This is a genomic window from Streptomyces aurantiogriseus, from assembly GCF_014649375.1.
GTDB lineage: Bacteria > Actinomycetota > Actinomycetes > Streptomycetales > Streptomycetaceae > Streptomyces > Streptomyces aurantiogriseus.
Genome location: NZ_BMSX01000024.1, coordinates 112298 through 160555, shown reverse-complemented (window position 1 = coordinate 160555; position 48258 = coordinate 112298). Strand labels below are relative to the sequence as shown.

Annotated in this window: 33 protein-coding genes and 1 pseudogene (1 of these 34 running past the window's edge); 18 read left to right on the top strand and 16 right to left on the bottom strand. The window is 70.7% G+C overall.

Features of this window, described 5'->3' with window-relative positions; genetic code table 11:
- The 4 genes and pseudogenes from IE263_RS38455 to IE263_RS50375 form a co-directional block, all read left to right on the top strand.
- A partial coding sequence (locus IE263_RS38455) for an alpha-glucosidase C-terminal domain-containing protein (protein ID WP_189942723.1) occupies positions 1-263 on the top strand: 263 nt, incomplete at its 5' end.
- 92 nt (positions 264-355) lie between these two features.
- On the top strand, positions 356-1726 hold the full coding sequence (locus IE263_RS38450; protein WP_189942722.1) for a maltokinase N-terminal cap-like domain-containing protein: 1371 nt from the start codon (positions 356-358) through the stop codon (positions 1724-1726).
- Positions 1727-1739: 13 nt separating this feature from the next.
- The gene (glgB, locus tag IE263_RS38445) at positions 1740-4508 is read left to right on the top strand and encodes a 1,4-alpha-glucan branching enzyme (RefSeq protein WP_189942721.1); all 2769 of its coding nucleotides are present in this window, start codon (positions 1740-1742) and stop codon (positions 4506-4508) included.
- 22 nt (positions 4509-4530) lie between these two features.
- Positions 4531-4644: pseudogene (locus IE263_RS50375) on the top strand (IS630 family transposase); the annotation flags it as partial.
- Position 4645: 1 nt separating this feature from the next.
- Here the strand turns inward: IE263_RS50375 and IE263_RS38440 are convergent.
- A complete protein-coding gene (locus IE263_RS38440; RefSeq protein ID WP_189942720.1) occupies positions 4646-5056 on the bottom strand; it encodes a VOC family protein in 411 nt (136 codons plus the stop codon).
- Between the two features lie 80 nt (positions 5057-5136).
- Here IE263_RS38440 and IE263_RS38435 point away from each other — a divergent pair, with 80 nt between their 5' ends.
- Together IE263_RS38435 and IE263_RS38430 are read left to right on the top strand one after the other, a co-directional pair.
- Complete coding sequence (locus IE263_RS38435; protein ID WP_189942719.1) at positions 5137-5736, top strand: TetR/AcrR family transcriptional regulator; 600 nt, start codon at positions 5137-5139, stop codon at positions 5734-5736.
- A 119-nt stretch (positions 5737-5855) separates the two neighbouring features.
- Positions 5856-7616 carry an NlpC/P60 family protein gene (locus IE263_RS38430; protein ID WP_189942718.1) on the top strand — a complete coding sequence of 587 codons (1761 nt, stop codon included), beginning with the start codon at positions 5856-5858 and terminating at the stop codon, positions 7614-7616.
- A gap of 236 nt (positions 7617-7852) precedes the next feature.
- On the opposite strand, the gene IE263_RS38425 is transcribed toward IE263_RS38430, so the two are convergent.
- The 5 genes from IE263_RS38425 to IE263_RS38405 form a co-directional block, all read right to left on the bottom strand.
- Positions 7853-9271, bottom strand: coding sequence for a cytochrome P450 family protein (locus tag IE263_RS38425; RefSeq protein WP_189942717.1), 1419 nt, complete (start codon positions 9269-9271; stop codon positions 7853-7855).
- 75 nt (positions 9272-9346) lie between these two features.
- A complete protein-coding gene (locus tag IE263_RS38420; RefSeq protein ID WP_189942716.1) occupies positions 9347-11578 on the bottom strand; it encodes a HelD family protein in 2232 nt (743 codons plus the stop codon).
- A gap of 190 nt (positions 11579-11768) precedes the next feature.
- Positions 11769-12101 carry a thioredoxin family protein gene (locus IE263_RS38415; protein ID WP_308430796.1) on the bottom strand — a complete coding sequence of 111 codons (333 nt, stop codon included), beginning with the start codon at positions 12099-12101 and terminating at the stop codon, positions 11769-11771.
- A complete protein-coding gene (locus tag IE263_RS38410) occupies positions 12098-12526 on the bottom strand; it encodes a MerR family transcriptional regulator (protein WP_189942714.1) in 429 nt (142 codons plus the stop codon). The genes IE263_RS38415 and IE263_RS38410 overlap by 4 nt, the downstream gene beginning before the upstream one ends.
- A gap of 29 nt (positions 12527-12555) precedes the next feature.
- Entirely contained in the window at positions 12556-13065 is a 510-nt protein-coding gene (locus IE263_RS38405) for an Lrp/AsnC family transcriptional regulator (RefSeq protein ID WP_229911394.1), read from the bottom strand.
- A gap of 45 nt (positions 13066-13110) precedes the next feature.
- Here IE263_RS38405 and IE263_RS38400 point away from each other — a divergent pair, with 45 nt between their 5' ends.
- Positions 13111-14097, top strand: a complete 987-nt coding sequence (locus tag IE263_RS38400; protein WP_229911393.1) for an NAD-dependent epimerase/dehydratase family protein — start codon at positions 13111-13113, stop codon at positions 14095-14097.
- 1 nt (position 14098) lies between these two features.
- On the top strand, positions 14099-15004 hold the full coding sequence (locus IE263_RS38395; RefSeq protein WP_189942713.1) for an aldo/keto reductase: 906 nt from the start codon (positions 14099-14101) through the stop codon (positions 15002-15004).
- Here IE263_RS38395 and IE263_RS38390 read toward each other — a convergent pair.
- The 3 genes from IE263_RS38390 to IE263_RS38380 all read right to left on the bottom strand — a co-directional run bounded on the left by IE263_RS38390 (position 14979) and on the right by IE263_RS38380 (position 25790).
- Positions 14979-15470 (bottom strand): hypothetical protein, encoded by a 492-nt coding sequence (locus IE263_RS38390; RefSeq protein WP_189942712.1) that lies wholly within the window; start codon positions 15468-15470, stop codon positions 14979-14981. The two genes, IE263_RS38395 and IE263_RS38390, sit on opposite strands and share 26 nt — an antisense overlap.
- Complete coding sequence (locus IE263_RS38385) at positions 15467-21916, bottom strand: RHS repeat-associated core domain-containing protein (RefSeq protein WP_229911392.1); 6450 nt, start codon at positions 21914-21916, stop codon at positions 15467-15469. Before IE263_RS38385 ends, IE263_RS38390 begins: the two co-directional genes overlap by 4 nt.
- Before the next feature lie 124 nt (positions 21917-22040).
- The gene (locus IE263_RS38380) at positions 22041-25790 is read right to left on the bottom strand and encodes a LamG-like jellyroll fold domain-containing protein (RefSeq protein WP_229911391.1); all 3750 of its coding nucleotides are present in this window, start codon (positions 25788-25790) and stop codon (positions 22041-22043) included.
- 469 nt (positions 25791-26259) lie between these two features.
- Between IE263_RS38380 and IE263_RS38375 the strand changes: the two genes are divergently transcribed.
- On the top strand, positions 26260-26889 hold the full coding sequence (locus IE263_RS38375; protein ID WP_189942711.1) for a TetR/AcrR family transcriptional regulator: 630 nt from the start codon (positions 26260-26262) through the stop codon (positions 26887-26889).
- 90 nt (positions 26890-26979) lie between these two features.
- The gene (locus IE263_RS38370) at positions 26980-27348 is read left to right on the top strand and encodes a DUF805 domain-containing protein (RefSeq protein WP_189942710.1); all 369 of its coding nucleotides are present in this window, start codon (positions 26980-26982) and stop codon (positions 27346-27348) included.
- A gap of 165 nt (positions 27349-27513) precedes the next feature.
- On the opposite strand, the gene IE263_RS38365 is transcribed toward IE263_RS38370, so the two are convergent.
- The gene (locus IE263_RS38365; RefSeq protein WP_189942731.1) at positions 27514-28947 is read right to left on the bottom strand and encodes a cation:dicarboxylate symporter family transporter; all 1434 of its coding nucleotides are present in this window, start codon (positions 28945-28947) and stop codon (positions 27514-27516) included.
- A gap of 123 nt (positions 28948-29070) precedes the next feature.
- Here IE263_RS38365 and IE263_RS38360 point away from each other — a divergent pair, with 123 nt between their 5' ends.
- The gene (locus tag IE263_RS38360) at positions 29071-30720 is read left to right on the top strand and encodes a sensor histidine kinase (RefSeq protein WP_189942709.1); all 1650 of its coding nucleotides are present in this window, start codon (positions 29071-29073) and stop codon (positions 30718-30720) included.
- Positions 30721-30752: 32 nt separating this feature from the next.
- Complete coding sequence (locus tag IE263_RS38355; RefSeq protein ID WP_189942730.1) at positions 30753-31442, top strand: response regulator; 690 nt, start codon at positions 30753-30755, stop codon at positions 31440-31442.
- A gap of 46 nt (positions 31443-31488) precedes the next feature.
- On the opposite strand, the gene IE263_RS38350 is transcribed toward IE263_RS38355, so the two are convergent.
- Positions 31489-32049 carry a hypothetical protein gene (locus IE263_RS38350; protein WP_189942708.1) on the bottom strand — a complete coding sequence of 187 codons (561 nt, stop codon included), beginning with the start codon at positions 32047-32049 and terminating at the stop codon, positions 31489-31491.
- 45 nt (positions 32050-32094) lie between these two features.
- Here IE263_RS38350 and IE263_RS38345 point away from each other — a divergent pair, with 45 nt between their 5' ends.
- Together IE263_RS38345 and IE263_RS38340 are read left to right on the top strand one after the other, a co-directional pair.
- Complete coding sequence (locus IE263_RS38345) at positions 32095-32943, top strand: 5'-methylthioadenosine/S-adenosylhomocysteine nucleosidase (protein WP_189942707.1); 849 nt, start codon at positions 32095-32097, stop codon at positions 32941-32943.
- 164 nt (positions 32944-33107) lie between these two features.
- Positions 33108-37055, top strand: a complete 3948-nt coding sequence (locus IE263_RS38340) for an nSTAND1 domain-containing NTPase (RefSeq protein WP_189942706.1) — start codon at positions 33108-33110, stop codon at positions 37053-37055.
- Positions 37056-37143: 88 nt separating this feature from the next.
- Here the strand turns inward: IE263_RS38340 and IE263_RS38335 are convergent, their stop codons facing one another.
- On the bottom strand, positions 37144-38169 hold the full coding sequence (locus tag IE263_RS38335) for an ATP-dependent 6-phosphofructokinase (protein ID WP_189942705.1): 1026 nt from the start codon (positions 38167-38169) through the stop codon (positions 37144-37146).
- Between the two features lie 275 nt (positions 38170-38444).
- Between IE263_RS38335 and pta the strand changes: the two genes are divergently transcribed.
- The 3 genes from pta (at position 38445) to pyk (ending at position 43308) form a co-directional block, all read left to right on the top strand.
- Positions 38445-40547 (top strand): phosphate acetyltransferase, encoded by a 2103-nt coding sequence (pta, locus tag IE263_RS38330; protein WP_189942704.1) that lies wholly within the window; start codon positions 38445-38447, stop codon positions 40545-40547.
- Complete coding sequence (locus IE263_RS38325; protein WP_189942703.1) at positions 40544-41788, top strand: acetate kinase; 1245 nt, start codon at positions 40544-40546, stop codon at positions 41786-41788. The genes pta and IE263_RS38325 overlap by 4 nt, the downstream gene beginning before the upstream one ends.
- Before the next feature lie 89 nt (positions 41789-41877).
- Positions 41878-43308: a pyruvate kinase gene (pyk, locus tag IE263_RS38320; protein ID WP_189942702.1), complete on the top strand. Its 1431-nt coding sequence runs from the start codon at positions 41878-41880 to the stop codon at positions 43306-43308.
- A 112-nt stretch (positions 43309-43420) separates the two neighbouring features.
- On the opposite strand, the gene IE263_RS38315 is transcribed toward pyk, so the two are convergent.
- The 4 genes from IE263_RS38315 to IE263_RS38300 all read right to left on the bottom strand — a co-directional run bounded on the left by IE263_RS38315 (position 43421) and on the right by IE263_RS38300 (position 47822).
- Entirely contained in the window at positions 43421-44839 is a 1419-nt protein-coding gene (locus IE263_RS38315) for a hypothetical protein (protein WP_189942701.1), read from the bottom strand.
- Positions 44829-45440: a DUF6114 domain-containing protein gene (locus IE263_RS38310; RefSeq protein ID WP_189942700.1), complete on the bottom strand. Its 612-nt coding sequence runs from the start codon at positions 45438-45440 to the stop codon at positions 44829-44831. Before IE263_RS38310 ends, IE263_RS38315 begins: the two co-directional genes overlap by 11 nt.
- A gap of 119 nt (positions 45441-45559) precedes the next feature.
- Positions 45560-46201 carry a DUF6230 family protein gene (locus tag IE263_RS38305; protein WP_189942699.1) on the bottom strand — a complete coding sequence of 214 codons (642 nt, stop codon included), beginning with the start codon at positions 46199-46201 and terminating at the stop codon, positions 45560-45562.
- A gap of 646 nt (positions 46202-46847) precedes the next feature.
- A complete protein-coding gene (locus tag IE263_RS38300) occupies positions 46848-47822 on the bottom strand; it encodes a tetratricopeptide repeat protein (RefSeq protein WP_189942698.1) in 975 nt (324 codons plus the stop codon).
- Positions 47823-48049: 227 nt separating this feature from the next.
- Here IE263_RS38300 and IE263_RS38295 point away from each other — a divergent pair, with 227 nt between their 5' ends.
- A protein-coding gene (locus tag IE263_RS38295; RefSeq protein ID WP_189942697.1) for a TetR/AcrR family transcriptional regulator crosses the window boundary here: on the top strand, positions 48050-48258 show its 5' portion. 433 nt of this gene lie beyond the right edge of the window; 209 of the gene's 642 nt are visible here — the first part of the coding sequence; it begins with the start codon at positions 48050-48052; its stop codon lies beyond the right edge, outside the window.

The window sequence follows — 48258 nt, the reverse complement described above, 5'->3', positions numbered from 1 at the left end:
TCGGCTCCTACACCGAGCTGTCCTCGTCCAACCCGGCCGTGCTCGCCTTCCTGCGCGAGTACGAGGACGACCTCGTCCTGTGCGTGCACAACTTCTCGCGCTTCGCCCAGCCCACCGAGCTGGACCTGCGCCGGTTCGAGGGCCGCTACCCGGTGGAGTTGTTCGGCGGGGTCCGCTTCCCGGCGATCGGCGAGCTGCCGTACCTGCTCACCCTCGCAGGGCACGGCTTCTACTGGTTCCGGCTCCGCAGCGACGCCGTCTAGAACCCTGTGGCGGGGCGGTTTCCCCTGCCCCGCCCGGGGCACGCATCAGTAACACCCCGACCCCGCCCCCCTGGGGAAAGGAACGTGACGCCATGGCGGAAACGGTCACCCTTTCCGGCAAGACGAGCGCCGGCCTCCTCGCGTCACTGACGCCCCTGCTGCGGGAGTGGCTGCCACGGCAGCGCTGGTTCGCCGGCAAGGGGAGTCCGGTCACCGGGTTCTCGCTGGTGGCGGCCACCGAACTGCTCCCGGCCGAATCCCGGCTCGGTCTGTACCACCTGCTGGTGCGCGCCCACCAGGGAGCGGTGCCCGGCGACTGCTACCAGCTCCTGCTCGGCGTACGCGAGGCGCTGCCGCCCCGGCTGGCGCCCGCGCTGATCGGCCACGTACCGGACGGGCCGCTCGCCGGGCGGACGGTGTACGACGCCCTGTACGACACCCGGCCCACCGAGGTGCTGCTGGAGGCGCTGCGCACCCGGGCCCGGATCGGCGTCCTGCGCTGCGAGCGGGACCCTGCGCAGGAGATACGCACCGGCCTCATACCGCGTCGCCTGACGTCCGAGCAGTCGAACTCGTCGGTCGTCTACGGCGATACGTTCATCCTGAAGCTGTTGCGCCGGGTCGTCCCCGGCACCAATCCCGACCTGGAGCTGCCGCTGGCGCTGGCCCGTGAGGGCTGCCCCCGGGTGCCGGCGCCGACGGCGTGGATGCACGCCGAGCTCGACGGGGAGTCGTACGTCCTGGGCGTGCTCCAGCCGTATGTGCAGGGGGCGACGGACGGCTGGGAGCTGGCGCTGCGGGAGCTGGCCAAGGGGGAGGACTTCGGCGCCGAGGCGCGGGCGCTGGGGCGCGCCACCGCCGAGGTGCACACGGCGCTCGCCGGCGCCCTGCCCACGGCGACCCTGGGACACGCCCAGCTGGGGCCGCTGGTCGACGGCATGATCGAGCGGCTCGACGCGGCCGCGCAGGCGGTGCCCGCGCTGCACCCGTACGCGCCCGCCCTGCGCACCGCCTTCACGGCGCTGGCCGGCCTCGCGGCCGAGGGCCACACCTGGACCGCCCAGCGCGTCCACGGCGACCTGCACCTCGGACAGTGTCTGCGCGCGCCCTCCGGGGAGTGGGCGCTGATCGACTTCGAGGGCGAGCCGGCCCGGCCGCTCGCCGAGCGCAGGATGCCGCAGCCGACGGTGCGGGACGTGGCGGGCATGCTGCGCTCCTTCGACTACGCGGCCCACTCGGCCGACCCGCCGGCACCCGGCTGGGCCGCGGCCTGCCGCGCGGCGTACTGCTCCGGGTACGCCGAGGTGGCCGGCGCCGACCCACGCACCGACCCCGTACTGCTGCGCGCCTACGAGACCGACAAGGCCGTCTACGAGGTCGTCTACGAGGCCCGGCACCGCCCCGACTGGCTCCCCGTCCCGCTCTCCGCGATACGCAGGCTCGCCGCATCCGACCAGCTCTGAGGAGGCTTCGCCCGTGACTCCCAGTCCCCCGTCCGACGGTTCGACCCCGAAGAAGAAGGTTGCCGCCGCGAAAGCGGTGGCGAAGAAGGCGGTGGCGAAGAAGAGCGTGGCCAAGAAGGCGGCGAGCAAGACGACAGCGGCGGCCAAGAAGGTCGCTGCCGAGAAGGTCACCGCCGAGAAGGTCACGGCCAAGAAGGCACCTGCCGAACAGGTCGCTGCCGACAAGGCCGTTGCCAAGAAGGCACCCGCCAAGAAGGCACCCGCCAAGGAGACCGCTGCCAAGCAGGTCGCTGCCAAGAAGACCGCTGCCAAGCAGGTTGCTGCCGAGAAGGTCGCCGCGAAGAAGGCGCTCGCCAAGAAGGCGCCCACGGAGAAGACGGCGGCGGCGAAGAAGACGGCAGCAGAGAAGACAGTGGCGCAGAAGACGGCGGCGGTGGCGAAGAAGACCGTGGCCAAGAAAACGGCCGCCAAGAAGACCGTGGCCAAGAAGGCGCCCGCGAAGAAAGCTCCGGCGAGGAAGCTCACCGCCGCACCCGCCGTCGAGCCCACCGCCGCGCCCGCGATCGAGCCGGTCGTCGAGCCTTCGGCTGTCGCCCTCTCCCCCGCCCTGGACGCCGCCGACCGGGAACGCCTGCTGCACGGCACCCACCACGACCCGCACGCCGTCCTCGGCGCGCACCCGGCGCCCGGCGGGATCGTCTTCCGGGCCTTCCGTCCCTACGCCCTGTCCGTGACGGTCGTCTCCAGTGACCTGCACGCCGAGCTCCACGACGACGGCGACGGCTTCTTCTCCGGCCTGCTGCCTCTCCAGGAGGTCCCGGCCTATCGCCTCCTCGTGGCGTACGAGGGCGCGGTGCAGGAGACCGAGGACGCGTACCGCTTCCTGCCCACGCTGGGCGAGCTGGACCTGCATCTGATCGGCGAGGGCCGGCACGAGCAGCTGTGGACGGTGCTCGGCGCGCACCCGATGACCCACGAGGGCGTGACCGGCACCCGCTTCTCCGTGTGGGCGCCGAACGCGCGTGGGGTGCGGCTGGCCGGCACCTTCAACTTCTGGGACGGCACCGGGTTCCCCCTGCGCTCGCTGGGCTCCTCCGGGGTCTGGGAGCTGTTCGTGCCGGGCATCGGCGAGGGCGAGCTGTACAAGTTCGAGATCACCCGCCCCGACGGCTCGCGCACCCTGCGCGCCGACCCGCTGGCCCGCCGTACGGAGGCCCCGCCGGCCACCTCGTCGATCGTGCACGCCTCGCACTACGAGTGGGGCGACGAGGAGTGGCTGGCCCGCCGGGCCGACCGGCCGGTCCACGAGGCCCCGTTCTCCGTGTACGAGGTCCACCTTCCGTCCTGGCGACCGGGACTGACGTACCGCCAACTCGCCGAGCAGCTCCCGGCGTACGTCAAGGACCTGGGCTTCACGCATGTCGAGCTGATGCCGATCGCCGAGCATCCCTTCGGCGGCTCCTGGGGCTACCAGGTGACCGGCTTCTACGCGCCGACGGCCCGGCTCGGCACACCGGACGACTTCAAGTACCTGGTGGACGCCCTGCACCGGGCCGGGATCGGTGTGTTGATGGACTGGGTGCCGGCGCACTTCCCGCGCGACGACTGGGCGCTGGCGGAGTTCGACGGGCGCCCGCTGTACGAGCACGAGGACCCGCTCCGGGCCGCCCACCCCGACTGGGGAACCCTCGAGTTCGACTTCGGGCGGCGCGAGGTGCGCAACTTCCTGGTGGCCAACGCGGTGTACTGGTGCGAGGAGTTCCACATCGACGGGCTGCGGGTGGACGCCGTCGCCTCGATGCTCTACCTCGACTACTCGCGCGAGCCGGGCCAGTGGACGCCGAACGAGCACGGCGGCCGGGAGAACCTGGACGCGGTGTCCTTCCTCCAGGAGATGAACGCGACGGTGTACCGGAGGAATCCGGGTGTCGTGACGATCGCGGAGGAGTCCACGGCCTGGGACGGTGTCACCCGGGCCACGCACCACCGGGGTCCGAGCGGCTTCGGCGGGCTCGGTTTCGGGCTGAAGTGGAACATGGGCTGGATGCACGACTCGTTGCAGTACATCGCCCACGAGCCGGTGCATCGCAAGTACCACCACCACGAGATGACCTTCTCGATGGTGTACGCGTACAGCGAGAACTACGTCCTGCCGATCTCCCACGACGAGGTCGTCCACGGCAAGCGCTCGTTGGTGTCGAAGATGCCCGGCGACTGGTGGCAGCAGCGCGCCAACCTCCGCGCCTACCTGGCCTTCATGTGGGCGCACCCCGGCAAGCAGCTCCTCTTCATGGGCCAGGAGTTCGCCCAGGGCGCGGAGTGGTCCGAGGCCCACGGTCCCGACTGGTGGCTCCTCGACCCCGCCTACGGCGCCGAGGCCGACCACCGGGGTGTGCGGGATCTGGTCCGCGACCTGAACGCGGTCTACCGTTCGACCCCCGCCCTCTGGGAGCGGGACACCACCCCCGACGGTTTCCAGTGGGTGGTCGGCGACGCGGCCGACGACAACGTCCTCGCCTTCCTCCGCCACGACGCCGACGGCACCCCGCTGCTGGCCGTCTCCCACTTCTCGCCGGTCGTCCGCCACGACTACCGCCTCGGTGTCCCGGATGACATCCCCGCCTGGCACGAGATCCTGAACACCGACGCCGACCGCTACGGCGGCAGCGACGTCTCCCATCCCCACCCGGTCAAGCCGGAGCCCCAGGGCCGGCACGGCCGCCCGGCAAGCATCCGCCTGACGCTGCCGCCCCTGGCGACGGTGTGGCTCCGCCCGGCATAGGGACTGTCCGCGCGTGGGCGGCGGCCGCACCTGGGGTCGCCGGGGCCACACCCCGGTGGTGCGGGTCACCGCCGCAGGCGCCGAACGTGCCTCGATGGCTGCGCTGATCCGCACCAGAGCCGGCCACCGGCGACGGCCTAGACGTACTGCTCGGCGTATTCCGCGGTGGGAGCGATCGGCGTGATGATGTCGATCAGGACGCCGTTGGGGTCGGCAACGATGAAGTGCCGCTGCCCGAAGTCCTCGCTGCGCAGCTCGAGGAGGGGCCGGAGCTTTTCGCGGGTGACGAGCCGGTGCCATTCCGCGTCCACGTCCTCGACTTCGAAGTTGAGCAACAGACCCTGGGCGGAGCTGCGGTAGCCCTCCGGGAGCGTGGGATGGGTGTGGTCGAGGAGAGCGAGTTCGTAACCGGCCTCCCCCGGGTGTCGCAGGCTGATGTACCAGTCCGCCTCGAAGGTCGTGCCGAACCCCAGCAGGCGTGTGTAGAAGTCGCGGGACTCTTTCAGCCGGGCCGTGCAGATCACCGGATACAAGCTGGTCAGCCTCATCACGACTCCCCTTTTTCGCGTACCGTCGGTATGCCGCTAAGCTATTGACGTACCGACGGTATGTCAATGAGTGGGGTGCGATGCGGCAGCAGGGCGTCCGGGCGCAGCAGCGGGAACAGACCAGGCAGGCGCTGCTACGGGAGAGCAGGCGGCTGTTCTCGGAGCGCGGCTATGCCGCAGTGGGGCTGGCGGAGCTCGTACAGGCGGCCGGGGTGACCAAGGGAGCGCTCTACCATCACTTCCCTGGTGGCAAGACGGATCTTTTCCGGGCAGTGCTCGAGGAGGCCCAGCAGGAAGTGGGCCGGCGGGTGGCCGCGGCCGCCGAGGCCCAGGATGATCCATGGATGCAGTTGACGGTCGGCTGCCAGGAGTTCCTCGCCGCGGCCACCGCACCGGAGATACAGCGGATCATGCTGGTGGACGGCCCGGCCGTGCTGGGCTGGAGCGAATGGCGGGCGATGGACGAGGCTGCCTCGGCCCGCCATCTCGCCGAGGCACTGACCTCCCTCGTCGAGGCGGGGATCATCGTGCCGCAGCCCGTCACGCCCCTGGTCCATCTGCTGTCGGGGGCGATGAATGAGGCGGCACTCTGGCTGGCGTCCCCGTCCTCCGGTCCCGAGGACCTGGCAGACGCCGCGGCCGCGCTGAAGCGCATGCTCCAGGCGCTGCGCGCCGACTGAGCCCTCTGCCGAGCCGTCGAAATCGACCAGCTCACCACGCTGGGCTCAAGAGGAGCTGGGTAAGGTCACTCCTCGCACGATCGTCCGATCATGCGTTTTCCGCACGGGGGGACCCTCGCATGTCCGCACCGAAATCCTCACTGAGCCGCAGAGCGGCCCTCACCGCCCTCGCTGGAGCTGCGGCGGGCAGCGCCCTGCCGCTCGCCGCGGCGCCGACCGCGAACGCCGCCGCCCCGGCCGCCCTCCCGACGGTGGCGGCGTCGTCGGCCGAGCCCGTCGCGCAGGCGCCCGGCTTCCGGGTCCCGGTGCTGATCGACCCGACCGACCCCTGGCACTATGCCCCGCACCCGGCCGGCGCGCTGACCACCCGTGCGATCGCCGGCGGCCTGGAGGTCTCGGACGGCACGGGCGTGATCGCGACGCTGACCACGGGGGCGCGGACGGTGACGCTGCGCGGGGCGCGGCGCTGGTTCACCGAGCAGAAGAAGGCGGTCCGGGACGCGTTCGACCGGACCCCGCCCACCGGCGGCTGGGGTACGTCGCCCGGCGGCGGGACATGGTCCCACCACAATGGCGTCGACGCGGACTACTTCGTCGAGAGCGGCCGGGCCGCCATCACGCTTGCCGCCGGCAAGAGCCGCTATTCCCTGCTTCCCGATCATGGCATCGGCGACGTTTACGCCGCCGCCCGGTTCTCCTTCGACAAGCTGCCCGTCGGGGCGCCCGTCTCCCTCGGCCTCGTCTTCGCCGCCCAGAACGTCAACAACCACTACCGGGCGCGGCTGATCGTCACCCCCGCGGGAGACGTCCAGCTCGTCCTCGAGAAGGAACTCGCCGACGCACCGACCACCTTGAGCGCGGCCGTCACGGTCGGCACCGGCTTCAAGGCGTTCGACCACTGGTGGGTCCGGGTCGAGAAGGCCGGCGACGTCCTGCGCGCCCGTGCCTGGCGGCACGTCACGACGGGCGTGGACGACGAGCCCACGGACGTGTGGCACCACAGTGCGCGCGACCCGGAGAAGGCCCCGGACGCCGTCTTCCGCTCGGGCACGGTCGGGGTCCGGGGCCTCGCCTCAACCGGTGCCACGGTGCTCCCGCAGGCGAGGGTCTACGACTTCAGGATCGACACGGCGACCTGGACCGATCCGCCGGTCGTCACCCACGACACGTGGGTACGGGTCCTCCCGGAGCCGTTCGACGGCACGTGGACGGCCGCCGTGGAGCAGCGGATCCGCGCGTGGGCGGGCGACACCTCGCCCGACGCCCTCACGTACTCCTCGATGTACCGGCCCTTCGCGCCGGCCGTCACCGACCCCGCACGCCAGAACGCACAGGTGCTCGGCGAATCCGGGTACAGCGAACTGCTGGCTTCCGGACTGCGCGAGGTGGGCGCCGACTTCCACGAGTACATGGGGCTCACCTGGACCTTCCCCAGCGGCGAGAGCGTCACCGAGACCCCGGACCCGAAGTGGCTGGGGCACCTCGACTGCTCAGGCTTCGTCCGGATGGTCTACGGCTACCACCTGGGCGTTCCCATGGGCATCGCGGAGGACTCGGTGGAGCGCCGGTACCTGCCGCGCAGGTCGGAGTGGCAGGCCGCCTCCAGTCCCGGCATCGTCGTCGCCCAGGCCACCGACGCGCCGCCCCCGCTCGGCACATTGCGGATCGGCGACGTGCTCTTCTGGAACGACCCCGACGACGGTGCCGTCTCCCACACCGGCATCTACATGGGCCTGGACCAGCACGGCAAGCGCCGCTTCGTCTCCAGCCGCAAGACACCCAACGGGCCGACCATGGCCGACGTCGGCGGGAAGTCGATCATCGACGGCACGGCGAGCGACCTGTACACGGACAAGCTGCGGGTGATCCGCCGCTTCTGATCCGCGCGCCTCCTCCGTGTCGTAGCACCGGCGGGTGCATCGCCGTGTCGGGGAGACCGGTTTCCCGCCGTACGACCTCCTCTCGATGCAGCCGCATTCGGTGCCGGACCGGGGTCGGCTGCATCTGTCACAGCTGGGCAGATGTTGGTGGCAGGTGGTGCAGCTGCCGGTCCAGCAGTTCAGCAGGTCCTGGAGGGCGTCGAGGATCTGGTAGAGGTTGAGACAGGTGACGCTTTTCAGACGTCGGTGGCGGCACCCTTCTCCCGGCCCCCGAACATCAGCCGCCGCAAGGCGGACAGCAGCCCCCTCGTATGGCCCTCGCCCTGAGGGGCGACCAGGGCCTGCGGTGAGTCGAGGCGGCGGGCCGTCGGTTCCTGGGCCGCCAGCCCGTACCGCACCGGGAGAATCCGCAACCCCCGCACCACCGGCCCCGACCGCCACGGCAACTGGTCGGCGGGCAGGGTCAGTTCGGCCTGGGCGAAGTGGTCGAAGACGCGGCCGACGGCCGTGGTGACGATCAGGGACCCCAGTTCGCGGGCCGCGGTGGGGCACTGGTGGGGGCCCGCGCCCCAGCCCAGATGGGCCCGGGTGGAGACCGTGGAGCCGACCATGTGGGAGGAGCCGAGGTCCAGCAGGTCGCGGTGGGCCGAGGCCGCGGACGGCGAGACGGCGTCCCCGGCGCGAATCCAGTAGTTGCCGAGCCGGACGTCCCGCGCGGCGAACCGGAAGCACAGGTTGGCGGCCGGCGGATTGGCGAGGGCGGCCCGGTTGACGGTCTCGCCGAGCTGCCCGGCGGAGAGGCTGCGGCGGACGGTGGCGTTGCCGCGCAGCACCTCCAGCAGGGTGTTGAGGACCATGTTGCCGGTGATGTCGTTGAGGTAGACGGCGTTCATGAACAGCTCCCGGCCGAGCTGTTCGTCGGTGAGGTCGGGGTCGGCGAGCAGCAGGTAGGAGGTGAGGTCGTCGCCGGGGCGGGCCCTGCGGTGGGCGGCGAGCCGGGTGAAGGCGGCCAGGGCGCGGGCGGTCGCGGCGGCCGCGTCGGGGCCGCCGTCGAGCATCCGCCACAGGTCCATGACCAGCTCGTCGCCCAGCTCGACCGGGCAGCCGAACAGCTTGGTGGTGACCATCAGCAGCAGCGGCCGGGTGTACTGCGCGCCGAGGTCGGCGAAGCCGGTGCGACCCGACTCCGCGGCGAGCAGGGCGACGAGTTCGTCGGCGTAACGGGCGACGGCCGAGCGCAGCTCCCAGCCCTCGGGGGTCCTGGCGTTCTGGAAGGGGCTCAGCGAGGCGTGGTGGGTGCGGCGGACCGCCCGGTGCTCCTCGTCGTCCATGAACATCATCTGGCGTACCTCGTAGCCCGCCAGCAGCGGCCACTCCGGCGGGAGCAGGCCCTGCGCCCGGGCCCGCCAGTGCCGTACGTCGCGCCGCCAGAGGCACTCGTTGCGCAGGACTTCCAGCACCTCCCGGTACTCCAGCACCAGCCACACCGGTACGCCCATCAGACCGACCGGCGCGACCGGCCCGTGGATGCGCCGCAGCCGTTCGTACACCGCGCCCGGGTCGGCGTCGAACTCCGCGGTGAGCAGCGGCTCCACCGGCAGTGACCCGAGCGCGGGCGCGTCTGACGGTGCGGTGGCGTGGGGGTGGGCTTCCATACCGCAACGCTTACCGCACCGTCCGTGCACGCGCAGTGATCACGGCGTGAACTGTTACGTCTTGGTGATCCTGCGTTACGCGAGTGCTTCTGCCAGCGGTTTCGGCAGCTCCTTGGTATGCACCACACCGAGCCGCTGCGTCGCACGGGTCAGGGCGACGTACAGATCACTGGTGCCGTACCGGGCCGGTTCGACCACGAGCACGGAGTCGAACTCCAGGCCCTTGGACTGGCGGGGATCCAGCAGGACGACGGTCCGCGTGAGGTCCGGCTCGGCGCCCGCCGTCACCCCGTCAAGTCGGGCGGCCAGCGCGCGGTGCAGCTCGCGCGGGGCGATCACCGCGAGCCGTCCCTCGGCGGGGGTGAGCTCCTCGACCGCCTTGGCGACCGCGCCGGGCAGGTCGTCGGTGGCGCGCGCCCAGGGCCGTACGCCGGTGGAGCGCACCGAGCTGGGCGGGACGAAGCCGGGGTGCTCGGCGCGGACGACGGCCGCCGCGACCTCCATGATCTCGGCGGGGGTGCGGTAGTTGACGCCGAGGCGGGTGTGCTCCCAGCGGTCCTCGACGTACGGCTGGAGGATCTTCGACCAGGAGCCGACGCCGGCCGCTTCCGCCGTCTGCGCCGGGTCGCCGACCAGGGTCATCGAGCGGGTCGGGCTGCGCCGCATCAGCAGCCGCCAGGCCATCGGCGACAGCTCCTGCGCCTCGTCGACGATGATGTGGCCGAACGCCCAGGTCCGGTCGGCCGCCGCGCGCTCGGCGGCGCTGCGGTGGTCGTCCTCCTCGTGCCGCTCGGCGAACCGCTCGGCGTCGATGATGTGGTGCGCGGACAGGACCTCGGAGGCATCGGGGTCATCGTCCTCCTTGTCCTCGAACTCGTAGGTCCGGGAGGCGTAGGAGACGTCCAGCACGCCCTGGGCGTAGGCGACCTGCCGCTCCCGCTCGCGCTCGGCGCGCTCCCGCGCCAGCCGGTCGTCCTCACCGAGGAGTTCGGCGGCCTCGTCGAGCAGCGGCACGTCCGCGACCGTCCAGGCCCGCGTCACCGGGCGGCGAATGGCGGCCGCGTCCGCGTCGGAGACGTACCCCTCGGGGTCGGCGAGGAAGTCGGCGACCACGCGCTGCGGGGTGAGCACCGGCCACAACTGGTCGATGGCGGACCAGACGTCGGGGTTCTCGGCCAGCTCGTCGCGGATCTGGGTGATGTCGCTGGGGTCGAGGAGGTTGGACCCGTCGTAGGGGTCGGTGCCGACGCGTTCGGCGTACAGCTCGGTGAGGGTGTTGAGGATGTGGCCCTCGAAGTGCTCGCGGGCCGTGTTGTGCGGCAGCTTCGCGGCCCGGGTGCGTTCGCGGGCGACGCCCACGAGCCCGTCGTCGAGCATCAGCACCTCACGGTCGTGCGCGATGGCGATCACCGGGTCGGGCAGCGCCTGCCGGTCGCGTACGACGGCGGCGAGGACGTCGGCCATGTCGGCGCGGCCCTTCACGGCGGCCGCCTCGGGCGTGTCCGTGGCCGTCGCCCGCACGCCCGGGTACAGCTCGCCGACCGTCGCGAGCAGCACGCCCGTCTCGCCCAGCGAGGGCAGCACCTGACCGATGTAGCCGAGGAAGGCGGGATTGGGACCGACGATCAGGACGGCACGCTTGGCGAGCAGCTCGCGGTGTTCGTAGAGGAGGTAGGCGGCGCGGTGCAGGGCGACCGCGGTCTTGCCGGTGCCCGGCCCGCCCTCGACCACCAGCACCCCGCGGTGGGGCGCCCGGATGATCTCGTCCTGCTCGGCCTGGATGGTCTGCACGATGTCGCTCATGCGGCCGGTGCGCGCGGAGTTGAGCGCGGCGAGCAGGACGTCGTCGCCGGCCGGGTCCTCGTGCCCGGTGCGGGTGGCGTCGCCGAGGTCGAGGAACTCGTCGTGCAGGGCGGTGACCCGGCGGCCCTCGGTGCTGATGTGCCGGCGCCGGCGCAGGCCCATCGGGGTGTGGCCGGTGGCCAGGTAGAAGGGGCGGGCGACGTCGGCGCGCCAGTCGACCAGGACGGGTGTGCGCTCGGCGTCGTCCAGGCGCAGACCGATCCGGCCGATGTGGTGGCTCGTACCGGAGGACAGGTCGATGCGGCCGAAGCAGAGGGAGCCGTCCACGGCGTTCAGCGCGGCGAGCAGTCCCGAGCGTTCGGCGACCAGGATGTCCCGCTCCAGCCGGGCCTGCATGGGCTTGTCGCCCTGGGCGAGCGCGTCGGTGACGGAGGCTTCCGTGTCGCCGCGCAGCGCGTCCACGCGGGCGTACAGGCCGTCGATGAATTCCTGTTCACCACGCATTTCACCATCGGTGAATTCGGCGTGTGACTCGGTGTTTGACAATTCCACTCCCGCCCGGATATACTACGCCTACTGAACTTCTTTCGCGACCGACCCCGTGAAGTCGCGAACCATTGAATATATGCACAGAAAACCCCTGGGCGCAATTACCCAGGGGTTTTTTCTCTGCACGGGGGCGAGCCCGGAGGCGTCAGATCACGTCCGACAGCTCCTCCAGCAGCCGCTGCTTCGGCCGCGCCCCCACCATCGCCTTCACCGGCTCCCCTCCGCGGAACACCATGAACGTCGGCATCGACAGCACCTTGTAGTGGTTGGTCGTCGTCGGGTTGTGGTCCACGTCGAGCTGCACCACCTTCAGCCGCTCCCCTTCCTCCGCGGCGAGCGCGCTCAGCACCGGCGCCATCTGCCGGCACGGCGGGCACCAGTCGGCGGTGAACTCCACCAGCACCGGCAGCTCCGCCCCCAGCACCTCCGCCCCGAAGTCCGCGTCCGTCACCTCGGTCACTCCGGCCGCCTTGATCACCGTTCCTGCCCTCCCAGCTCGCACACGGGTTCCGGACCCCCCGGAACCAGCGCCTCGGCGGCCAGTTCGTCCCGCGCCAGCTCGGCCCGCTCGAGCTGCCCGGCGACCTCGTCCCGCACCGTCCGCAGCTCCCCGATGAGCGCGTCCAGCTCCGCCAGCTTGCGCCGGTACACCGCGAGCGACGCCGGGCACGAGTCGCCCTCCGGGTGCCCGGCCCGCAGGCACTCCACGAAGGGCCGGGTCTCCTCCAGGTCGAACCCGAAGTCCCGCAACGTCCTGATCTGCTGCAGAAGTCGCAGGTCGCGCTCGTCGTACGCACGATGACCCAGCTCGTCACGGCGCGCGGGCAGCAGCCCCCGCGACTCGTAGTACCGCAGCGCCCGCGTGGTGGTCCCGGCCCGGGCGGCCAGCTCGCCGATTCGCATACCTGAGACCGTACGGCTTGACGCCGACGTCAAGGCAACAGCGGTTTGCGCTCCACCGGCGAGGTGAGCACGATCGACGTCGTCGTGCGGCCGAGGACCGAGATCTCCTCGAGGAGCTCCTCCAGGTGGACGGTGTCCTGGACGGCGACCTTGAGGATCCAGCAGTCCTCGCCGACCACGTGGTGCACCTCGGTGATCTCGGGACGCCCGATCAGCTCCAGGGTGCGGGGGTGCTTGAGGTTGTAGCCGCCGTGCGGATTGACGCGGATGAACGCCTGGATGCCGTAACCGAGGCGGGCCGGGACGACATGGGCGCCGTAGCCGCTGATCACGCCGGCGGCCTCCAGCCGCCGCACCCGCTCGGTGACCGCCGCCGGGCTGAGGCGCACCCGGCGGCCCAGCTCGCTGAGCTTGATCCGGCCGTCGGTCTGGAGCAGCTCCAGGATCTGCCGGTCCAGCGCGTCGAAGCCCACCGGCGTTTCGTTGGCGGCGGGGCGCAGATGCCGTGGTTCTTTCGGTGCGGTGGCCTGAACTCCCATGGTTCCCCCTTCAGGACGGGTGTGGACGCCGGGAGAATTATGGTCATGGAAAAGACCGAAGAGGTAATCGCAGGCGAGACAAAGGCGGGAGAGGCAAGGGCGGGAGAGGCGAAGGCAGGAGAGGCGAAGGCCCGAGAGGTATTGGTCATCGGCGGGAACCGCTATTTCGGCAAGCGCCTCATCGCGCGGCTGCTCGCCGCCGGGGACCGGGTGACGGTCCTGAATCGCGGATCGTCGCCGCCGCCCAAGGGCGCAATTCCTCTCGTCGCCGACCGGAATGACGAGAAGTCGCTGAACACGGCGCTGGGTTCGCGCACCTTCGACGTCGTCGTCGACCAGGTCTGTTACACGCCGCGGCAGGCGGCGACCGCCCGCCGGGTCTTCGCCGGCCGCACCCGCCGCTATGTGATGACCTCGACGGTCGAGGTGTACGAGTACGAGGACTCGATCGCGCTCGTACGGGAGCAGGACGTGGATCCTCTCGGCGTGGCTGTCGATCTCGACCTCCCCTGGGACGACCCCGGGTTCCTCGACACGCACTACGGCGAGGGCAAGCGGCAGGCCGAGGCGGTGTTCGCGGCCGAGCCGGAGTTCCCCTGGACGGCCGTCCGGGTCGCCCATGTCCTGGGCGGGGCCGACGACTTCACCGGCCGCCTCGACCACTACGCCGACCGCATCCGCACCGGCGAGCCGATCGCCGTCCCGGTGGCGAACCAGCCCGCCACCTACATCCATGTCGAGGAGATCGCCGGCTTCCTCGCCTGGGCGGCGGGCCGGGACTTCACCGGGCCGGTCAACGCCGCCTCCCACGGGCTGCTGACGACCGAGGTGTTGTGCGCGCAGGTGGCGAAGCACGTCCCGGACGGCCGGACGGTCTTCCAGGCCGTCGAGGTCGGCGAGGTCTCCCCCTTCTCCTTCGCCCGCTCCTACGGCATGGACACCTCCCGGGCCCGCCGGCTCGGGTTCCGCTTCGGCGACGTACGGCAGTGGTTGCCGCAGGCCGTCGCCGAGACCCTGGGAAAGGACGGCTGACGTGCGCCATCGCACCCTCGGCGACCTGCGGGTGAGCGCGATCGGGCTCGGCGCGATGCCGTTGTCCATCGAGGGGCGCCCCGACGAGGCCCGCGCCCTGGCCACCGTCCACGCGGCGCTGGACGCGGGCGTGACCCTGCTGGACACGGCCGACTCCTACCATCTGCCGGGCGCGGAACCCGGCCACAACGAACGGCTCGTGGCCCGCGCCCTGGCCACCTACGGCGGCCGCACGGACGGCGTGCTCGTGGCGACCAAGGGCGGCCGGGGCAGACCGGCCGGCGCGGACTGGACGGTGAACGGCGACCCCCGCCACCTCAAGGCCGCCGCGGAGGCCTCCCTCAAGCGGCTCGGCGTCGAGGCGATCGGCCTCTACCAGCTCCACAAGCCGGACCCGGCGGTGCCCTTCGAGGAGTCGGTGGGCGCCCTGCGGGACCTCCTCGACGAGGGCAAGATCCGGCTGGCCGGCCTCTCCAACACGGACACGGAGCAGATACGGCGGGCCCGCGCGATCCTCGGCGACCGGCTGGTCTCGGTCCAGAACCGCTACTCCCCCGCCGTCCGCGACAGCGAGCGCGAGCTGCGGCTCTGCGCCGAGCTGGGGCTGGCGTTCCTCCCCTGGAGCCCGCTGGGCGGCATCTCCCGCAGCTCCCTGGACGGACCGTCCCGCCTGGAGGGCGAGCGGCGTTTCGGCGCCTTCCACGCGATCGCCCGGGAGAGAGGGGTGAGCCCCCAGCAGGTCTGCCTGGCCTGGCTCCTGTCGCGCTCCCCGGCGGTGATCCCGATTCCCGGCGCGAGTCGGCCGGAGACGGTCCGGGACTCCGCCGGGGCGGCGGAACTGGTGCTGGGGGAAGAGGAGTCGGTGCGGTTGGAGCGGTCGGTCAGGAGCAGCGCCGCTGTGCGTTGACGGCGGCCCGGGTCAGCACCTTTCCGGTGTGGGTCATGTACTCCCCCTCTCCGAGCCGGGCGCCCTCGAGCCGGGAGAGGTCGATCCAGCCGTCCCTGCCGTCCGTCTCCCTGCCGCCCACCGACTCGGACACGCCCACGTAGAAACCGTCCGGGAGCTTCCCGCTCAGCCGTCGTTCCTCCTGCGTGAATCCGGCGCCGTTCCCGACCTCGAAGAGGCCGCCCCTGACGTCCGGCGAGCGGGGTCCCCGCGCGCTCCAGAGCTTCTTGAAGCCGTCGTCGAGGAGGACCTGGACCTCGGCCCCGGAGACCTCGGCCCCGGGGCAGAGGGGGTAGGCGATCAGCACGCCGCCCTCCGGACCTCGGGCGTACCCGAAGTCCGGGGGGTTCGGCGCCTGGCGGGTGCAGCCCGCGGTGACGACGAGCGCGGCGAGCGCCGACGCGAGTGCGGCACGGTTCCCGGTCATGGGCAGAAGTCGTACCCGCCGTCGTCGAGGTCCGCCTCCACCTCGAACTTGTTCGTGCACGCGTAGGTGCCTTCCTGGAAGTAGTCCCAGGCCATCCGGAAGCCCAGCCCGTCCCACTGTTTCATGTGCACACGCTCGTGCTTGAGACGGTCCGGCTCGGTGAACTCCGGGTCGTAGCCGGTCACGTAGGTGTTGCCGACCGTCGTTCCGCCCCTCCCGAAGAGCCAGGAGGAGGAGGTCTGGCACACGTTGAGCCCCTGGTCCTTGAAGCAGTTCAGGTCCTTGCCGAGGACGGAGGCGGCCACGAAGTACCCGGTACCGGCCACATCGGCCTGCGTCTTCTGTCCGAGCAGCTCTTCGCTGAGCTTCTCGAACATGCCGCACCCGTGTCCTCCTTCGCAGTCGAAGGGCCCGCCGTCGAAGTCCTTGCCGCTGCCGCCCCGGTTCAGGTACTTCATCTGCAGGGTGAAGAGCTTCGCCTGGCAGGCCTTGTCGCAGTCGTCGGGCATGGTCCACTCGGGAATGGCGAGGGTCGCCGCCGAGTTCGGCAACTGGTAGCCCTGGATCATCGCGTCGAGGGCCGCATTCTCCGCGATGTGCTTGGCGTTGAGCCACTGCTGGTAGTAGATCTGCGCCACGCACGCCGAGTTGCAGTAGTTGCCGTTGGCGTCCTTGTGGGTCTTGCCCGGCTGGCCGAGGGTGATGCCGTTGCCGTCGTGGGTGGCGGGTTCCGGCATGGGGTCGCCGTCGTCGGGGCAGGCAGGCTCGTCCCCGCCGCACAGCAGCGCGAGGCCGGACGGGTCGGAGGTCGTCACCGGGTTCTGGGCCGCGTAGCTGTACCCGTTGAGCGTCTGCGGGATCTCCACCTGCAGCACCGGGTCGACGCTCAGGAACTGCCCCGTGCTCGGGTCGTACTCCCGTGCCCCGACATGGGTGAGGCCGGTCCCGGTGTCGGCGGACTTGCCGAGGAAGCCCTTGTCGTCCGGCCAGACGCCGGTCGTCGCACCCCGGCCCGCCCCGAAGGGGGTGCTGTAGCGCTTGGTCAGGGCCTGGGTGGCGTCCGCGGTGACGGCGATCGAGCTGGTGCCGTGGTGGTCGGCGGCCAGGAAGCTGAGCTTCTCGGTGCCGGACTGGTTGGTGCGCAGGGCGATCGTGGCGCCGGCGGCGGTGTAGTAGCGGTTGGCCCACTTCTGGCCCGCCTTGAGGTGGACCTCGGTGGCGCCGAGGAAGAGGACGGTCTCGCCGCCGCTCGCGCTGTCGCGGCGGATGAGGAGTTCACCGTCGGCGTCGTAGAGGTAGCCGGTGGCGGTCGTGCCCTCGGTGAGCTTGGCGAGCTTGCCCTCGGTGTTCCACTCCAGGCTCTGCGCGGTGGTGGAGCCGGCCTTCTCGACGCGCTTCTCGGTGTTGCCGGTGTCGTCGTAGGTGTACTGCGCGGCGACCCCGGTGCAGGTGCTGCCGGTGGTGGTCGCGGTCAGCGCGTGCGGACGGGTGGTGTCGTTGTAGCAGGAGGTGGTGGTGACCGGGCTCGCGGTGTTCTGCTTCTCGGTCCTGCGCTGCCCGGAGGCGGTGTAGGTGTACGACGTCCAGTAGGGAGCGGGGCCGCCCAGGTTGGCCACCGTCCGCCCGGAGGCCGCGCAGTCGGCGGTCTTCGGCGTCCAGGCCTCGGTCAGCCGGCGCTGGGCGTCGTACGCGAAGCACTGGTTGTCGGTGCCGGTGCCGATGTCACCGCTGTCGGAGATCGAGGTGACGTTGCCGGCCTGGTCGTAGCCGTAGGTCAGGTCCTGGACCGGGCCGCGGGTCTGGTCGTCCACGGCCGCGTTCAGCAGCCGGCCGGTGCCCTTCTCGTAGGTGTTGGTCAGGAAGACGCGCTTGGTGCCGGCCGCGGTGCCCAGTTGCAGCTGTCCGACCTGGCCCAGCGCGCTGTAGTCGGCGGCGAGGAGGTAGCCGGTGGCGCCGGAGAGTTCGTTCGCCAGGCCGGTGCTGTTGTAGCGGGTCTCCACCGTTTCGGCCGCGAGGCCGCCGGCGGCCGGTTGCTTGCTGGTGCCGACCGTGCCGTCGAGCCGGTACGTCGTCTCGAAGGTGCTGGTGGCCGCGATCGCGCCGGAGGTCACCAGCGGGTCGTCGGAGGGCAGCGTCAGCGTGGTGGCGGTGGCTCGGCCGAGGGTGTCGTAGGCGGTGACCTGCCGGGTGTAGGCCTTGCCGCCCTCGTAGCGGGTGGAGCCGGTGGGCAGGCCCTTCAGGACGCTGTCGAAGGTCCAGGCGGCGAGCTTGTTGGCTTCGGTGCGCTCTGTCTTCCACAGGGAGGTGGTGCGCCCGAGCTCGTCGTAGCCGTGGAGCAGGAGCCGGTTCTCGGCGTCCTTGGTGGTGTCGATCTGGTCGAGGTCGGTGTAGGTGGTGACGGTGGTGCCCTTGTCGGGGTCGACGGACTTCACCCGGCGCCCGAACAGGTCGTAGGTGTAGGACCACTTGGCGTCGTCCGGGCCGGTGAGCGTCTCCTCCTTGCCGTCGGCGGTGTAGGTCTGCCGGACCCGCGTGTAGGAGGTGCCGGTGGCGGCGCCGTACTCGGTGTCGTTCGGCTGGGGGCCGGCGTAGGTGCGGGTCTCCGTGGTGCGGCCGAAGACGTCGGTGATCGTGCGGGTGGCGTTGGCGCCGTCCACCGCGCTGGTGGCCGTCGAGTCACCGGTGTGGACCGTGGTGGTGCTCCACTTCTTCACCCCGTCGACGAGGAAGGTCGACTTCACGGGCCGGCCGGCGCCGTCGAACTCCGTCTGGGTCTGGCTGCCGCCGCCGTACGGTGTCTGGGCGTAGGTGCCGGTGGGGGCGGTGGTGTTGTCGTAGACGTCCGCGTAGGTCTCGTAGGCGAGGCCGCGGCTGTCGTAGCGGGTGTCGGTCAGGATGCGGCCGCCCTGCGGCGACGGCTTCTGGGTCTGGACGGGGCGCAGCTGCGAGTCGTGCAGCGAGTAGACGGTGCTGTAGGTGGTGCCGTCGGCCTTGAGCGTGGACACGGACGTCCAGGGGGCCTTGTCGCGTTCCAGGCCGTAGCCGTACTTGACGTTCGGGGTGTCGTTGCCCGACTTGGAGCGGTTGGGCAGCCAGGTCGCGGTGATCCGGCCGAGGGAGTCGTAGGTGTGCTCGGTGCGCCGGGTGTTCTGGTCGAGGACGTAGCTCTCGGTGCCGCGCGCCGGGTCGTGGACGGTGGTGGTCTGGTGTGCCTGGCCGTTGGCGGCCAGCTTCGGCTTGGTGACGACCTTGGTGGTCAGCGGGCCCGCTGCGGCCGGGTAGTAGGCGGTCGTCGTGGTGCGGCCCTTGGCGTCCGTCACGGTGAGCGGCCGGCCCAGCTTGGCGGCGGCCGTGTCGTAGGTGGTCGTGGTGACGGTCTGCCAGCCGGTGGCGGGCAGCGGGTTGCGCTCGGCGGTGCCGGAGGCGGCCGGGTAGGCCTTGGCGCGGCCGGTCCAGGTGGGCAGGCCGAGGGTCGGCTCCTGGTCCGGGGACCAGCCGGTGGCGGCCGGGTTGTCGTACACGGTCGCCGTGTCGGAGAGGACGTCGCCGCGGGTGGCCGAGGTGGCGGGGAGGGAGAGCGAGGCGTCCGTCGTGGCGCAGGTCCTGGCAACCGTGCGGGTGCGTGAGACCAGCGCCGTCAGGCCCTTGGCGTCGTTGCGGGCGTACCAGGTGCGGGTGCAGGTCTCGTCACCGGTGACGGACCAGTCGCCGTGGTTCTCGACCGTCGTCACCATCCCGTACGTCGGGTCATAGGTGAACGATGTCGCCGCGAGGCGCCACTTCCGGGCGGCCGTGAGGTAGGTGTGGCTGTAGGTGCGGGCCGTCTTGACGAAGTACGCCTTGGTGTGGGCGTACGACTTCTGCTGGCTCGCGGTCTCCTCGGCCCACAGGTTGTGGACGGTGGCCGAGATCGCCGTCGAGCCGTCGTAGACGATCTCCTGGCGCAGCTGGCCGGCGTAGTGGTCGTGGTCGGTGAGGTCGGCGACGTCGAGGTTGTCGGTGGTGACGGCGGTGGTGTTGTCGAGGTCGAGGCCGGTGACCGTGGCCGACCGGGTCGTGCCGTCCCTGCGTTTGTCGCCGTTCATGCCCTGCAGGAACAGCTTGACCGTCTTCGAGCGGGTCGCGCCCGCCTCACCGGTGTAGGCGGTGACCTTCTGGTAGCCGCGCCAGATCGACCAGGTGCGTTCCTTCTCCTTGGTGAAGGGGTCGTCGTTGTAGTGCCAGCCGGGGTTCGCGTACTCGTACGTCGTCTGGGTGCCGGGGTTGCCGGCGCCCGGGTCGTTGGTCGAGATCGCGGTGACGCGGTACTTGTGGAACCAGTCCAGTCGGGTGTCGCCGCCGTTGATGTTCCAGTACACCGGGTAGCAGGACAGGCCGTTGTCGTCCTCGGCCGCGGGCATCCTGCTGCCGCGCACGCACTCCGGGTCGGAGAAGGTGACCGAGGTGATCGCGCCCGTCTCGGAGACGATGGAGGCGATGCGCGGGCGGGTCAGGGCGAGGATGTTGTCGCTGGTGGAGTCGACCCGGTTGGGGCGCTGCTGGTAGGTGAAGTCGACGGGCGGCAGGGCGATGTCGGTGCCGTTCCTGCCGGTGCGCTTCAGCGACTTCAGGACCAGGACCTGGTCGGAGCTGTTGCCGATGTCCTGGCCGTCGAAGAACTCCTGCTCCAGGGCGTAGGAGTCGACCGGCAGGAAGGCGTCCGGCTCGGCAGCGCGGGACCAGAAGGAGGTGGTGATGCCGGTGAGCCGCTTACGGGTGAAGAAGCCGGGGCCGGTGGCCTTGCAGTCGTCCTCGCTCGCCGAGCAGATCCCGTCGAAGGGGACGTCGGGCCAGTTGTCGGCGGTGTCCTCGGTCAGCGAGGAGCAGTCGGAGGCCGTGCAGCGCTCCTTGTAGGTGTAGGTGACCTTGTCCGAGGCGGGCGCGGTGAACAGGGTGTCGGCGCGCTGGCCGTAGCGGATCTCGGTGAGGTGGCCGCCGCGTGTGTAGGAGGCCAGGGCCGTCTTGTCGCCGTTCTTGGCGTAGTGGTTGGTCTCCGCCGTGTACCAGTAGGTGGCGGCGTTGCCGTGGACGTCCTGGATCAGGTCGAGGTTCCAGCGCCAGGCCTGCGTCTCCGCGCGGTTCTTGAACTCGCTGCCCTTGTCGTGGCCGGGTTCACCGCTGTCGTCACCGAACACCGGGACCGTCCACACGGAGTTCGTGCGCTCGCTGCCCGCGCCCGGCAGCTTGTGCAGGCCGAAGGTGTACGTCGTGCCCTCGCCGGTGACCAGCGTCCAGTACTCGCCGTCGCCGTCGCCGTTGTCCGCGTCGGTGTGGCGGACGACCTTGGAGGCGTCGTCGCCCTTCAGGTGCCATTCGCCGGTGGTGTCGTCCTTGACCAGCTCGTTGGCCTTGCCGTTGAGCACCAGGGACGCGTTGTCGTACTTCCAGCACAGGTCGTGCTTGTCGGTCTGGCCGTCGTCCTCGCAGGAGCCGTAGGAGCGGGTGACGTAGGACGAGGTCAGGTCGAAGCCCTCGCCCACCAGGGAGGACTGGTTGTTGGTGTTGGCCGTCCGCCCGTCGACGCTCCCGGAGTCGTACGACAGCAAGACGACGGGCGAGGGGCCCGCGGCCGGCGGGGGCACGGTGATCGGGTACGACCAGGAGAACGAGCCCGAGGAGGCGCCGGCCGTCCAGCTCGAGGAGGCCGACAGCGGGGTCGCCGCGAAGTCGCCGCTGCCGGCCGTGGACGCGGTCGCCGCGGTGGCCGTCACGGCCATGACCGTGGGGGCGGTGCCGGCGAGCCTGGTCTGCGCCGTGAGCCGCTCTCCGGTGACGTCGTTGGCCGAGGCGACGGGGGTCGCCGTACGGCAGGCCGCCTTCTGCGGGGTCGTCAGAGCGCAGGCGGGGAGGGTGACCAGGCCGAGGCGGGCGGACCAGTCGCCGCCGACCGCGGAGGCGAACGAGCCGTAGTCGACGGTGACTTCGGCGGCCCCCGGGGTGTCGGCCGTGGCCGTGAACACCACGCCGGTGACGCCGGCCGCGCGGGCCGCGTCCTGGCCGACGACCCGTACGGTGGCCGTGCCGGAGGCCTTGGCGCCCTTGGCCGTCGGTGCCGTACCGATGGTGACCAGCCGGCCGTCCGCGGGGGCGGTGCCCACCCGGCTGGTCTCGGTCCCGGGCTTCGGCCAGTCCGTACGGCGTTCGGCGCGGGCCGTGTCGACGAGCTTCTGGTTGGCCTTCTTCTCCTGGGCCACCTTGGCCCGGGCCGCCTTGGCCTGGGGGGTGGTGATCTGGCGGACCTTGGAGGGTTTGACGCGGGGCACGGCGGGGCGGCCGGGTTGTCCGGCCGCCTCGGCCGCCGAGGCCAGGGGGGTGAGGGAGGCCGGTACGGAGAGCACCGCCGCCAGCAGGACGGTCAGCGCACCCCGCCGGACACGGGGGCGGGCTGGGAACAGGCGAGAGGACACAGGAAGGCTCTCCTGGGATGAAGGGCGGCTGGTGCGCGGCCCGAAGCGTGGGAGGCGAGGTGTGCCGACGTGCGGGGGTGTCCGTGCCCGCCCACCCTCCGGGGTGGGCGGGCACGGAGGGGCGTCAGTAGCCGACGAGCTCTTCGACCTGGGTCGGGTCCGTCACCGCGCCCGCCCACAGGCGGATGTCGGTGATGCGGCCGGGCAGGTGGTGGGCCCAGGCGCTGTCCGTGAAGCCCTTGCCGGCCGCGAACTCCCCGCTGCCCGCCGACGCGGTGTAGGCGAGGGGGTCGCCCTGCCGCGTGCTGCCGACGAACAGGGTGATCTCACGGGTGTGCGCGTTGTAGGCGCCGACCAGACCGACCTCGCTGTCCAGGACCGCGTCCTCGTCGCTGACGACGGAGGTGCCGGAGCCGTCGGCGGTGAGCCGGCCGAAGTGCCAGCGGGCCTTGGGGACCGTGCGGGTCACCGGGACGCCGTTGTCGTCGAGGACCGGATTGCCGTCGTCGTCCAGCACCGGCTCGCTCTCGGTGCCGGTCTTCTCCACCCACAGGCTCCACGAGGAGCCGGTCGCCGTGCGCTGGCCGAGGACCTGGGCGCGGTAGCCGTCCGGCTTGGCGCCGAGCGCCTTGGTGTCGACGTCGGCGAGGGTGGCGACGGTGAACGAGCCGGTGTCGGACACCGGCGACCGCGCTGCCGTCGCCGCGCCCGCGGTGCCGTCCAGCACGAGCGCCTCACCGTCGAGGGAGGCTCCCGAGGCCGACAGGGTCAGCGTGTTGCCGTAGCCGGAGGTGTCGGTCAGCGTGGTGCCGGTGGCGCCTTCCGGGGCGTACTGGGCGACGAGCTCGGCGTACGCCTTGCCGGCCGTGTCGGTCGGGTTGGCCTCACGGGCCATCGCCTCGGGCAGCTTGATGTCCTGCCAGACAGTGACCTCGTCCACCTCGCCCGGGAAGTGGTCGACGTAGCCACCCTTGTACTTGACCCGGCCGATCTGCAGCGGGCCCGTGGCCGACCAGTTGCCGGTGGTGAGGGTGTCGGTGCCCTGCGGCACGCCGTTGACGTACAGGGTGAGGGTCTTGGCGGTGGTGTCGACCACCGCCGCCAGATGCGTCCAGACCTTGGCCTGTGGGGCGTCCAGCGAGTTGACCCGCTGGTTGTCCAGGGAGGTGGTGGCCGCGTCGGCGTCCGCGAGCCGCAGGCACCAGCGGTTCACGGCGGAGCAGTAGCCCAGGAAGAAGGGGCTGTAGTAGGTGCCGTCCTGGCCGAGCACGGTCGACGTGGTGCTGGTGGAGTCCAGCCGCACCCACGCCGACACCGTGTACGACGCCTGCGTCTCCAGCACCTTCCCGGCGGTCGCCGCGTACGAGGTGCCGCCGACCTTGAGCGCCTTGTCCTCGCCGGTCACCCCGTTCTCGGTGACCACACCGCGCCGTCCGGTGTTCACCCGGGTCGCTCCGCTGAGCGTCGCGTCGTCGCGCAGGGAGGTGGTGGTGCCGGCCGAGACGTCGACGGCCGCGCCGGAGGCCTCGTTGAACGTCCACCGACCGACGGGACCGTCGCCCTCGTCGACCAGGAAGCGGACCTTGTTCTGTCCCGTCCGGCCCAGCGAGTCCTTGGCCATGACCTCCAGGGTGATCGTGCCCGAGTCGACCGGGGTGACGGTCTCGGTCACCGTCGCGCCCGACTTCCACGGCCGCCAGGCGGTGTCCGTGGACAGTTTGTAGGCGTAGGCGGTGTTCGTGTCCCCGGCGGACGGACCGAACGTCACCGTCCCCGCCTTGCCCGGGGCACCCGAGGGCGTGCAGGCGCCCGGCACGCACTCCTTGTACGTGGTGTTGAAGGTGACCGTCGGCGGCTTCGGCGCGCTGCTGTCCACGGTGAAGTAGCAGAACGGGCTCGCGGGTCCGCCCAGATCGCTGTTGCCGCTGTTGTAGTACGAGCGCGTCCACGAGCGGTAGCGGTACTGCTTGCCGTCCGTCAGGGGCGCGTCCCACGTCTTGTTCTGGTCGACGCCGTCCCCGGTGTAGCCGCTGGGGCTCATCGAGCCGGTGGAGGGCTCCTTCGCGTCGGACCAGGTGCCGTCGGTGTTCTTCACGTCCAGGTCGAAGTAGACGCGCAGGGAGGCCGAGGCCTCACCGCCGGCCACCGTCTGCGGGGTGGCGGCGAGGTTGGGGGTGGGGTCGGACCAGGTCGTCGGTGCCGTGGAGCTCTTGGAGCAGATCTGGTTGGTGCCGGTCTCCAGGCCGTACTCGGTGGGGACGGCGGGCTTGCCGACGTAGGTCACGTCGATGACGGCGTCGTCGTCGAACCGCTTCCAGGCGATCGGGTCCGACTCGTCCTTCGCCTTGAGCATCAGCGTGAGCGTCTTGAACTTGCCGTCGGCGAAGGCCCGCACCGTCGAGGTGAGGTTCTCGTCCGCCTCGTCGGGGTTGTCGTTGAACTCGATCGGCGCACGCGGCTGCGACGGGGAGCACGCGCTGCCCCGGCCCGCCGAGACGTACCGGTCGCCCATCTGGTCCCAGGAGTTGTCCGACTTCGGACCGCCGGGTCCCGGCCACTTCGACGACGAGGAGATGCCGTCGGTGCGCTCCAGGTCCACCCAGCGCGCGTCGCAGGAGAACGACCATGTCTCCGTGACCGCGAACGTCGCGTCCAGCACGTGCTTGCCCTTGAGCTTGCCCGGGGTGAACTCGAAGTACATGCGGTTGGTGTAGGCGCTGCCCGACGTGCAGTAGTAGCGCACACCGCCGATGACGGCCGAGCCGCAGCGGCCGACGCTCATGCCGTTGTCGCCGCCGGAGAAGTTGTAGAAGGAGTCGCCGTCCGAGGAGAGCACCGTGCGCTCGGACTCGTTCATCTCGACCGACGGGTCGATGTAGAGCGGCAGTTCGGCGCTGGTGGTGTCCGCGATCAGGCCGGCGTCCGGCGTGACCGTGACCTGGGTCGGTGTCACGTCCACGTCCATCACCGCCGCCTCGTCCCCGACGCCGGGGCCGGCGAGCGGGTCGCCCTCCTCGGCCGGTCCGGCGGGACGCTCCTCGGCCGGGGTGGCCGACGCCTTCGCCGCGGGGGGCTCCTCCGCGGTGGCCGCGGACGTGTCCTCCGGCGAGGCGGGCGCAGAAGTCTCCTCCGACGAGGCCACGGCCGGCGTCCCGTCCGCGGCGCTCCTGGCGAGCGGCCGGACCGCGAGGCCCTGCGCGCTCACGCCCTCGCCGTCCTCGGCCTGCCCGGCGGAGTTCCACATCCGGGCCGACGGCGAGCGGAACACGACCTGCCCGTTGCCGTCGACCGCCTCCATGCTCCCGGCCGCGCCCGCACGCACCCGGAGCCCCTCGACGTCCATCGAGTACTTCAGCGACGCCAGCGCCGGATCCTTCGCGGCCTGGAGCGTCTCCACCTCCAGCACCTGCCGGAAGCCCTCCACCGTCGCCGTGAGGATCAGGTTCACATCCGGGCGGACGTCCTCGTAGACCGCCCGTGTGCCCTCCAGGCGCGGCTCGGGCAGCTTCCCGGGCCAGCCCAGGGTGACCGACTGTCCGTCCTCGGCGATCGTCACCAGGTCCGTGCCGTCACCACCGCCGGAGAACGACAGACCCACCGCGGCCGCCTTCGGCCCGACCGACCCGTCCGCCCGCTTCACCAGCGTCGCGTCCGGCGCCGTCCAGCCGCCTCCGGGCTTTTCCACCCGCACCGGAACAATCGACTTCCGGAGCGTGAAGGTGTTTCCGTCCGGATTGGCGAAAACCGTCTCCCGTTCGGTGCGCTCACCGACCACCTCGACGCGCTCGCCGGAGGCGGCCGCCTGCTGCTGCGCCCGCTCCGACTCCGTCAGATCGGCGCTCTCTGCGGCAACCGCTGTCTGTGGCGCCAGCAAGGGGGTGAGCGACGGAACCGTCGCCACTACCGCAAGCGCTGTCAGCCAGGCTAAGCCGCCCCGGCGCCTTCCGATGCCTCTTCGGGCACCCCGTTCCCCGTCCCCCACGGACCCACCCCTCGCTCATGTGATCGACACAGGCGGGGCACATCCCACACGTGGCGGCAAACTGCAGTCAAGGGAAAAACAAAGGCCGGGAGAGCAAGGGGTTGGGAGTTCCCAAGGAATTCCCCAAATAAACCACGACTTGGCAAGGAATCGGCCCATACCCTTCACTGTGTTTCGCTGCGTTTCGCACCCGTTCGCGCAATTCCGCGAGGGGCACCACGACAGGGCCGTCCGCACCGCCGCCACCAGAGGCCTCGACAACCCTCGCACGTAACAGCACATAGCAGTGCAATCCACACACAATGCACAGTGGCGTGCAAATGAAGGAAGGTGAACGAGCCACTGAGGGAGGGCGGGCAGAATGGCCGCCATGACCACGGGTAACACCAGTCGCGCAGAGGCCAACCGCCGCCGCATCCTCGACGTGGCCCTCGCCGAGCTGCTGCGCGACCCCGACGCGTCCATGGACCAGATCGCCCGCGCGGCCGGCATCGTCCGCCGCACGGTGTACGGGCACTTCCCCAGCCGTGAGGCGCTGATCGGCACGCTGGTCGACGGGGCGGTGGAGGCGCTGGCGACGGCGCACGCGGCGGGCCGGGAGGGCGTCGCAGACCCGGCGGAGGCGGTGGCGCGCTCGGTGCTGGCGGTCTGGGAGATCGCCGACCGCTACCGGCTGCTGGTCGCGCTGGCCCAGCGCACGGTCACCATGCAGGGCATCCGGGAGCGGCTCACCCCGGTCCGCGAGAACAGCGTCCGCCTGCTCCAGCGCGGCCTGGACGAGGGCACCTTCGCCTCATCCCTCCCGGCACCGGCCCTGGCCCATGTCCACGAACAGATCCTGTTCGCCCTGATGGAGGCCGTGAACGACGGCCTGCTGAACGCACGGGAGGCGGGCCGCTCGGCCGCGGTCACGGTGCTGACCGCGGCGGGCGTGCCCGCCCATCTGGCCACCGCGCTGGTGGCGAGGGTGGACGGCTGCGCCATCCCCTGAACTCGATTGACGAGTACACGCCCACCCGCATACGTTCTGCGCCTGCCCTGATCATCTTTCAGGTGCGCCGATCGATCCCCGGGGGACGCAGTGAGCTGGTTCATCCTCGTACTCAAGAAGAGTCTGGTCTTCCGCGGGCGGGCCCGCCGCACGGAGTACTGGATGTTCACGCTGATCAGCTCGCTCATCTACATCGCGCTGCTGGTCGCGGACGAGTTCGTGGGCAACGAGGTGCTGTCCATCGGATTCACCGTCGCGATCCTGCTGCCGGCCCTCGCCGTCACGGTGCGCCGGCTGCACGACACGGACCGCTCCGGCTGGTGGTCCCTGATCGGGGTGGTTCCCTGCGTCGGCACCATCGTCATGCTGATCTTCACAGCCGCCGAGGGCACCCCCGGCCAGAACAAGTACGGGATGAACCCGAAGGAAAGCCACATGTTCACTGACGCCACCCCGTGAGCACGGCCACGCCCACGGGCAAAAGAGAACCGGGCGGCTGAGCAACGGGGGAGTACTCAGCCGCCCGGAGTCCGTGGGGCGGGTGCCGCCGGGGATCCGGCCGGATGCCCGGCCCCGGTTCAGGCGGGGCCGGACAGCCGGAGTGGGGATCCCCTTCTCAGGGGGTCAGGCCTTGGCGAGTTCCTTCTCGCCGCCCTCGCGCTGCTCGGGCAGTTCCGCCTCCGCCGCGGGAGCGGAGCCGTGGCCGTCGTCGAGCAGGGTCTTCTCGTCGAAGGGGGCCTGGCCGGCGAGCACCTGCTGGACGCGGTCCTTGTCGAGCTCCTTGGTCCAGGTGCCGATCAGGACGGTGGCGACGGCGTTGCCCGCGAAGTTGGTGAGGGCGCGGGCCTCGCTCATGAAGCGGTCGATGCCGACGATGAGGCCGATGCCGTCCACCAGGGCGGGCTTGTGCGACTGGAGGCCGCCGGCCAGGGTCGCGAGGCCGGCGCCGGTGACACCGGCAGCGCCCTTGGAGGCGACCAGCAGGAAGAGCAGCAGCGGGATCTGCTCGCCGACCGACATCGGCGTACCCATGGCGTCGGCGATGAACAGCGAGGCCATGGTCATGTAGATCATGGTGCCGTCGAGGTTGAAGGAGTAGCCGGTCGGGACGGTGATACCGACGACGGGCTTGCTGACACCGAGGTGCTCCATCTTCGCGATGAGGCGCGGCAGTGCGGACTCGGAGGAGGAGGTCGACAGGATCAGCAGGAACTCACGGCCCAGGTACTTGAAGAGCGTGAGGATGTTCATGCCCGCGACGATCCGCAGCAGCGCGGCGAGGACGATGAAGACGAACAGGAAGCAGGTGACGTAGAAGCCGAGCATCAGCACGGCCAGGCTCTTCAGCGCGTCGAGGCCCGCGGAGCCGGTGACCGCGGCGATGGCGCCGAAGGCACCGATCGGGGCGGCCCACATCACCATGGCGAGGATGCGGAAGACGAGGCGCTGGATGTGCTCGACACCGCGCAGGATCGGCTGCCCGGCCGGGCCCATGGCCTGCAGGGCGAAGCCGGCGAACAGCGCGACGAGCAGGGTCTGGAGCACCTCGCCGCCGGTGAAGGCGGAGACGATCGTGGTCGGGATGATGCCCAGCAGGAACTCGGTGGTGTCCTTGGCCTCCGCCGACACCTGCGCCTGGCCGGTCTCCTTGACCGCCTCGGTGACCGCGAGGCCGGTGCCCGGCTCGAGGATGTTGCCGACGACCAGGCCGATGCCCAGCGCCACCAGCGACATCACCGTGAAGTAGGCGAGGGCGATACCGCCCACGGCGCCGACCTTGGCGGCCTTCCGGACGGAACCGATCCCGAGCACGATCGTGCAGAAGATGATCGGCGAGATCATCATCTTGATCAGGTTCACGAAGCCGGTGCCGATGGGCTTCAGCTCGACCGCGAAGTCGGGTGCGATCAGGCCCACGGCGATGCCGATGGCGACCGCGACGATCACCGCGATGTACAGGTAGTGGGTGCGGTCCCGCTTGGCTGCGGGTGCGGCAGGTGCCGTATCGGGAGTGGGGCTGGCGGCCACGGCTGCCCTCCTTGACGTCTTCGTCGGCATCACCGGCGTGCGGCTCACGTCCGGGGGATTAAGGGGAATGCCGTGACTATCCCCCCGCACTGTGAGGGCGGTCACCCTTCCGTTCATTTAGTTCACGCTTATGGTCAGGGGCACACTGACGACATGCGCATCCCCGTCCCGAGACCTCGCAGCCTGGCCGGCCAGCTGTTCGCCATGCAGGCGGTGCTGATAGCGGTCGTCGTCGCCGGGTACGCGCTGTTCACGTACGTCAGCGACCGCGGCCAGGCCGAGGAGGCCGCGGCCCGCCAGGCCACCGCCGTGGCCCGCTCGGTCGCCGACTCCCCCTCCGTCCGCGAGGCGATCCGCACCCCGAACCCCACGGCCGAGCTCCAGCCGTACGCGATGCAGATCATGCACGACACCGAGGTCGACTTCGTCACGATCATGAACCCGGCCGGCATCCGCTGGACCCACCCCGACGTCGACGAGATCGGCAAGCACTTCCGGGGCAACACCGCACGGGCCCTGAAGGGCGAGACCTTCACCGAGACCTACACCGGCACCCTCGGCCCGTCCGTCCGCGCGGTCACTCCCATAGTGGACGGCCGGCGGATCGTCGGCCTGGTCAGCGCGGGCATCAAGGTCGAGGCGATCAGCAAGCGGGTCTCGGACCAGGTGACGGCCCTGTTCGGCGTCGCGGCCGGCGCCCTCGCCCTGGGCGCGGTCGGCACGTACGTCATCAACGCCCGCCTGCGCCGCCACACCCACGGCATGAACGCGGCCGAGCTCAGCCGGATGCACGACTACCACCAGGCGGCGCTGCACGCGGTCCGCGAGGGCCTGCTCATGCTGGACGGCCAGTACCGGGTGGCACTGGTCAACGACGGCGGCCGCGAGCTGCTGGGCGTCGGCGGGGACGTGGTCGGCCGGTCCGTGGCCGACCTCGGCCTGCCCGCCCCCCTGACGGGCGCCCTGCTGGCCTCGGAGCCGCGGGTCGACGAGGTGCACCTGACGGCCGACCGGGTCCTGGTGGTGAACACGTCGCCGGTGTCGGGCGGAGAACGCCGGGGCACGGTCGTCACCCTGCGAGACGTCACCGAACTCCAGTCCCTGATGGGCGAGTTGGACTCGGAGCGGGGCTTCACACAGGCGCTGCGCTCCCAGGCCCACGAAGCGGCGAACCGTCTGCACACGGTTGTCTCGCTGATCGAGCTGGGCCGCGCGGAGGAAGCGGTGGAGTTCGCGACCGCCGAACTGGAACTCGCCCAGGCCCTCACCGACCAGGTGGTGGCAGCCGTGAGCGAGCCGGTCCTGGCGGCCCTGCTCCTGGGCAAGACCGCGCAGGCGAACGAGCGGGGTGTGGAGCTGGTGGTCTCGGAGGACAGCAGCCTGGACGACGGCCTCCTCCCGGAGTCCCTGCCCGCCCGGGACCTGGTCACCATCCTCGGCAACCTCATCGACAACGCCGTGGACGCTGCGCAGGGGAGCGTGCGGGCGCGGGTGACCGTGAGGGCGTCCACGGACGGCTGCGGCGAAGGAGGTCCGGGCGGTGAGCTGGTGCTGCGGGTGGCCGACACGGGCACCGGAGTGGACCCCGCACACGCTTCCCAGGTCTTCGAACGAGGCTTCTCGACCAAGCCGGCGGGCCCCGGGGGGCGGGGTCTGGGCCTGGCCCTGGTACGACAGGCCGTACACCGCCACGAGGGCACGCTGTCGGTGGCGGAGGCCGAGGGGGGCGGGGCGGAGTTCACGGTGCGGCTGCCGTTGCGGACGACGGCTGCTGCCGCGCCGGTGTCGGGAGGCAAGAGATGACGGGCGGTACAGGCGATACCGGCGGTACGGGCATGTCCGGCGGTGAGCCGATCCGCGTGCTGGTGGTCGAGGACGACCCCGTGGCCGCCGACGCGCATGTCATGTACGTCGGACGGGTGCCGGGGTTCGTTGCGGTCGGCAAGGCGCACACCGGCGCGGAGGCACGGCGCCTGCTCGACCGTACGCCGGTGGATCTGCTGCTGCTGGACCTGCACCTGCCGGACGGGCACGGGCTGCAACTGGCGCGGTCACTGCGGGCGGCGGGCTATCACGCGGACGTGATCGCGGTGACGTCGGCGCGGGATCTGACGGTGGTGCGGGAGGGGGTCTCGCTGGGGGTCGTGCAGTACGTGCTGAAACCGTTCACCTTCGCGACGCTCCGGGACCGGCTGGTGCGGTACGCGGAGTTCCGGGGGGCGGCCGGGGAGGCGAGCGGCCAGGACGAGGTCGACCGGGCGCTGGCCGCGTTGCGGGCGCCGGGGCCCGCGGCGCTGCCGAAGGGGTTGAGCGGGCCGACGCTGGAGCGGGTGACGGGGGCTGTGCGGGAGGCGGAGGAGGGGCTTACCGCTGCGGGGGTGGCCGAGGCGGTGGGGATTTCCCGGATCACGGCTCGGCGGTATCTGGAGCATCTGGTGGAGGCGGGGAGGGCGGAGCGGAAGCCGTTGTACGGGCAGGTGGGGAGGCCGGAGCTGGTTTACCGGTGGGTGCCGGCGGGGCGGTGAGGGATTCGGCTGCGGCTCGGGCTTCGGCTGCTTTCGTCGTACCGGCTCATGCCCCGCTTCCACCTCCACCCCCGAACGGCACCGCATACCGCACGACATACACCCCCAACCCCACCACAGCCCCCGCCTCCACGACGGACACCGCCAGCAACCCCGCCGACACCTGTCCCCCACCCCAGTACACGACCAGCGCACTCAACGGCACGACACAGAACGCCAGCAGATCCACCACGCACTGCACGAGCTTCCGGGAGAACCGGCGGGCGTCATCGCGATGAAAGGACTCCCACCGGAACGCCTCCGCGGTGCCCGCCCCGGCGAGTTCGGCGAGCCGAGGCCCCAACTCCCCCCGCACATACCGCCCGATCGCCGAGATCTTCTCGTCGTTGACGAGATAGGTCCACCCCAGCACGACACACACCGGCGGCAACGCCAGCAGCATCTCCGTCCGCTTGGCCTGGGCCGCGGCGGCGATGACGGCCGCGACGACGGCCAGCGTCACGTACAGCAGATTGTCCCGGAACCCGATCCGCGCCTTCTGCTCGTCCTTGACGCTCTGGTACTCCGCGAGCAGCAACTGCCCGACGGTGACGTCCTGTTCGGCCACGGCAAATGCCCCTTCCCCCGATGAGCCTGGCAGTACCTTAAAGGGGTGCCGGAGACCTACCCCACCGTTGTGGTCCTCACCGCCCTGCCCGTCGAGTACGACGCCGTGCGCGCCCACATCGAGGTGCTCGACGACGACGAAATCGTCCTCGGTGACGGAACACGCCTCGAACGGGGCCGTCTGCCCGGCACACCCTGGACCGTGGCGATCGCCGAGCTGGGCGAGGGCGCACTGACGGCCGCCGCGCTCACCACCCGTATCGTCTCCGAACTCCACCCCGAGGCGCTGCTGTTCGTGGGCGTCGCGGGCGGCCTCAAGGACGACCTGGAGATCGGCGACGTCGTCGTCGGTACGAAGGTGTACGCGATCCACGGCGGCAAGGAGGCGGCCGACGGTTTCCTCGCCCGCCCCGAGGCCTGGCACGGCTCGCACCGGCTCCTCCAGGCGGCCCGTTCGGCGCTGCGGGGCCTGGACGGCGTGCGGGGGCACCGCAAACCCCTCGCCTGCGGGGACGTCGTCCTCGCCGACGAGCGCTCCGCGCTGCGGGGGCGTATCCAGCGGACGTACAACGACGCGTACGCCATCGAGATGGAGGGCTCGGGAGCGTCCCACGCGGCGCATCTGAGCGGGCAGCTGGACGCCCTCGTCATCCGGGGCATCAGCGACCTCGCCGACGCGCAGAAGGCGGACGCCGACGCCGGCGGCTCCCAGGAACTCGCCGCCGCGCAGGCCGCGAAGGTCGCGGTGGCCGTCCTGCGCAAGCACCGACCGCGTGTGCCGGCGTCCGTCTCCTCCGACACCGAGGAGGGCCCCCGGTACGGCGGCGACCACATCGACTTCCGGGGCAGCACCTTCAACGGCACCGTCATAGGAAAGATCGCCGGGCGACCGTAGGCCCACGGTCCGCGGCCGGTCCCCCGAGCCGCGGCCGCGCGCGCCACCGACCCGTCCCCTCGGCCTGACCGGCCGGTGACCACCGGACCGCCTGCTCACCCGACTCGCCCCCGCCATGGACGACACCGACGCCCTGCCCGTCCCCGCACCCCCGTGGAGCGTTGATGACCTCGCTGTTCCTCAGTCACAGCAGCCGTGACCGGAAGCATGCCGCCCAGGTCCGCGAACGGCTGCGAGCCAAGGGTTACCAGGCGCTCTTCCTGGATTTCGACCCGTCGGACGGCATCCCGGCGGGCAGCAACTGGGAGCGTGAGCTGTACGGCCAGCTCCGCAGAACCGATGGCGTCGTCTTTCTGGCCAGCAGCGCCTCGATCGCCTCCCGGTGGTGCTTCGCCGAGATCAGCCTGGCGCGCCTGCTCGGGTACCCGGTCTTCGCGGTGCGGGTGGAGGACGGGGCCGGGCTGGATCTGCTCAAAGATGTGCAGTGGGTGGACCTGGCCGAGGGCGACACCGCCTTCGCCCGCTTGTTCAGGGGGCTGCGCCGTGCCGGGCTGGACCCCGCCGACGGGTTCGCCTGGGATCCGACGCGTTCGCCGTATCCGGGGCTCGCATCCTTCGACCAGCAGGACGCGGCCGTCTTCTTCGGGCGCAAGGACGAGATCAACGAGCTGATGAAGCACCTGCGGACACGGCTGGACGCCCCCTCGGGTCGCTTCGTGGGCATCGTCGGTCCGTCCGGGAGCGGGAAGTCGTCACTGCTGCGTGCCGGTCTACTGCCACGCCTGGGGCGGGAACCCCACCGGGATCGGTGGGTGGTGCTGCCGGCGCTGCTGCCGGGTCGGGACCCGGTCGGGAACCTGGCGGCCGGCCTTGCGTCGGCATACCTGGCGGTCGTCGGTCTGGAACGCCGGCCGGCGGATGTCGCCCGGGAGCTGGCCGATGGTCCGCAGGCCCTGGTCGAGATGGCGCGTGAACTCGGCGAGGCGGACGGCGGGCGCCGCAACGTGCTCGTCGTCATCGACCAGGCCGAGGAACTGGTGACTCGCTGCGGCCCCCAGCAGCAGCAGGAGTTCCTCTCCCTGCTCCGCGGCGCCCTGCACGCGGACAGCCCGCTGTGGGTCGTCGCCACCTTGCGCCCGGAGTACCTCAGCAGCGATCCGGACCGGGCCGGGCTTGCCGAAGCGATCAGACACCCGATGCTTCTGGAGCCGCTCAGCCGGGCGCGGCTGCCCGAGGTCATCCAGCGGCCTGCCAAGCGGGCCGGTCTCGACATCGACCAGGACCTGATCGGACGCATGGTGGAGGACACGACCGGGGGCGACGCCCTGCCGCTGCTCGCCTTCACCCTCCGTCGGCTGTACCAGGTCGCGCGCCGCGAAGGCAGGATGACCATCCAGCAGTACAAGGACATGGGCGGCGTGGTGGGCGCCCTGCGAGGGCTGGCCGACGAGGTCAGGGACGATCTCGAACGGCAGGGGTACGGAGACCTCGTCCTGCCCACGTTGCTGAACCTCACCAACATCGACGAGTCCGGCGAGCCGACCCGTCGGCGCATCCCCTACGCAACACTGAGCACCGACGAACGGGTCGTCGTGCAGGCGTTCACCCATGCTCGCCTGCTGACCACCAAGGAATCCCGGGCCGACGTCACGGTCGAGGTGGCGCACGAGGCGCTCCTGCGGCAGTGGCCGCCACTGCAGCAGGCGATCAAGGACGCCCATCAGGATCTCCGGGTGCGGTCGGACCTCGAGCGACTGGCCAACGACTGGGAGCAGGGCGACCACGACGAGTCGTACCTGCTGCGCGGCGGCCGGCTCCAGGCCGTCGAGGACTGGGCCGACCGGCACCCCGGAGAACTCGGTGGTGAGGACAGCCGCGAGGTTCGCTTCCTGCGGGCCAGTCAGGCGTTGGCTCACAACGAACTCCGGATGGCGCGAGAGCGGCAACGCGTCGCCACCGGACGCAGCCTTCTGTACCAGGCGGAGTCCCTGCGCGACCATCAGGCGGGGTTGTCCCTGCTGCTGGGCATCGCGGCGATGAGCGTGAACCCGAGCCCCGAGGCCCGGCGCAGCCTCATCACGACGCTGCTCGGCAACCATTACCTGGCAACGGTGACCGGCCACGACTCCGAGGTGTCGGCGGTGGCGTTCAGCCCGGACGGCCGCACGATGGTCACCGGTGGCCTCGAACCGTCCGCCGTCCTCTGGGACGTCAGCGATCCCGCCCATCCGCGTCAGCTGTCGAGAATCGACGCCCACACCGGGACTCTGTGGGCGCTGCTGTTCAGTCCGGACGGGAGCACCCTCGTCACCGCCGGCCCGGACTCCATGATCATGCTGTGGGACGTCACCGACCTCGCGAACCCCCGTCACCTGTCGACCGAGCGCGACGACCCCCGGTGGATCAGTTCGGCGGCGTTCAGCCGCGACGGCCGTGTCCTCCTGACCGGCGTCTGGGACAACACGGGCGGCCGTGGCGACAAGGCGATCGTGTGGGACGTGTCGGACAGGTCCCGACCTCGACGGTTGGCCACGTTGACCGGATCCGGCGGACGGACCGGGCCGGTGCGGGCCGTCGCACTCAGCCCGGACGGGCGCACGGCGTTCACCGGGAACGACGACTCCACGGTCATCGCGTGGGACATCACCGATCCGGGCCACCACCGTGTGCGGGCCGTCCTCGACGGCCATGCCAACTCCGTCTGGGCCATGGCCGTCAGTCCCGACGGTGCGACGCTGGTCACCGCGGGAGCCGATCAGACCGCCATCCTCTGGGACGTCTCCGACCCGTCCCGCCCGGAGCGCCTGTCGTCGCTGAACGGGCACAGCGGCACGGTCAGAGCCGCGGCCTTCAGCCCGGACGGCCGCTGCGTGGCGACCGGAAGCTGGGATCACACCGCCATGCTGTGGGACATCGGGGACCGGTCCCGGCCGGTGCGACGGGAAACCCTGGGCGGGCACAGCCAGGCCGTCTTCGCGCTGGCGTTCAACCCCGACCGGTCCACGGTCGCCACGGCGAGCAGCGACCACACCACCGTCGTCTGGAACACCGCCCTCGCCGCCCATCCGAGCCGGCTGGCGGAGCTCACCGGTCATGACGGCGACGTACCCGGTCTGGCCTTCAGCCCGGACGGCGGGATCCTCGCCAGTGCCGGCGTGGACCACACGGCCAGGCTGTGGGACGTCGCGGACCCCGCCCGCCCCCGGCATCTCTCGACCCTCAGCGGCCACCACGACACCGTGTTCACGCTGGCGTTCAGCCCCGACGCGACGCTCCTGGCCACCGGCAGCACCGACTCCACGGCGATCCTGTGGGACGTCTCCGACTCGGCCCGTCCCCGCAAGCTCTCCACCCTGGCGACCCACCATCGCGGGGTTGCCTCGGTCAGCTTCTCGCCCGACGGAAGGACCGTCGCGACAGGCAACGACGACGCCACCGCGACCCTCTGGGACATCGCCGACCCGGCCGATCCGCGGCGCCTCGCCACCCTGAGGGGTCACCAGTGGCCCGTGCGCGGTGTGCCCTTCAGCCCGGACGGACACGTCATGGTCACCGGCAGCACCGACACCACCACGATCGTGTGGGACGTCTCCGACCGGGCCGTTCCCCGGCGGCTCGCCACCCTGACCGACGACAACTCGGTCTACGCCGCCAGGTTCAGCCCGCGCGGCACCACGCTGGCCCTCGCGGAGGAGGGACGGAAGACCACGCTGTGGGACCTGTCCGACCCGCACCGGCCCGAGCGGCTGGTCACCGTGCAGGGCCACGCCAGCTCCGTGTACACGGCGGGCTTCAGCTCCGACGGGAGTCTCCTCGCCACCGGCGGTTACGACAAGACGGTGATTGTGTGGGACATCACCGAACCACGCAGTCCACGAGAGCTGGTGACACTGGCCGGCCACCCGCAGGTGGTCGGAGCGGCGGTCTTCAGCCCGACCCGGCCCGTCCTCGCCGTCGCCGCAGGCAGCACCCCGGTCCTGTGGGACGTCTCCCGGCTCGCCGGCATCGTGTCGCGACCGGTGGAGGTCGCGCGCACGATCACGGGGCGCGGTCTCACCGAGCAGGAATGGGGTCGATACGCTCCGGATCTGCCCTATCAACGCACCTGGTGACGCGCATCGGCGCGGCGGCAAGGCCCAAGCCGCCCGCCGGCGGGCCTCCATCCGAAGAACCCGCCCCCGACAGCGGGACGTGAGGAAGCTAGAAGACCGACTCCGCCTCGTCCATCCGGTCCTTGGACACCGTCTTCAGCTCGGTCACCGCCTCCGCCAACGGCACCATCTTGATGTCGGTCCCCCGCAGCGCGGTCATGTTCCCGAACTCGCCCCGATGCGCCGCCTCCACCGCGTGCCAGCCGAAGCGCGTCGCGAGGACACGGTCGTACGCGGTCGGCGTACCGCCACGCTGGACGTGGCCGAGGATGACCGGCCGGGCCTCCTTGCCGAGCCGCTTCTCCAGCTCGTACGCAAGCGCCGTGCCGATGCCCTGGAAGCGCTCGTGGCCGAACTTGTCGATCTCGCCCTTGCCGTAGTCCATGGAGCCGTCGGCGGGGTGGGCGCCTTCGGCCACGCAGATCACCGCGAACTTCTTGCCGCGGGCGAACCGCTCCTCGACCATCTTCACCAGGTCGGCCGGGTCGAAGGGCCGCTCGGGCAGGCAGATGCCGTGAGCACCCGCCGCCATCCCGGACTCCAGCGCGATCCAGCCGGCGTGCCGGCCCATGACCTCGACGACCATCACCCGCTGATGCGACTCGGCCGTCGTCTTCAGACGGTCCATCGCCTCCGTGGCGACACCGACCGCGGTGTCGAAGCCGAACGTCCGGTCCGTGGACGAGATGTCGTTGTCGATCGTCTTCGGAACGCCGACCACCGGCAGCCCGGCGTCGGACAGCATCCGCGCCGCCGTCAGCGTGCCCTCGCCGCCGATCGGGATCAGCGCGTCGATGCCGAACTCGTGGATCATGTCGGAGGCGTTCTCGCAGGCCTCACGGAGGCGGTCCCGCTCCAGCCGCGACGAGCCGAGGATGGTGCCGCCGCGGGCCAGGATGCCGCTCACGGCGTTCAGGTCGAGCGCACGGTAGCGGCCGTCGAGGAGACCGGCGTAACCATCCTCGAAGCCGATGACCTCGTCGCCGTAGTTGTCGACCGCGCGGTGCACGACCGACCGGATCACTGCGTTCAGCCCGGGGCAGTCGCCACCTGCGGTGAGAACTCCGATGCGCATCGTGCTGTGTCTCCTGCTCGCTGTTGATACCGGTGAGCCGCCTCCGATTCTTCCATGCCGTCCAGGGCACTGTCTCTTGACGGGCGCCTTATCCAGACGCAGGGGTATTGTCAAGAGGGTTCTGCTCACCTCGGTGGGCGATTTTTGTGCACAGCGGGCCCGAACGGGCAACCCCATGGGTAACCCCACGGGCAGCCGACAAACAGAACGGCGCACGACGCACGACGAACCACCACTCACGAATCACGAACGACGAGACGGAACGGAGAGCACGCGTGACGCGCAGCGTGTACGTGACCGGGATCGACCGCGGCGACGGCCGCCAGGTCGTCGAGCTGGGGGTCATGGAGCTCCTGACGCGGCAGGTCGACCGGGTGGGCGTCTTCCGCCCCCTCGTCCACGACGGGCCCGACCGCCTGTTCGAACTGCTGCGGGCCCGTTACCGGCTGGCCCAGGACCCGGCCACCGTCTACGGCATGGACTACCACGAGGCGTCCGCCCTCCAGGCGGAGCAGGGCGCGGACGAGCTGGTCTCCACCCTCGTCGACCGGTTCCACCGCGTCGCCCGCGACTACGACGTCGTCCTCGTGCTGGGCACCGACTACGCCGACACCCAGTTCCCGGACGAGCTGTCGCTGAACGCGCGGCTCGCGAACGAGTTCGGCGCCTCCCTGATCGCCGTCGTGGGCGGCCGCAAGCAGACCACGGAGTCCGTGCTCGCCGAGACCCGCAACGCCTACCGGGCCTATGAGGGGCTGGGGTGCGACGTCATCGCCATGGTCGCCAACCGGGTCGCCCGGGAGGACCGGGAGCGGATAGCCGAGCAGCTCGCCTCCCGGCTGCCGGTGCCCTGCTACGTCCTGCCCGACGAGCCCGCCCTCTCCGCGCCGACGGTCGCGCAGGTCAGCCACACGCTGGGGGCGAAGGTGCTGCTCGGCGACGACTCGGGGCTGGCCCGTGACGCCCTCGGCTTCGTCTTCGGCGGCGCGATGCTGCCGAACTTCCTGAACGCGCTGACCCCGGGCTGTCTGGTCGTCACGCCGGGCGACCGCGCCGACCTGGTCGTCGGCTCGCTCGCCGCGCACAGCGCCGGCACCCCGCCGATAGCCGGCGTCCTGCTGACCCTGAACGAGGTGCCGGGCGAGGACATCCTCACCCTCGCCGCCCGTCTCGCCCCCGGCACCCCCGTCCTGTCGGTGTCCGGCAACAGCTTCCCCACGGCCGAGCAGCTGCTCTCCCTGGAGGGCAAGCTGAACGCGGCCACCCCGCGCAAGGCGGAGACCGCGCTCGGCCTCTTCGAGCGGCACGTCGACACCGCCGACCTGCTCAGCCGGGTCTCCGCGCCCAGCAGTGACCGTGTGACGCCGATGATGTTCGAGCACAAGCTGCTGGAGCAGGCCCGCTCCGACAGGCGCCGCGTCGTCCTCCCCGAGGGGACGGAGGAGCGGGTGCTCCACGCCGCCGAGGTGCTGCTGCGCCGTGGCGTCTGCGACCTCACCCTCCTCGGCCCCGTGGACCAGATCCGCAAGAAGGCCGCCGACCTCGGCATCGACCTCGCCGACGCCCAGCTGATCGACCCGGCCACCAGCGAGCTGCGTGACTCCTTCGCCGAGCTGTACGCCGGGTTCCGCGCCCACAAGGGCGTGACCGTCGAGCTGGCGTACGACGTGGTCTCCGACGTGAACTACTTCGGCACGCTGATGGTGCAGGAGGGGCTCGCCGACGGCATGGTCTCCGGTTCCGTGCACTCCACGGCCGCGACCATCCGGCCGGCCTTCGAGATCATCAAGACCAAGCCGGACGCCGACATCGTCTCGTCCGTCTTCTTCATGTGCCTCGCCGACAAGGTCCTCGTCTACGGCGACTGCGCCGTGAACCCCGACCCGAACGCCGAGCAGCTCGCCGACATCGCCATCCAGTCGGCCGCGACCGCCGCCCGGTTCGGCGTGGAGCCGCGGATCGCGATGCTGTCGTACTCCACGGGTACGTCCGGGTCGGGCGCCGACGTCGACAAGGTGCGCGAGGCGACCGAGCTGGTGCGCTCGCGCCGGCCCGATCTGAAGATCGAGGGGCCCATCCAGTACGACGCCGCCGTGGAGCCGTCCGTCGCGGCGACCAAGCTGCCGGGGTCCGAAGTCGCGGGCCAGGCCAGCGTGTTGATCTTCCCGGACCTCAACACCGGCAACAACACGTACAAGGCCGTACAGCGTTCGGCCGGCGCGATCGCCGTCGGCCCGGTGCTGCAGGGTCTGCGCAAGCCGGTCAACGACCTGTCCCGGGGCGCCCTCGTCCAGGACATCGTCAACACCGTCGCCATCACGGCGATCCAGGCCCAGACCCCGACCCAGTCCCCCAGCGAAAAGGCGTCCCAGCAGTGAGCGGCACTCGCGTCCTCGTCCTCAACTCCGGCTCCTCGTCGGTGAAGTACCAGCTGCTCGACATGAGCGACAGCAGCCGGCTGGCCGTGGGGCTCGTCGAGCGCATCGGCGAGCAGTCCTCCCGGCTCAGGCACACGCCCCTCGCGACCGAGAAGGGCGCCGGCGAGTCGCGTGAGTGGACCGGGCCGATCGCCGATCACGACGCCGCGCTGAAGGCCGTGGCGGAGGAGCTGGCCAAGGACGGGCTCGGCCTCGACTCACCCGAGCTGGCCGCGATCGGGCACCGGGTGGTGCACGGCGGGAAGCACTTCACCGAGCCGACCGTCATCGACGACGCCGTGCTCGCCGAGATCGAGCGGCTGATCCCGGTGGCCCCGCTGCACAACCCGGCCAACCTGACCGGGATCCGTACGGCCCAGGCGCTGCGGCCCGACCTGCCCCAGGTCGCCGTGTTCGACACCGCGTTCCACACGACGATGCCGGAGCCGGCCGCCCGCTACGCGATCGACGTGCGGACGGCCGACGAGCACCGCATCCGGCGCTACGGCTTCCACGGCACCTCGCACGCCTACGTCTCCCGCGCGACGGCGAAGCTGCTGGGCAAGGCCCCCGAGGAGGTGAACGTCATCGTGCTGCACCTCGGCAACGGGGCGTCCGCGTCGGCGGTGCGCGGGGGCCGGTGTGTGGACACGTCCATGGGACTCACCCCGCTCGAAGGCCTCGTCATGGGTACCCGGTCCGGAGACACCGATCCGGCCGTCATCTTCCATTTGGCGCGTGTTGGCGGAATGTCCATCGACGAAATCGACACTCTTCTCAACAAGAAGAGCGGGCTGATCGGCCTGTGCGGCGACAACGACATGCGGGAGATCCGGCGGCGGATCGACGAGGGCGACGAACAGGCGAAGCTCGCCTTCGACATCTACATTCACCGGTTGAAGAAGTACATCGGCGCCTATTACGCCGTGCTCGGCCGGGTGGACGCGGTGGCGTTCACGGCCGGCGTCGGGGAGAACGCGGCGCCGGTGCGCGAGGCGGCCGTCGCGGGCCTGGAGACCCTGGGCCTGGCGGTGGACGCCGGGCTGAACGCCGTACGGAGTGACGAGCCGCGGCTGATCTCGCCCGCGGACGCGCGGGTGAAGGTCGCCGTGGTGCCGACGGACGAGGAGTTGGAGATCGCCACGCAGACCTACGCACTGGTGGCGCGGTATCGAAATGCGGCTCCGCCGCGTGGCAACTGAGCAGGAAAGCAACTGAGCACCGGCCGCCTCATTTGTATCTTCCACCAGACGGAATATTCCGGAGCGAAACAAACCGATAGGATCGCCCCATGCGCCGTTCGAAAATCGTCTGTACTCTCGGCCCTGCGGTCGACTCCCACGAAATGCTGGTGTCGCTGATCGAGGCCGGCATGAACGTGGCCCGGTTCAACTTCAGCCACGGCACGCACGCCGAGCACCAGGGCCGGTACGACCGTGTCCGGGCCGCCGCCAAGGAGACCGGCCGGGCCATAGGTGTCCTCGCCGACCTCCAGGGCCCCAAGATCCGTCTCGAGACCTTCGCCGAGGGGCCGGTCGAGCTGGTGCGCGGTGACGAGTTCACCATCACCACCGAGGACGTGCCCGGCGACAGGACGATCTGCGGCACCACCTACAAGGGCCTGCCCGGCGACGTCGATCGCGGCGACCAGATCCTGATCAACGACGGCAACGTCGAGCTGAAGGTCCTGGACGTCGAGGGCCCGCGGGTGAGGACGATCGTCATCGAGGGCGGCGTCATCTCCGACCACAAGGGCATCAACCTGCCCGGCGCGGCCGTCAACGTGCCCGCGCTGAGCGAGAAGGACATCGAGGACCTGCGGTTCGCGCTGCGCATGGGCGCCGACCTGGTCGCGCTGTCCTTCGTCCGGGACGCCAAGGACGTCGCCGACGTCCACCGGGTCATGGACGAGGAGGGCCGCCGCGTCCCCGTCATCGCCAAGGTGGAGAAGCCGCAGGCGGTGGAGAACATGGAGGACGTCGTGATGGCGTTCGACGGTGTGATGGTCGCCCGTGGCGACCTGGCCGTCGAGTACCCGCTCGAGAAGGTCCCCATGGTGCAGAAGCGCCTGATCGAGCTGTGCCGGCGCAACGCCAAGCCGGTGATCGTGGCGACCCAGATGATGGAGTCGATGATCACCAACTCCCGTCCGACCCGCGCCGAGGCCTCCGACGTGGCCAACGCGATCCTGGACGGCGCCGACGCGGTCATGCTGTCCGCCGAGTCGAGCGTGGGCGCGTACCCGATCGAGACCGTGAAGACGATGTCGAAGATCGTCGCCGCGGCCGAGACGGAGCTGCTGAGCAAGGGTCTTCAGCCGCTGGTCCCGGGCAAGAAGCCGCGCACGCAGGGCGGTTCGGTCGCGCGTGCCGCGTGTGAGATCGCGGACTTCCTGGGCGGCCGGGGTCTGGTGGCCTTCACCCAGTCCGGCGACACCGCCCGCCGGCTGTCCCGCTACCGCGCGGCCCAGCCGATCATCGCGTTCACCACGGACGAGGGCACCCGCAACCAGCTGGCGCTCAGCTGGGGCGTCGAGTCGCACGTCGTGCCGTTCGTGAACAGCACCGACGAGATGGTCGACCTGGTGGACCAGGAGATCACCCGGCTCAACCGCTTCGAGCCGGGCGAGATCGTCATCATCACCGCCGGCTCGCCGCCCGGCGTCCCCGGCACCACCAACATGGTCCGCGTCCACCACCTGGGCGAGGGCAGCCGCAACTGAGGCTCCGGAAGCCTCCGTACGGCGCTGAGGGCGCCCCCTGTGAAGGGGGCGCCCTCAGCTGTGTGCGGCTCCCGAACGGGCCTGTGGGGCCTTGCCCGGTGGTGGTGGGGCCTTACTTGGTGTTGTAGACGTGCATCCCCGGGATGTGCAGGTCGCCGCCGAACTGGCCGGCCTGGACGACCTTCACCTTGGTGAAGTAGATCAGCGGGATGTTCAGCGGGGGCGGGTTCTCCGGGCTGAACGTCACCGGGATCAGACCGAACAGGTTCCCCGAGATGCTCTCGGTGTACATGATCGTGTCGCCGTTGCGGATCGTCGACGTCGTGCCCTCGCCCGCCTGGACGTGGTAAGTGACGCCGGCCTGCTTGTCGTTGACCGTCTGGTGCAGGTCACCGATGTCGGTGCCCTCGGAGATGACGTACTTCAGGACCTTCTTCTTCGTCCCGTTGGCCGTCTTCACCTCGACGATGCCCTGGTAGTCGGCGCCCTTGAGCAGCAGCGAACTGGCGTTCAGGTACCAGGGGTCGTCCGCCAGCGGCACCTTGTTGTCGATGCCGCTCTCGTCGTCCGTGGCGACCGGGCAGTCGTCCGCGTCCGTCGAGGCGCTCGCCGACGGGCTCGGGGAGGCGGTGGCGTCGGCGGCGTCCTCCGCTGCCTCCTCCGCCTTCTCCGTGGTGTCCTCGGCCGCCTTCTCCGCCTTCTCGGCGGTGTCCTTCACCGCGTCGGAGACGGCGTCGGTGGTGTCCTTGGCGGTGCCGGAGTCGTCCTTGGCCGAGTCGTCCTTGCCGGAGCCGGACGAGCCGGAGCCCGAGCCGGAGTCCGAGGACGTGTCCCCGCCGGTGCCCGTGGAGGCGGACCCGTCGGGCGACGAGGCCGACGGCGACGGGCTCGCACTGGCCGTCGCGTCGGACTCCTTGCCGTCGAACAGGTCGGTGAGGGCGTCCCCGATGGTCTCCAGGACGTTCTTGTCGGTCTCGGAGGGCGAGGGGCTCGCCGTCGCGGTGTCACCGCCGGACGAGGACGCCGACTTCTCGGGCGTGGACGCCGAGGCGGACGCCGACGGCGCGGGCTCGGCCCCGCCGTCGGAACCTGAATCCGACGAAGAGTCGCCCGAGGTGTCCTTGTCGCCCGAGGAGCCCGAGGAGTCCGAGGAGTCGGAGGAACCGTCGCCGGAGTCGTCCGTGGACTCGTCCTCGGAGCCGGTCTTGTCCTCGTCCGCCGACTCGCTCTCCGAGGCGGACGGCGAGGGCGACGCGGAGGCGTCCTCCTCGTCCTCCAGGGCCGCGACGCAGTCCTTGTACTCGTCGATGGTGAGGTTCTTGGAGGACGGCTGGTCCTCCGCGTTGGCGAGGGTCGGCGTGAACCCCATCCCCATGAGGACCGCCGTCGGCATGGCCGCCAGGGCTATCGCCTTGCCGGCCGGCATGTGGAGCCTGGTGAACAGCGGCTTCTTGGGTGCCGCGTGGCGCGGCCCGGTTCTCACACGGGCAGCGTCCACATCGCTCCCGGTGGTCACCTCGTCAGCCGGCACTGTGCCTCCCGTTCGCCCCGTTGGCCGGGCTCGTTCCTGACAGATCGTTCGGCACGTCCGCGCCGTCGGCGTCCTTGGTGAAAGCCGGGCCCGTGCTGTACGGGTTCTCGACCGTTCCGCCCGCCGGGGGACCACCCACGGGGAGGGTCCCCTCGGGGGCACCGCCCTCTCCCAGGTCGGCCTCCTGCGCCGGCTGCGGCTCCGGAGGCACGCCCGGCGCCCACGAGACCGCCATCGCGCCGCCGATGAGCGCGAACAGGAAGCCGATGATGAAGCCGCCGAAGTTGGAGACGGGGAGGGACACCAGCCCCAGCAGGATCGCCGCGACGCCCGCGAACACCCGTACGTGCTTCTGGAACCAGAGACTGACGCCCAGGACGACGAGCAACACGCCGATGATCAGGGATCCGGCGCCCGCGGTGGTGGCCATGGCCAGCGTCAGGTGACCGATCTGGAGGTGCGCGTACGGGAAGTACATGATGGGAAAGCCGCCGAGCAGGACGAACAGACCGGCCCAGAACGGGCGAGCGCCCCGCCAGGCGCGGAACTGCAGCCTCCGGCGGGTGAACTGACCCGGTGCGGCAGGAGTCTCGGCGCTCATGGAAAACAGCTCCCTGGTGCGGCGTTGCTGTGGTGGAGAGTTGTGCGGGTGGGTGCGGACCCGGCCTTCAGAGGGGACGGGCGGGGGCGCCACCGGCCCCCCCGCCCGTCAGCGAGTGCTTAGTAGCACTCCTTGACACCCGTCGAGAGCGACATGTGCAGCCCGGGAAGCTTGAAGGTTCCCGCCGTGGTCGCCCACGCCGTCTGCTTCACGTCGGTGAGCTTCACCGACTCGGCCTGCTGGGCGAAACCGAAGGGATTGGCGGTCTCGCCGTTGCCCTTCATCTTCGCGCCCTTGAGGTCCTTGGCGGCCACGCCGATGTCGATGTTCTCGAACTCGGCGTTCGCACCGAGGTCCGCGACGTCGATGTACAGGTTGGTGGCCTGGACCTGCTTCTTCTGGTCCGAGCTGTCACCCGCCGTCAGGTTCAGGCTGACCGAACCGAGCAGCGGGATGTTCGGGGTGACGACCGACTGACACATCTTTTCGATGCGAGCGGTCTCGAAGGCCGAGACCGCGACGGCGTGAGCCGTCTTCTTGCCGTCGGCGGTGTACCCCGAGTCGATGGCCCCGTACTGCGAGAAGCCCGTGCCGTTGAGCTCCTTGGCCGTCACCTTGAACGACTGCCCCGACACACTGAACGACGCGGCGAGAGCGCCCTGTGCCAGGGCGACACCTATCGCTGCCGTAGCGGCTGCGCTGGGCACCATGACCACAGCGAACCGCTTCCATCTGGTCCCGCCACGCACCTGGGACTCCATATTTCCTCCTTCTCGGACGTACATCTCCTGGCCCCGACTCGCCTCCTGATGCGGCAGCCCAGCCGGGCAGGGATGGGAGAAGTGCTACGTCCTCGGGAAGGAGAGCGCCCGCACTCGGAGGCGCGAACCGCGCACCGATCACCGGCGATCACCCCCGAGCGACAACCACTGGTCGCGCCTGACACACATCACGCACAACCTTGCTGGACAGGCTTCGCCGTGGCGAAGACCCCCCTGCCCAAGAGCCGGCGCCACTGCCGTCGGCTCTGCTCGGTGGGGACCCAGGAAACCCGTTGACCCAACCGGCTGTCGGGGTACGGGAATGGACCGAGCGTGGCCGATCGTGGTGCATTCTCGCCGCCCGCACAAGGGGGTTCGTTACTCGCTAGTAACGGCCGGATAACCGAACAACGACCCACAGGTCTCGACCGGCAACAGTCGGTGGCAATCATGCCCAGGACAAAACAATTGATCACTGGACAAAATCCGACAGACCCAAGCCCCTGACTTACTAGCAGTAACAGCGGCCGCGATTACCAAGATTTGGTAAAGCGCGGCCGCAGGGGGACTACATCGGCAGAACTTTCACTCGGGCATCACAGGCCCTCGCGTTTAGCAACTGGTCAGAACCGGGCCGCCGCCCGGCTCAGAACAGCGCCCGTGCCAGCGCCCGCCGCGCCCCGGCCACCCGCGGGTCCTCTGGGCCGACCACCTCGAACAGCTCCAGCAGCCGCAGCCGTACGGCGTCCCGCTCCTCACCGGCCGTACGCTGCACGGTCTCGATGAGCCTGCCGAACGCGTCCTCGACATGACCGCCCACCAGATCCAGGTCGGCGGCGGCGATCTGCGCCTGTGCGTCGGTCGGCTTGTCGGCGGCGTCCTTGCGCACCTGCTGCGGGTCCATGTCCTGCACCCGCTGGAGCAACTCGGCCTGCGCGAGCCCGAGTTTGGCCTCGGTGTTGCCCGGGTCGTCGACCAGCACGTTCTGGTACGCCCGGACGGCACCGCCCAGGTCACCCGCGTCCAGCGCCTCTACGGCGGCTTCGAGCAGGGCGTCGTACGGACCGGCCGGCGCCGCGGGAGCCGCCGTACGGCCGCCGGGCTCGGCGTCGGGGTCGACGGTCAGACCGGTGAGGCCGAAGCGCTGCTCGGCGACGGTCACCAACTGGTCGAGGGTCTGCCGGATCTGCGCCTCACCGGCGGCCCCCTGGAAGAGCGGCAGCGCCTGCCCGGCGACGACGGCGAACACAGCCGGGATGCCCTGCACCCCGAACTGCTGCATCAGCATCTGATTGGCGTCGACGTCGATCTTGGCAAGCAGGAAGCGCCCGTTGTACTCGACGGCGAGCCGCTCCAGCACCGGGCTCAGCTGCTTGCAGGGCTGGCACCACTCCGCCCAGAAGTCGATGACGACGGGCACTTCGGCGGACCGCTGAAGGACGTCCCGCTCGAACCCGGCCTCATCGACGTCGATGACGAGATCGGCGGGGGACACGGCCCCCGCGCCGCCCTGCCGGGCGGCCTCGGCACGCGCCTGCTCCGCCTTCGCCTTGGCCTCCTGGGCCGCCTTCACCGCGGCGAGGTCGACGACTCCGCTCATGGACATGTTCCGTGGCTGCATGCGTCTATCCTCCCCCGTTCCCGCGCGTGCGTGAAAACGATCCGAAAGGAGCGCCGGGTCCCCACCCCACGCCCGCGGGATCGTGGCTCGTGTACGTCCGCCACGAGCTTTCGCTACGAGTCGTAGCGTAATGCCCCGGAAGCCCACCCGCGGGACCGCTCCCCGGTGATCTCCCTCACCTCGTCCCGCGGCCGTCCGGATGCATTCGGGGTGGCTATGGTCGAAGAATGCAGAGCCGCACCCCTGCCACCCCCCGTACCGGCCGCCCGCGCAGCGCCGCCGCGGACGCCGCGATCCTGGCCGCGACACGGGAGGCGCTGGTGGAGCTGGGCTGGTCGAAGCTCACGCTGGGAGACGTGGCGACGCGCGCCGGGGTCGCGAAGACGACGCTCTACCGCCGCTGGTCGGGCAAGAACGAACTCGTCGTCGACGCGGT

Bases quoted from the DNA above. Each gene is read 5' to 3' on its own strand.
- IE263_RS38405 (WP_229911394.1), bottom strand. From the start codon at position 13,065: ATGGGAGTTCAGGCCACCGCACCGAAAGAACCACGGCATCTGCGCCCC.
- IE263_RS38400 (WP_229911393.1), top strand. From the start codon at position 13,111: ATGGAAAAGACCGAAGAGGTAATCGCAGGCGAGACAAAGGCGGGAGAG.
- IE263_RS38305 (WP_189942699.1), bottom strand. From the start codon at position 46,201: ATGGAGTCCCAGGTGCGTGGCGGGACCAGATGGAAGCGGTTCGCTGTG.
- IE263_RS38310 (WP_189942700.1), bottom strand. From the start codon at position 45,440: ATGAGCGCCGAGACTCCTGCCGCACCGGGTCAGTTCACCCGCCGGAGG.
- IE263_RS38360 (WP_189942709.1), top strand. From the start codon at position 29,071: ATGCGCATCCCCGTCCCGAGACCTCGCAGCCTGGCCGGCCAGCTGTTC.
- IE263_RS38435 (WP_189942719.1), top strand. From the start codon at position 5,137: ATGCGGCAGCAGGGCGTCCGGGCGCAGCAGCGGGAACAGACCAGGCAG.
- IE263_RS38355 (WP_189942730.1), top strand. From the start codon at position 30,753: ATGTCCGGCGGTGAGCCGATCCGCGTGCTGGTGGTCGAGGACGACCCC.
- IE263_RS38410 (WP_189942714.1), bottom strand. From the start codon at position 12,526: ATGCGAATCGGCGAGCTGGCCGCCCGGGCCGGGACCACCACGCGGGCG.
- IE263_RS38390 (WP_189942712.1), bottom strand. From the start codon at position 15,470: ATGACCGGGAACCGTGCCGCACTCGCGTCGGCGCTCGCCGCGCTCGTC.
- IE263_RS38340 (WP_189942706.1), top strand. From the start codon at position 33,108: ATGACCTCGCTGTTCCTCAGTCACAGCAGCCGTGACCGGAAGCATGCC.
- IE263_RS38450 (WP_189942722.1), top strand. From the start codon at position 356: ATGGCGGAAACGGTCACCCTTTCCGGCAAGACGAGCGCCGGCCTCCTC.
- IE263_RS38420 (WP_189942716.1), bottom strand. From the start codon at position 11,578: ATGCGTGGTGAACAGGAATTCATCGACGGCCTGTACGCCCGCGTGGAC.
- IE263_RS38335 (WP_189942705.1), bottom strand. From the start codon at position 38,169: ATGCGCATCGGAGTTCTCACCGCAGGTGGCGACTGCCCCGGGCTGAAC.
- IE263_RS38300 (WP_189942698.1), bottom strand. From the start codon at position 47,822: ATGCAGCCACGGAACATGTCCATGAGCGGAGTCGTCGACCTCGCCGCG.
- IE263_RS38375 (WP_189942711.1), top strand. From the start codon at position 26,260: ATGGCCGCCATGACCACGGGTAACACCAGTCGCGCAGAGGCCAACCGC.
- pyk (WP_189942702.1), top strand. From the start codon at position 41,878: ATGCGCCGTTCGAAAATCGTCTGTACTCTCGGCCCTGCGGTCGACTCC.
- IE263_RS38365 (WP_189942731.1), bottom strand. From the start codon at position 28,947: ATGCCGACGAAGACGTCAAGGAGGGCAGCCGTGGCCGCCAGCCCCACT.
- IE263_RS38440 (WP_189942720.1), bottom strand. From the start codon at position 5,056: ATGAGGCTGACCAGCTTGTATCCGGTGATCTGCACGGCCCGGCTGAAA.
- IE263_RS38430 (WP_189942718.1), top strand. From the start codon at position 5,856: ATGTCCGCACCGAAATCCTCACTGAGCCGCAGAGCGGCCCTCACCGCC.
- IE263_RS38425 (WP_189942717.1), bottom strand. From the start codon at position 9,271: ATGGAAGCCCACCCCCACGCCACCGCACCGTCAGACGCGCCCGCGCTC.